The organism is Massilia sp. P2_C2, from assembly GCF_056404615.1.
On the sequence record NZ_JBFUDR010000001.1, the window covers coordinates 56,165 to 113,835 of the forward strand.

Genomic DNA, 57,671 nt, shown 5'->3' on the forward strand with positions numbered 1-57,671 from the left:
TGTATGGCGCCTTCCTGTGCAAGGCGCTGATCGCCGAACTGCCGGAAGCGCGCCATCTCTGGATCGAAGCGGACGACGGCGAAACCGGCATCGTCCTGTCGAACGGGAGCACGAACGAGGTCGTGCTCCCGGCAGCCGCGATCCGCCGCCACATCGAGCTGGGCCCGACCGCATCCACGTACGACTATTTCATGGCCATGCGCGAGTTGTTCCGCTCGCGGGCGCTGTAGTCCAAGCGGCCGGCCGCACGCGCGCGACCGCGGCCGCCAGCAGCTCGTCCAGCACGGGCGCGGACGGTTCCTGCAATCGGCCGAGCGGCGTGTTCATGAGCGGATGGTCGAGCGCGGGATTGTCCAGGCGAGCGGATGCGCGCAGGCGCAGCACGGCCAGGATCTCGTACGGGTCGTACCAGAATGCTTCGAACGGCAGGTCGAACTCCATGTCCATGTCGGTCGACTTGCACTGGTGCGTGTGGCGATCGCACGCCGCCAGCAGCAGCGGCGCGAGGTCGGCGGCCGACGCCGAACGCCAGTTCGCCAGCAAGGCATCGAATTCGGGCACGCCGATGCCGCCGCCGGCCGCGCCGTCGATATCCTCGGCCAGGCGCAGCACGAAGCGCTGGGTCGCGCGCTGGAATCCTTCAACGCCGTCGAAGAAGCCGCGCATCTTTTCCATCCAGCGGCTGCGGCCGGCGAGATCGCGCGCGTAATCGTTCCAGCCCAGCGCCAGGCAATCACCGGCGATACCGCCGAACCACTCGAGCACCGGCGCGCCCCAGTTCTCCCCGCCGGTGGCGGCGTTCCGTTCGATCGATTCGAGGCGCGCGTCCATCTGCATCACCAGCGACCAGTAACCGTAAACGAGTGAACGACGCCATTCGGCTTGCCAATCGCCTTTCCCGCCCAGGGCAAGACGCATGGCGTCGCGCCGCAGCGTGACGAAAACCGCCCACAGATCGTCACCAAAGCGATGCATCGAATAGCTGAAAGTATCCTCTTCCACTTGATAGTCGAAGCCCAACCCTTCGTCGCCGACACGCTGGATAAAGCCCAGGCGCCTCTGCATTTGCTTGCTGTCAAATCCGAAAGTCAGCTTCTTCAGATAGCGGCTMAGGTTGGGAAAKCCCGCGGCGACGCCGRCGGCAGRATTTGAAGACATTTGTTTTCCTCGATTRGATATTCACCGACATTGTGGAGACAATGCCGCCRTTGCCAAAGCGGCCCGGCGYCATGCCGGACCGCCCGCGCTTCATTTGCCCAGCGCCTGCTCCATCTCCTTGAGGAAGGATTTGTCGAGCGCGGCGCCCAGGCTTTGCAGCCATGCTTCCATCGTCGCGCCGCTGTCCGCCGGATTCGCATGCAGGCTCGGTGCCAGCAGCGCCGAGGGCACGCCGAACGCGTAGCTGCCCGTCGCCGCCACCAGGCCGCTCGCGRCGAACGTCGGTGCGACCGTCGCCGTCGTGGTCACGGCCGCACTGCGGGTCAGGTCCACGTACGGGTTGGCCCCGACCGGATTGGCGCGGGCCGCACCGGACAACGGACGTCTTGGGCCAATTCGATTCGACGAATGAAGGTTAATCGGGCATTCTTATGGATGTTCATTCGGTTGGCTTCCTTGAGAACTGGTGGTTTGGCGATTTCCAGTTTCTCAAGTCCAATCCGAATGAACAACCCATTGAAACATCACACCTGGGCCGGTACGCGTCTAGGCGCCCGTCCGCACGCGCGCAATGGCAGCCGCCAGCACCTCGTCCAGCACCGGCTCCGACGGCGCCTGCAACCGGCCGAGCGGGGTGTTCATCAGCAGATGATCGAGCGCGGGATTGTCGAGGCCCGCATCCGCCCGCAAACGCAGCACAGCCAGGATCTCGTACGGGTCGTACCAGAATGCTTCCAACGGCATGTCGAACTCCTTGTCGGTATCGCTCGACCTGCACTGGTGCGTGTGGCGATCGCATGCCGCCAGCAGCAGCGGCGCCAGGTCGGCCGCCTGCGCCGAGCGCCAGTTCGTCAGCAAGGCGTCGAATTCCGGTACGCCGATGCCGCAGCCGGCCGTGCCATCGATGTCCTCGGCCAGGCGGAGTACAAAACGCTGCGTGGCGCGCTGGTAGCCCGCATCGCCGTCCGAAAAGCCGCGCATTTTCTCCATCCAGCGGCTACGGCCGGCGAGATCGCGTGCGTAATCGTTCCAGCCTAGCGCCAGGCAATCGCCCGCGATACCGCCGAACCATTCGAGCGCCGGCGCGCCCCAGTTCTCGCCGCCGCTGGCGGCGTTGCGCTCGATCGACTCGAGGCGCGCATCCATCTGCATCACCAGCGACCAGTAGCCATAAGTAAGCGCCCGGCGCCATTCGGCCTCCCAGCCGTCCTTGCCGCCGAGCGCGAGGCGCATGACGTCGCGCCGGAGCGTGACGAATATCGCCCACAGGTCGTCTCCCAGGTCATGCATCGAATAGGCGTACTTACGCTCGCCCAGCCGGTACTCGAAGCCGAGACCATGTTGGCGTACTTGCTCAACGTTCTGAAGGCGTTCCTGCAGGTCCTCGCTGTCGAAGCCGAAGGGGAGCTTTTTCAGGTATGCGCCCAGCTTGGGGAAGCCTGCGGCGACGCCGGCGGCAGAAATTGAAGACATTTGTTTTCCTCGATTAGATATTCACCGGCATTGTGGAGACAATGCCGCCGTTGCCGAGCGGCCCGGCGCCATGCCTCCATCGTCGCGCCGCTGACCGCCGGGTTCGCGTGTAATCCCGGTGCCGTCAGCGCGGACGGCACGCCGAACGCGTAGCGGCCCGTTGCCGCCACCAGGCCGCTCGCGACGAACGCCGGTGCGGCCGCCGCAGTCACGGCCGCGCTGCCGATTTCATGGCCGTGCGCGAATTGTTCCGCCCGCGGGCGCTGTCACCTACCCGGCCTGCCGCACGCGCGCGACCGCTGCCGCCAGCGCCTCGTCCAGCACTGGCGCGGACGGTTCCTGCAACCGGCCGAGCGGGGTGTTCATCAGCGGATGGTCCAGCGCGGGATTGTCGAGGCCAGCGGATGCGCGCAGGCGCAGCACGGCCAGGATCTCGTACGGGTCGTACCAGAACGCGCGGAACGGCAGGTCGAATTCCATGTCGGTGTCGGTCGATTCACACTGGTGCGTGTGGCGATCGCTCGCCGCCAGCAGCAGCGGCGCGAGGTCGGCGGCCGTCGCCGAGTGCCAGTTCGCCAGCAAGGCATCGAATTCGGGCACGCCGATCGCGCCGGCCGCCTTGCCGTCGATATCCTCGGCCAGGCGCAGCACGAAGCGCTGGGTCGCGCGGTGGTATCCTTCAACGCCGTCGGGGAAGCCGCGCATCTCGTCCATCCAATGGCTGCGGCTCGCAAGATCGCGTGCATAATCGTTCCAGCCCAACGCCAGGCAATCGCCCGCGATACCGCCGAACCACTCGAGCGCCGGTGCGCCCCACGTCCATTCACCGCTCGCAGCATTTTGCTCAATCAGTGCGAGCCGCGCATCCATTTGCATTACTAGCGACCAGTAGCCGTAAGATATCGCACGCAGCCACTGGGACTCCCAACCCGCTTTGCCCCCCAGCGCTACAAGCATCGCTTCACGCCGAAGCGTGGCGAACACGGCCCACAAGTCGTCACCCAGGTCATGCATCGAATAAGTATAGGTATTCTTACCCAACCGGTACTCAAAGCCTAAACCCTCTCCGCTCGTTCGGGAGATATTCTCCAGACGCTCTTGCAGGTCCTCGCTGTCGAAACCGAAAGTCAGCTTCTTGACGTAAGCGCCAAGCTTGGGAAAGCCCGCGGCGACACCACCAGCAGAAATTGAAGACATCGTGTTTTCCTTGTTTAGATTTTCACTGACATTGTCGCGACAATGCCGCTGCTGTCAAGCGGCCCGGCGTCATGCCGGGCCGCCCGCGACTCATTTGCCCAGTGCCTGCTCCATCTCCTTGAGGAAGGATTTGTCGAGCGCGGCGCCCAGGCTTTGCAGCCATGCTTCCATCGTCGCGCCGCTGTCCGCCGGATTCGCATGCAGGCTCGGTGCCAGCAGCGCCGAGGGCACGCCGAACGCGTAGCTGCCCGTCGCCGTCACCAGGCCGCTCRCGRCGAACGTCGGTGCGACCGTCGCCGTCGTGGTCACGGCCGCACTGCCGGCCAGGTCCACGTACGGGTTGACCCCGACCGGATTCGCGCAGGCCGCACCGGACAACGTGCGCACCACCACGTTGCGTTCGGTCGTCGCGCTGGTACCGGTCGCCGCGTCCGTGCTGGTGGCGCGCACCGTCAGGGTCACGGTGTCGTCGCCGTCGCCACAGCCGTCCGGCAAGGTGATGGTCAGGCGCGCCAGGTTCCAGCCGCCGACGTCGACCGTCGTCGCACCATACGAGGCGGTGACGCGGCGCGTACCGTCGGACAGCACGGCGCCCGCCGGGATGCCCGCGACCCGAACGCCCAGGCTGCCGGGGTCGCCCTCGGCTTCGCTGGCCGCGATGCCCGGCAGCGCGATCGGCCGGCCGGCGAAGCCGTACACGGTGCCCGCACTCTGCGGCAGTGTTTCCACGAGCTGCAGGCCCTGCAGCATCGCGCCGGCCGCCACGCTGGCCGATCCGCCCGCAAGCTGGATCGACAGGTTGTGCGCCTTGCCGTCCCCGCGGAAGCTGAAGGACAGGTGCTGCCACGCCAGCGCCGTGTTGCTGCTGGTGTTGGCATAGGTGCCGATCAGCTGGCCGTCCAGGTACACGCCGACCTTCGTGTTCGCGGCGGCCAGGCCGAGCACCCCCGCGTAATTGAAGTCGAACGTATAGGCCGCGCCGTCCGCGGTCTGCAGGCCGCGCGTGATGCCGTTGGCCTGGTAATAACCGCCCACGCCGTTCGTGAGACCGAGCCAGTCGTCGCCGCTGCTGCCCGCCACCGGTCCCTGCACAGCGGTCTTGCGGCCCTGGGCATTGGTCATCAGATCGCCGTCCTGCCAGATCGGGAACGCCTGGATCCTCCCGCTTGTCGCGGCAGTCAGGTGCCAGCCCTCCAGCTCGCACGTGGTCACGTAGTTGGCATTGCTGCCGCTCCAGTCGTAGCAGCCGAGATCCCAGTCGGTGTCGACCACCCGCCGGCTGACCGCCGCGGCGGGCGGGGTCAGCACCAACTGCGGCGGCTGGGCCACGGCATCGACCTGCACCGCGAGCGCACGGGTCACGCTGGCTGCGCTGCCGTTGGCCCGCTCGGTCGCCGTCGCCGTCACCTGCAGCGCAAGGGTGCCGCTGAACGTCGCCGGCGGCGTCCACGCCAGGGCGTAGGTATTCCAGCCGGTCAGGTCAACCGCAACCCCTTCGGCCACCACGGTGCTGTGCACACCGTCGGACAGCACGCTGCCCGCCGGCAGGCCCGCCAGGGTCAGGCGCAAGCTTTCCGAGCCGTCGACATCGGCCAGCGCGGCATCGATTCCCTGTAACGCCACGGTGCCGCCCTGCACGCCGTGGTTGAGCTGGACCGTCTCGGCCAGCGTCACGTTGTCGAGCATCGTGCCGCGGCCGTCCGGATCCGGACATGGCGCCTCCGCGACGATCTGGATGTTCTGGCGCCCGCCGCTGCCGGTGAAGCTGATGTTCGCATGCTGCCAGTTCAGCGCCGTGGTGCCGCTCGTCGGCGCGTAGGCGGCGACTTCCTTGCCGTCCACGTACACCGCGATGCGCGTCACGTTGGCGCTGTAACCGAGGCGTCCCGCCAGGTCGAAGCTCAGGTTGTAGACGGCGCCCTTGTCGGTCTCGACGTCGCGGCTGATGCCCAGGGTCTGGAACTGGCTGCCGCCGGCATCGTTCAGTTCGAGCCAGTTGCTGCCGTCGCCCGCCGCCGCATGCACGGTGCGCGGCGTGCCCCAGACGTCGGCCATCTGGTCGCCGTCGTGCCAGACCTCGAAGCCGTTCTGGCCGCCGTACAGACGGTTGCCCGTCGTGACCAGCGTCCACCCGTCGAAGGTCGAACCACCCACCAGCGTCGATTGCGAGTCGACGTTCGCGGCGGCCTCCCAGCCCGTGTTGAACACGCGCCGGGTCACGCTGCTGCCCAGCAGCTGCAGGCTGGGTGCGTCGACCACGGCCGCGATGTCGATCTGGATCGCGGCGGCGGCACTCTGCAGGCGGCCGTCGCTCACCGTGAACGCCAGGCGCGCATAGTGGCGATGCTGGTCGCCGTAGCCGTCGAGCGTGTAGCCCGCGCCGCCGGAGGCGTTGGCCGCCGGGACGAAGCGCAGCGCGCCGGCGTCGATGTCGGCACGGACGAACGTCTCGCCCGCCGCCACCGTGCGCCAGCTGCCGTCGGCCTGCCGGCGCTGCAGCGTGCCGTCGGCCGGCAGCGCCGCCAGCGTAACGGTCAGCGCGTCGCCGTCCGCATCGGCCGCGCCGAAGTCGGACCAGCGCAGCACCAGCGCGGTGTCCTCGCTGCCGCTCGCCAACGAGCCGGCAGCCGTCGGCGCGTGGTTCAGCGCGACGACGGACAGGCGTACCGTCGCCACGTTCGACAGGCCGGTGCCGTCGCTCACCTGGTAGGTGAACTGGTCGGCGCCGCTGAAGCCGGTCGCCGGCACGTACGTCCAGCGGCCGTCGGCGCCGCGCGTCACGCTGCCGTGCGCGGGGGCGGTGTCGATGACGACGGACAGCGCATCGCCGTCGCGATCCTGCGCAGCCGCCAGCAGGTCCATTGCCTGGCTGGCGTTCTCGAACAGCGAGTAGCTGCTGTCGGCCAGCGTCGGCAGGTGATTCACGTGGCGCACGGTCAGCGTCACGGTGGCCAGGTTCGAGGCGGCCACGCCGTCGCTGACCCGGTACGTGAAGCTGTCGGTGCCCGAGAATCCGACGGCCGGACGGTACGTCCACTTGCCGTCGGCCTCGACGACCAGTGTGCCGTGCGCCGGACCGGAGGCCAGCTGCGCCACCAGCGGATCGCGGTTGGCACTGTAGCCGGCCGCCAGCGGATCGAGGCGCAGGCTGCCGTCCTCGTCGAGCGCGTAAGCCGCATCGCCCAGCACCGGCGCGATCTCGACCTTGCCGACGGCGAGCGTCACCGTCGCCAGGTTCGACGCGGCGACACCGTCCGTCACGCGGTAGCTGAAGGTATCGGCGCCGAAGAAGTACGGCGCCGGCACGTAGCTCCAGCTGCCGTCCGCATTGAAGGTCAGGCTGCCGTGGGCCGGCGGCGTGACCAGCAGCGCGGTAAGCGGGTCGTGGTTCGGATTCGTGGCCGCGGCCAGCGGATCCAGCACCACGTTGCCGTTTTCGTCCAGTGTCACGGTGCGGTCGGCCAGCGCCGGCGGGATCTCCACCTTGTTCACGGTAAGCGTGACCGTGGCCACGCCGGACGATTCCACGCCGTCGCTGACGCGGTAGGTGAAGCTGTCCGTCCCGTAGAAATACGCGGCCGGCGTGTAAGTCCAGGTACCATCCGCGTTCACCGCCAGCGTGCCGTGCGCGGGCTGCGCCGCGATGGCAGCCGTGAGCGGATCGTGGTTCAGGTCCGCGGCGGTGGCCAGCGGATCGAGCACGATGCTCGCATTCTCGTCCAGCGCGGCGCTGCTGTCGGCCAGGGTCGGTGCGATCTCCACCTTCGCCACCGTCAGCGCGATGGTGGCCACGTCGGATGCCGCGACGCCATCCGTCACCTGCCAGGTGATGCTGTCGGTGCCGTGGAAGTAGGCATCCGGCACGTAAGTCCAGCTGTCGTCCGCGTTCACGTCGATGCGGCCGTGGGCCGGCGGCGTCACCAGCACCGCGGTCAGCGGATCGTGATTGGCGCTGTAGGCCCCGGCCAGCGGGTCGATGCGCACGCCGGTATTTTCGTCCAGCGTGTACGCGGCGTTCTGCAGCGTCGGCGCGATCTCCACTTTCGCGATCTCGATCGTGAGCGTCGCTTCGTCGGACGGCAGATAGCCGTCGTCGAGGTGGAAGTGCACGCTGTCGGTCCCGTAATAATTCCTGTCCGGGACGTACAGCCAGCTGCCGTCGGCGCACGCGGTGAGCGTGCCGTGCAGCGGCGGCGTGGTGACGATGGCGTGCATCGGGTTGCCGTCGGCGTCGTAGCCGTAGGTGCCGAAATCGAGCACGATGCTGCCGTTTTCCTGCACCTGCACCGTGCCGTCCTGCGCCACCGGCGCATGATGGGCCGCCGCCACCGCCACGCGGAACGCGATCGGGGCGGAGTCCGCGCTGCCGTCGCTGACATGGTAGACGATCGTGTCGTCGCCCGCGTACCACTCGTCCGCCACATAGGTCCAGGTCCCGTCCGCATTGGCAGTCAGGGTGCCGTGGGCCGGCGGCGTGTCGATCACGGCCACGAGATGGTCGCCATCGACGTCGGTCGCCGTCGCGGCCAGGTCCAGCACCAGCGGCTGGCCGGCCGTGACCTGGCCGGTGCTGTCGGTGCCGATCGGCACGTGGTTCACCGGCAGCATCGTCAACGCGACCGTGGCCACGTTGGAGGTGCGGCCGTCGACGCTGTAGCGGTAACTGAAGCTGTCGGCTCCGCGGTACAGCGCGTCCGGCACATAGGTCAGGGTGCCGTCCGCGTTGGTGGCCAGGTGACCGTGGGTCGGACCGTCCACCACTTCCAGTACCGGAGTGCCGGCGCCGGCCAGGTCGTTGGCCAGCGGCGCCACCCCCACGCTCTGTTCTTCGTTGGTGACGACGCTGTCGTCGAACGCCAGCGGATCGCGTACCAGCTGCACGTTGGAGAGCTGCACCTGGCTGTGCGAACCGCCGAAGCCGATCAGGTCGAACGACAGCGCCGCCGGTACCGCCGCCGCCGAACGGCCGGCCAGCGCGGCTTGCAGGTCGACGTAATAGGTGACCGTACCGTCGGCATGCGCCATGCGGGTCACGGCCGAGGCCATGCGCTCGGTGCCGTCCGACTGGATGTTGAGCAGCGCGTCGGAACGCGTCAGGCCATCGGTGCCGGCCAGCGCGGCGCCGGTGCCGGCGTCGTCCAGCGCGACCTCGAAGGCGTCCGGCGGCGCACTGCCGTAGTTCGTCCGCAGGCCGTGCGTGTCGACGGTGAAGGCGAGATAGCGGTCGCCGTCGTGCAGTTCGAACACTTGGGACAGCTGGGCGTCGGCGGCGCGGTCGTTCGTCAGCACCGCGCCGTGGCCCGGGTCGACGCTCACGTTGCCGGCGGCCGTCCAGGCATCCAGGCCGGCGTCGAATCCGCCGTCCGTCAGGGTCGGGGCGATCACCATCTCGTACTGCACCCCGGCGGCGACGGCCGCCAGGTCGATGGCCGCACCGCTCGCCGAGCCGGGGATGACGACGACGGAGGCCGGGGCCGGGGCCGTACCGAGCGCCGCGATATCGGCCGCGCCAGGAATGCGGCGCGTGCCCGGCGCCAGCAGGCCGGCTTCCACGTCGAATGGACTGTTGTCGTCCGCCAGGCCGAGCACGTGGCCCAGTTCGTGGACCAGCACCGTCAGCAGGTCGATCCTGCCGGCGGCCGGGCTGCCGTCCGCGGCCACCGACACGTTCGGAGTGCTGGTCGGCAGATACCAGGCGCCGGAGGCCGGGCCGGTATCCGTCTGCCAGCCCCACCCGGCCGCGTCGGACGACAGCAGCACGGTGTTGCCCGTGGTCGCCCCGGCCATCCCCTGCGGCAGCGTGTCGATCGCGAAGCGGACATTGGCGAAGGCATCCTGCGGCACGCCGGCGGCGAACCAGTAGCCCTCGGCCGCGCCCAGTGCCGCGTTCAGCTCACCCATCGTCAGCGCGGCGGCGCCCGGACCGGTGGTCGCCACGCGCAGCGGCATCGTCGTGGTGGGCAGCGGCAGCTGCTTGTTGGTCAGCACGATCGTGATCGGGCCAGCCGCACGGCCGTCATTCGCCGGCGCGGTCGGCCCGATCTTCTCAGGAATCGGCATCTTAATCTGAAACAGCAAGGGCCGGACGGCCGCATTGCCACCGCTTTTATCGATCAGGTCACTGTATTTCTGAAAGCGCGCCATCTGCCCCTCGTCCATCGGGATCCTCGAAATCTCACCGTTGCTCCCGTCGCGCAACCACTTCTCAATCTTCGTGTTGAACACCTCGGGGCTCAGATTTTGTACCGTCGGGGACTCGCCGGCCGTCTTGACCTCGACCACGAACACGGTCGGCGGCGGGCCTTTATCGAAGCCGATCAGGTCGATACCCTGATTCCGGGAATTTTGCAGGGTTTCGAACTCGATGCCGGTCGCTTTCTTCAACGCCGCTTTGGCGATCTTTTCGCCATAGCGGCCGACTTCATTGCGCAACTGGCCCTTGCTCTGATAGAGCTCGGACGTCCATTCGACATCCAACGGACCGTCGAGCAGAGAAATCCGGTCGCCCGGCGCCAGTTCGGTCAGCTTGACGTCGCGCTTCACCGCGTCCGCGATGGTGGCGAAGATGCACTTGTTGTGCACCCACACGCCGAACGTACCGACGAAGTAGTTGTGGACGTCCGCCACCTCGAAGTTGTACACGTCCGCATGCGCCGCATCGATCGCCGTCGCGGTCACTTCGGCCACGCCGCCGTCGACCAGCGCGATGCGGTCGCCCACGCGCAGGTCGGCCGCGCCGCGCCACCACTGGCCGTCGATGAAGAACGGGTGCTCGCGGGTGGTGCCGATGGTCTCGCTGCGGCCGTCGGCGGTGCGCACGGTGATCCGGTAGATCACGCGGTCGGCGTCGCGGAACAGCTGCAGCACGCGGCGCCAGCTGTTTTCCGTCCCGCCCACCGCGCGCGCCGCCACCAGGTCGCCGACCTCGATCGCCTCGATCGGTTTCGGTCCTTCCTGCGTGACGACCAGCGTGCCTGCCACGAAACACTGCGTGTTCGGGTCGAGCTTGATCTGCGGCGCCGCATCCGAGAAGGCGTCCGGCGACAGGGTGCTGTCGACTTCCGTCAGCGTGCGCTTGTACCCGTTGACCATCGCATCGCCGGTCGATTGTTCGAACCGGCCTTGAGTGAGGCGCTGCTCGCGCATGGCCAGGCTCTTCACCCGCGTCTGCAACTCGCGCGTGAGCGTGCGCGACACCTTGCCGCCGGTCGACGGCGCCGCGAGCATGGCCAGCGACTGGATGCCCTGGTCGAACGCAGCCGCATAATCGCCTTTGATGAGCGGCTGCGCCACGTCCACCGCCATCGCACCGGCGCCGATCCACGGGTTCACGTACAGCACCTGGCGCGCGATCATCCCCGCCACTTCCTCGCCGGACGCGCCGGCGTTCACCGCCTGCCCCAGCTGACTCATCGCCTGCAGGTCGGGCGGATTGCCCGTGATGACGCCCTTGGCGAAACCGGCCGCCACGAATGCGGTGTCGGCCACCTGCATCGGAATCTCGGTGATGCCCATCACCAGGCCGTCCAGGCCTTTCGCCACGTCGGCGAACACGCGGGCAGCACCGTGCGAGCCGCCGATGTTGTAGTCGACCGTGTCGAGCACGTGGCGCGCGTCGACCATCGCGTCGCGCTGCGCCGTGTTGTCGTAGCCGAACAGCGAGCGCGTGGACGCCGACAGGCCGTTCCACAGATAGCTCAATTCGGCGCCAAGGCGGATCAGGCCCGTGTTGACGGTGCCGTTGCTCCTGTCCTTCTCCGGCACGGCCGGTGCCGCCGGCGCGCCGCTCGGTGCCGGGGCCGGCGCCTGCTTCGCCACGCCAGGCATCAGGTCGGCCAGGTAAGGCACGTTCTGCAGCGGGATCTCGGCCAGGTAGGACGGCGGCATGTACGACGCGATGCCGTAGATCCAGCCGAAGTTCGGCTGCGCGCCGCCGTTCGAGCCGTCGCTGTCGAAGCGCAGCGGCGCCACCAGCTGCACGGGGCTCATCGGGCTGGTGCGGTCGATCGGCGTCGTCAGCGGACGGCCGTCGGCATTGATCGCGGCCTGCACCAGCGCGCCCGCGTTCCACACGAACAGCGACTGGTACATGATGTCGCTGTAGCCGTAATGGCCCGACTCGTCCTCGACGAAGCCGTTGACGTAGATATTGCCGTCGGCGCCCAGCGCCATCTTGTCCAGCGCCACACCCGGGATCGGCGTGGTCGCGCCCATGTACACCGGGGCGCCGTGGACGCCGAACGGATCCTTGATCACGCCGATCTTGCCGCCGATCTGCTTGCCGAGGCCGAAGTTGTCCCACTCGTTGAAATGCGCGTCGTCGAACAGGAAGTTGTAGTCGGCCACCAGCGCATAGGTCTCGCCCTGGTAATTCAACACCACGGCGCCGGCGGCGCGCTGGATGTTCTGCTGGTCGTGCGCCTGCAGCCAGTTGTAGTTGGTGCCCGGCGTGAGCAGCGGCTGCGACACGTGGGTCGTACCGGCCAGCAGGCCGTTGCTCTGGTCGAAGTCGAACGTGACCGCCGCCACGCCGCGGTCGTAGTCCTTGGCGTTACTGAGCAGGAAACGGCCCGGCGCGCCGCCGTCGGTCAGGTATTGCGGTCCCTTGCCGCCGTTGGCGGCGGTGTAGCCGGACAGGTCGACCGTCACGACGTCGCCCGCGGCCACCGTCCCGTCACCGTCGATGCCGTAGGTATCGACGATGTAGACGTTGCCGCGCGCCGCCTGCGGGGTGTTATTCAGCGGCAGCGACGTCTGCGGCGCGGCCACGGCCAGGTAGCGGCCGCTGTTGACCGCCATGCCGAGGTAGCCGTACGGCGCGCTGCCCGTCGGCAGATTGACGACCTGCTGGCGCTTCAGGAAGTTCGGGCTCGTGCTGTCGCAGTCGATGCGCAGCAGGCGCCCGCCGGTGGCGCCGTAGTGGTTGCCCTCGGTGACGTACAGCCAGCCGTTGTTCACGGCCAGGCTGTTGATGCTGGTCGTCGAGTTGGCCACCTCGATCGTCCACACGACGTCGCGCGTGGTCGTATCGAGCACGTAGATCCGGCCGTTGCGGCCCGCGATGAACGCGAGGCTGCCTTCCTCGTTGTAGGCGATCTGGTGGTCCGGGCCGCCCATCATGTCCAGCGGCCGGCCCTTGTCGTCGGTCGTGATCTGCTTGGCCAGCGCCGGTCCGCTGGCGGTGGCCGCGAACACGTCGATGCGGTGCGCCGTCGTCACCAGCACGTCGGTCGGCGGCTGGCTGAACGACAGGCCGACCGGGTCGCCGCCGATCACCTCGCCCGTTTCCATCTCGTCGGCAGGGAGGTCCGGCGTGCCGGTGTCGATGTCCGGAACGCCGTCCAGCAGCGGCAGGCGGCGCACGCCCGGATCGAGGGCGCCGTCCATCACGCTGCCCGGATCCTGGTTGTCCTGCAGGTTCAGCACGTGGCCCAGTTCGTGCAGCATCACGGTCAGCAGGTCCAGCTTGCCGTCGCCGGCGCTGCCCGCGGCAGCCTGGAACACTTCCGGCAGCGCCGTCGAGTCCCAGCCGTTCAGGGCTTGCGGGTCCTGGTCGACCAGCCAGCCCCACCCGGCCGCGTCGGCGCTCAGGGTGATGGTCTTGCCGGAGGTGTCGGCCGCGCGGTTACCCGGCAGGGTGCCGATCGCCAGCTCGACGCCGTCAAAGCGGGACGGGTCGACGCCGTCGTCGATCCACAACTGCTTGGCCAGCTCGAATTGCATGCGCGCCTGGTCCAGCGTCAGCGGCACGATGTCCGTGCCCGGACCGCGCACGGTCACGTCCTCGTCCTGACCCGCGCCGCCGTTCGGATCGGCGCCCATGCCGACCCGCTCCACATACACGAGGTGCTGGGACAGCGCGACACCGGCCGGCAGCGTGATCTTGAGCGTGCCGTCGCCCGCCACCGTCGGCGTGAACGGCTGCCACACGAGACCGCGGTCGGGCGCCGTGCCGACGGCCATGGGCTTGGCCAGCTGGTCGCCCAGCGGCACCAGCCACACGCGCAGCTTTGTCGCGCCCGCGGGCTGTCCGGCCGGCACGAAGTTCACGCCGCTGACGGTCAGCTCGCGCGAGCCGGCGTCGTAACTCAGACTGGTCACGGTCGGCACCAGCGGCGACGCAGTCGGCGGCACCGGCACGGAGACCGTCGCATTCGGCTGCAGCGCGGCCGGCGGAATCGCCAGCTGGTAAGAGCCCTGCAGCGAATAGCGCACACCCACCACGTTGCTCATGGAGGCGAAGATGCCCATCGCGGCCACCGCCATCATCGGCGTCGGCGCCATGGCGCAGTACATCATCTGCGACCAGATCGCGTTGAAGTCGATGATGCCGCCGCGGATCTCGGTGGCGCCGGTGCGGTTGTCCACCTTGGCGCTGCCGGTGACGAGGATGTTGCCGCCCGCCGTGATGCCGGTGTACGGCGTGCTGGCGGTGTGCGCCAGCCCATCCTCGCCGATCAGGCCATTGTCCAGCAGCCACCAGGTCTTGTGGACGACGCCGTCGGCATCCTTGATGGTGCCTTCGCGCCAGAACATGACCTGGGTGCCGGCGGCGAGCGAACCGTTGACCTTCACCGCCAGCTGCAGCGGCAGGCTGCTCTGCTGGCCGGACAGGCTGACGGCGACGCCACCGAGCGTGTTCAACAGGCCGGCGGCAGGCAGCGGGATGTCCAGGCGGTTCAGGTCGAGCGAACGCACGGCGATCGTGGTGTCGCCCTTGAGCGCACCCGGCGCCACCATCAGGGTGTTGCCGTCCACATCGCGCGTCACGCCGCCCTGGGTCGCCGAGGCGACGGTCGGGCCGGCGACGGCCGCGCGCACCACCACCTCGACGGTGCGCTGCAGGCCGCCGTTGACAACCGTGATGGTCGCGCTGCCGGCCTGTTTGCCGATCACGAGGCCGTCGGCCGTGATGGTCGCGACGCTCGGGTCGCTGATGAAGTAACGCGTGCCGGTGGCGGCCGCGCCGATGTCGGTGCCGCTGTTGGTGTGCACGTCGAGCTGGCGCTGGCCGCCGTCGGCCGCGAGGCCGATCGCTTTCGGATACAGGTCGAACTCCACGCTGCCGCCCGGTGCCGTCGCGGCCGGACCGGCCGTGACGGCATTCCAGGCTGACAGGCCGTGCGACGAAACCTGCAGCAGCGCGGTGCCGGCGCCGACGGCGCGCAGCAGGTTGTCCGCGCCCACCGCCACCACGTCCGGATCGCTCGACACGACGGTCACATAACCCGCGTCCAGTTCGACGCCCTGCTGGTCGGCGAAGTCGCCGGTGATCCGCAGGCGCGCCGCGGCGCCGGTGCCGAGCGCCGCCAGGCGTTCGACGTGCAGCGCGCTCAAGCGCGCGTCCGACACCTGCACGGCCACGTCCAGCGGCGCGCCGACGGCATAACCGTCGTCGGCCACGAGCGTGACATGGGCGGTGCCGGCGAAGCCCGGCGCCGGCGTGAACACCAGCGAGCGGCCGTCCGGCGCGATGGCGGCCTGGCCGCCGGTCGCACCCAGCACACGCCAGGTGATGCGGTCGCCTTCGTTGTCGCGCGCCAGCGCATCCAGGCTCACCGAGCCCGTGAGACCCGTGTGCGTCAGCAGGACCGGGCCGGCGTGCGGCACGGCCTGCGGCGCGAAGTTCGCGCGCCAGCCATAGTTCGCATACAGGATCTGGCGGTCGCTGTCGGCCACGCGGCCGTCGCCGTCCAGATCCGCCGCCAGGTCGCCCTGGCGCAGCGCGGCGTCGAACGCCGCCGCGTCGGTGCCGTCGATGCGGCCGTCGGCATTCAGGTCGCCCGCCACGGCCACCGTCAGGCTGGCCGCGCCCATGCCGCGCAACGTGAGACGTTTGAGACCCGCCGCATCCACGCGCAGCAGGGTCACGGTGGCGTCGCCGCTGGTGGCGCTGCCGATCACCGTGGCACCGGCTGCGTCCAGCTGCAGGCCGGCGCCGCGGGTGCGCACGGCCAGCAGCACGGCGCCGCCGGCACCCGGGATGCGCGTGGTGGCCGCCAGTTCGCTGTCGCGTACCTGCAAAGCGAAGCTGGCCGGCGTGCCCGCCTGCAGCGTGCCGCTCCAGCTGCCGCCCTGCCCCGCGGCCGTCCAGGCGGCCGCTTCGCCGAGGTTGACGTCGGCGCCGGCGATCAGGCCGCCCGCCGCGTCATAGCCGTACGGCGTACCCGCGCCGGCCGCCGCGTTCAGCGGACGTGCCAGCACCAGGCGGCCGGCGGCGTCGTACTGGTACACGACGCTCGCGCTGCCGCCGTCGGCCTGCGGGCCGGTCACGGCCACGATACGGCCGCTCGCGTCGCGCAGGAAGTCGACGCGGCCGCCGCCCACGGCGGCCACGCCGGCATCGCTGACGAGCCATTGGGCGCCGTCGGCGAAGCGCACGGCCGTGATGCGGCCGCCGGCGTCCAGGACGTACGACGCCCCGTCCGGACCCGTGAGCAGATAGCCCTGCGGGCGCCACGGCAGGCCCGTGACTTCGTCGTACAGGCTCGAGCCCTGCTGCTGTAGCGCGACCGGGCTGGCCAGCGGATTGCCGGCCGCATCCAGGTTCACAGCCTGCAGCATCCACCCATCCTGGGTACCGAATTGCGGATGCAGCACGCGCGGCGCACCCGGCGTGGCGCCGAGCGATTCCGCATTGGCGCCGAGCGTGAACGCCAGGTAGGCCGGCGCGCTCGTCGTTGCCAGCGCGGCCGGCACCTGCAGCCACACGCGCGCCCCCGTGCGCCATGCGACGGCGGCGCCGTTCGCGTCCGTGTCCGGCTGGTCGCTGGTCGCACTGCTCGCCAGCAGCGGCAGGCTCCAGTTGCCCAGATCGCCCGCGCCCGGGAACGTGCGGCCCAGCGCGAGGGTGTGGCCGGCCAGGACGAATGCGCCGTCGCTGGCCACGCTCGTCGTCAGCTGCTTCGCGGTCGAATCGATCACGACGCGGCTGTCGATCTCACTCGTGCCGCCACGCAGGTTGTGCGCCGTCAGGCGCAGTTGATACACGCCGTTGGCAAAGCGCGCCGGGTCCAGCGTGCCGAGGTCGCGCAGGCCCGACATCGCCTGGGCCGCGTCCTGTTCGGCGGCCAGCGTGGTCCAGTTGCTCGTGCCGGCCGGCGCGATCTGCAGCTGCCAGCCCATCAGCTGGGCGTCGGCGATGCGGCCTTGCAGCGTCACGGCGTGGTCGATGGTGACAGGCGCCAGTGCGCTGCCGTCGGCACCCCACAAACCCTGCAGCGCGCCCGCCCAGGACAGCTGCGGCGTGGCGTTGGCCGCTGGATCGCGCACCAGGATGGTCGCGGTGCGGGTGGCGCTGAAGCCGTCGGCATCGCGGGCCGTCACGCGCACGGTGACGATGCCCGGCGCCACCGGGGTCAGGCGCACCTGGCCGGCGCCGTTGAGCTGGACCGGGGTCCAGCCGGACGCGCCGATCGCCGCGCCCTGCACCTCGACGGTGAGACCGGACAGCTGCCCGAACGTCAGGGCGCGCACGGACGTGAGCACGGCCTGCCCGGGCAGCACGGCCATGGACGGCGTGGCGTCGACGGCAATCCGCGGCGCGTTGGCGGCAGGATCGGCGACCACGCGCAGCATGAAGGTGGAGCTCGTGGTGCTGCCGAACACGCCGGTGGCGCGCACGGTGACCAGGTAGTCGCCCACCTGGCCCGGACCCGGCGTCCAACGCAGCGCGCCCGCGGCCGCGTCGTACACGGCGCCCGGCGGCAGGTTGTCGAATGCGAGTGCCAGCGCGGCCGTCTGGCCGGCGCCGTCCAGGTCGCGCGCGGCGATGCCGCCGCCGGTCTGCGCGCCGCGCACGACCGGCAGCGTGAATGTCTGGCCCACCTGCAGCGCATGGCTGGAGGACTGAACCACCGGCGGGCGGTCCACGTGCAGCACTTTTACACGCACCGTCTGCGTGGTCGTCAGCTGGCCATCGCTGACGGCGAAGCGGAAGCTGAAGACCTTGTCGGTCGCTCCCATCGCAGTCACCGTGTCGGACGGCGGGGTCCACTCGAAGTAGCCGGTGGCCGGGTCGAAGTGCACGCCGGCCGGGGTGGTGTCGTCCGCGATCAGCGACAGGCGCAGCGGATCACCGTCCGCGTCGCTCGAGAGCAGCGAGAAGCCGAGGGTGTTCCCCTCGTTCACCAGCTGCAGCGGCAGCGGCTGAATCAGCGGGGCGCGGTCCACGTGGGCGACCGTGATGCGGATCGTCTGCACCACTTCGGCCATGCCGTCGCGGGCCCTGGCCGTGACCACGTACACGCCGGCCGGCTGGCCAACCGAACCCGCGTTCGACGCGAACGTGCCCGGGGTCCAGGCGAGCGCCAGCCCGGCCTGGCCGTTGGCGCCGCCCGACGACGTCATCGTCATGCCAGRCGGCAGGCCGTCCACGGCCCAGTGCAGGTAGTCGCCGTCGGCGTCGCGCGCCTGCAACGCCAGTGCCAGCGGCTGGCCCTCGGCGCCGGCCACGTCGACCGTCGCCGCGGCCGCGAGCGGCTGGCCGTTGGCCTGCGCCTGCACGATTTCCGGCACGCCGTTGGCGGCCTTGAGGACGATGCGCAGGTCGCGTGCGGCCACGTTCGGGACCGGCACGTAGTCGACCGGCAGCGGCGTGTTCTGCGGCGGCAGGCCGCTGTCCGTCACGCTCACGCTGACGTCGTACACGCCCGGCGCGGTGCCGGCCGGCGGCGTCCATTCGAGCCAGGCGTGGCCGTAGACGCCGTCGGTGACGATGCGCGCCCCGGCCGGCAGGCCCTGGGCGGCGAACGTCAACGCGTCCTGGTCCAGGTCGCGCGCCGTGATCGGCAGGCGGAGCAGCTGGCCCGGCACCGCCACGACTTCGCGCGGCAGGTCGAGTTCCGGCGCTTCCGTGAAGCTGGTCACCGAGAGCACGAAGGTCGCGCTGCTGCTGCGGACCAGCGCGGGGTCGCCGCCGCCGTCGTCGACGGCCGTCACGGTGATGGTGTAGTCGCCGCGCGCATGCAGGCCTGGTGCGAAGTGCAGCGTGCCGGTCGCGTTCGGGCCGGCCTGCTGGGCGAGCGTGGCGAACGCGGGCAGGCCGCTGACGGTGAACGTGACGGTGTGGCCGTCCGGGCTCGACGCGGCCAAAGGGATGTCCAGCGTGGCCCGTTCGGCCAGGCTGGCCGGCGCCGGCGCGGCGAGCAGCGGCGCGCGCGCGACGTCGTCGATCACGATCGGGATCGTGGTCGTGCTGGTCATCGGCACGCCGTCCGCGCTGCGGGTGGCGCGCACGGTGATGCTGTAGTTGCCGGCCTGGCTGTAGCCCGGCGTCCACAGGATCTGCAAGGTGTCGCGGTCGAACTGCGCGCCCGGGGGCAGGCTGCCGACGATCTCGTAGTCGACCTGGGACGTGCCCTGGCCGCCGCCCAGCTGACCGCCCGCCTGCATGCGCATGGAAGGGATGAAGTCGGGGTTGGCGGGGTCGAACGCGAACACGGACAGGTCGAGCGGCACGCCTTCCAGGCCGTACACGGTCTGCGCCGGCGGGAATTGCGGAGCCACCGGCTGCGACAGCACGTTCAGCACGATGTTGCGGGTCACGCGTGTGACGACCGGGTCGCCGCTGACCGGCACGTAGGTGGCGGACAGCGTGACCGGGATGGTCATCACCCCGGCCGCGTTGTACGGCGGCGTCCACGTGAACCAGCCGGTGGCCGGGTCGAGATAGGCGCCCGCCGGCAAGGTGGTCGCGGTGTAGCGCAGCGTCGTGGCGCTGCCGTCCGCGCGCGACAGGCCGCCCGGCAGGCTGCTCGCGAGCTGCAATGCGAACTGCGTGCCTTCGCGCACCGTCTGGGCCGGCAGCGGCGCGAACACCGGTGCCGGATAGCCCTGCGCCACCGTGATGGTGAAGGCGGTGGACACGGTGACGGTGCCGTCCGTGGCGACGATCGTCACGTTGGCGTAGGTGCCGGCCTGGTCGTAGCCCGGCGTCCAGACGATACGGCGCTGGGCCGCGTCGTAGCTGGCGCCCGGCGGCAGGTTGCGCACGGTGACGGTCAGCGGATCGCCGTCGGCGTCGAGTACGGCCACCGGCACCACGATCGTGTCGCCTTCGGTTGCGTGGATGTCCTGCACGGCCGCGATGCGCGGCGGGTTGTCCGCGCCCTGCACGTGCACACCATAGTGCACCAGCGTCACGCCGCCGCGCCCGTCCTGCAGGCGCACGACGATGTCGTTGTCGGCCAGGCTGGCGGCGCCCGGGGTCCAGTGCAGCGCCGCGCGGCCGCTGTAGCCGGCCGCGCTCGTGGTCACGCCGGCTTCCGGCACGAGCGTGACGCCGGCCGGCGCCTGCACCAGCTGCCAGAAGAACTGGCTGTCGTTGTCCGAGTCGCCCTCGAGCGTCACGGACCAGGCCTCGCCCAGGGTGGCGGCGGACAGCGGCACCGTGCCGGCCGTGCTCAGATGCGTGAGGCCGGTGGTGTCGATGCGGCTGGTCGACGCAATGAGCGCGCCGTCGGCGCCAAAGGTATCCTCGCCCGTGTGGCCGTTGGCGCGACGCCAGCTGGTCGACAACCGCACGCCATGCGCGTCGAAGCGGGTCAGCGTGGTGTTGCCGTGGCCGTCGTCGGTGGCGCGGCTGCTGCTGCCGTCGGCGTACGCGGTGCGTGTTTCGCGGGTGCCGTCGGCGAACCAGGTCACGTGGCCGCTGGTACCGTCGGCATGCTGCCAGGTACCCGACGTGCGGGTGCCGTTGGCATCCGTATCGACGGAATCGACGTTGCCGACGCCGTCGTCGGTGACCGTCGTCGTGCTGCCGTTGTCATGGGTCGTAACGCGGTTCTGCACGGTGCCGGCGCGGGCGCCGTGCACGTCGTAGAGCGTCGTGGCGCCAACGCCGGCCGCGTCGCGCGCATAGGCACGCACGCCGCCGCTGCCCGCCACCGAGAAGCCGTAGGCGCCGCCGCCGGCATCGTACTCGTCGGCGCCGGAGCTGCCGTCCTCGCGCAGCCAGCGCGCACCCAGGCGGGCGCCGCCCGCCGCGTAGCGGGTCAACGACACGTTGCCGTAGCCGTCGTTCTGCATCGCGACCCAGCCGCCGTCCGCCTGGTAGACGTTGGTCCCGGAGCTGCCGTCGGCATGGCGCCATTCGTCCGACGTGCGCTGGCCTTGCGCGTCGTAGCGCACGGTCTGCACGTTGCCTTCGTTGTCGTCGGTGACGGTGCTGCGCGAGCCGTCGGCGTAATGGGCCTCGCCGGAGCGGGCGCCGGTGCCGCTGTAGCTGTCGGTGCCATGGCTGCCGTCGGCCCTGGTCCAGGTGGTGCCCGTCTTGATGCCGTGCGCGTCGTAGCGCACGGTGGTGTCGTTGCCCTGCGTGTCCGTCACGCGGACCGCGCGGGTGCCGTCGGCGCCGGTGGTGCTGACTGCGGTGACGGTGCCGGTGAGCGTGCCGTCGGCGCGGTACTGCATTGTCACGATGGTGCCGCGGCCATTGTCCGTGAACCGGCTGCCGGTGCCGTCGGCTGCGCGCGCCGTGCCGGCGCTGGAGCCGTCCGGCGCATACGACGTCGCGCCCGAGCTGCCGTCGGCGGCCTGCCAGATCGCGCTTGTCAGCACGCTGCCGGCGCTGAACTGGCGCGTCGTGACGTTGCCGGTGCCGTCGTCGACCTTCACGCTGTAGCTGCTGTCCGTGTTGCGGATGGTCGTCGTCGTCGCGCCGCTTGCCGCCACGCGGATCGTGCCCACTGCGGCGGACGCGCCGGCCGCGTTCACGAAGCTGACGGTGCCGTTGCCGGCCGGGTCCAGCGTCTGCAGCGTGGAGCTGCCGTCGGCGAAGCGCGTGAGCGTGGTGACCGTGCGGTCGGCGTTGACGGTGATGCTGCCGCTGGCCACGCGCACGCCCGCCGCGTCGGTGTCGACGAACTGCTTGGCGCCGGTCGCATCCAGCGTGTAGCTGCGGGTGCTGCCGTCGGTGTTGAAGACGGCGCCGCCGCGGGTCCCTGCGGCGTCGGTCCAGATTTCGTCCAGCTTGCGGCCGGCGAGCGACAGGCGCGTGGTCGTGACGCGGCCCTGGCCGTTGTCCGTCAGGGTGCGCCTGGTGCCGTCGGCCAGCGTCGTGGTGACCGCGACCGTGCGGCCCGTCTGGGTACCGTTCGCGTCGAAATACAACGTAATCACCGTGCCCCGGCCATCGTCGTGCCAGCTGCTGCGGGTGCGGTCGGCAAGCAGTTTGCCGCCGTCGCGTGCACCGTCGGCATAGAACGTGTCGGTGCCGCTGCTGCCGTCGGCCGCCGTCCAGCTGTCGCCGGTGGCGCGCGCCTGGGCGTCGTAGCGGGTGGTGGTGGCGTTGCCCTTGCCGTCCGAACGGACGACGGTGCCCGTGCCGTCCGCGTTCACGGTGGACTGCACGCTGCGCTGGGCCAGCRCGGTGCCGCGGGCATCGTACTCGGTGTCCACGCGCGAGCCGCGGCCGTCGTCCGTGTAGCTGGTCGAGCTGCCGTCGGCCGCGCGCCGGGTGCCGGCGCTGGCGCCGTCCGCCGCGTAGCTGTCGCTGCCCGCGCTGCCGTCCGCGCGATGCCAGCCGGACGCGGTGACGCGTCCCTCCGCGTCGTACTCGCGCGAGGTCGTGTTGCCTTGGCCGTCGTCCTCGGCCACCGTGCGGCCGCCGTCGGCGTGCACGGTGGTCAGCACGACGGTCTGGCCGCCGGTCGTGCCGTCGGCGCCGTATTCCTGGCGCACGACGCGGCCGTGGCCGTCGTCGGCCGAGGTGCTGGACGAGCCGTCAGCGTAGAAGGCGACGCCGCTGCCGGCGCCGTCGGCGCCATAGCTGTCGTTGCCGTAGCTGCCGTCGGCCGCGCGCCACAGGCGGCGCAGCAGGCGGCCCTGCGTATCGTATTGCAGGGTCGTGCCGTTGCCCGCGCCGTCGTCGGTCTCCACGCTCGACTCGCCGCTCGTCGCATGCGATGTGGTGACGAGGCCGGCCGCCGTGCGCGCCATGGTGCCGCTCGCGACCTGGACGCCGGCGGCGTCGTAGTTGACGAAGCTGCCCGCGCCGTGGGCGTCCGCGGTACGTACGGCGGAGGTGCCGTCGACCTGGATCGTCGTCGTGGTCACCGTGCCGTCGCCGTTCACACGGATGGTGCCGTGGGCACCCGCGCGGCCGCCGGCGCCGGTGTCGGCGAAGGTGCCGTTGCCCAGGAGGTCGCGGGTGGTCGCGTGCTGCGAGCCGTCCGCGTTGATCGTGCGGGTGGTGGAGGAACCGTCGGCGGCGAAGGTGTCGCTGCCACGCGAGCCGTCGGCGCGCTGCCAGCTGTCCGCCACCACGCTGCCGTCGGCCGCGTAGCTGCGGCTCGTGACCGTGCCGGCGGCGTCCGTCGTGGTGACGGTCTTGCTGCCGTCGGCATGCACGACGGTGCCGGGCGTGAGCGCATCGCTCGCGTCGGCGGCGCCGTGGCCGTTGTCGTCCACGACCGCGATCGCAGGCGGCGTGCTTTCATAGGCCACGGCATACACGCCATGGCTCATGTCGAACTTCGCCAGCTGCGCCGTGCCGAGGGCGGCCGTCAGGCCGGTCGACGGCCCGACGGTGACGGTCTGGCCGGCCAGCGTCGCGCCCACTTGCAGCTTGCCGCCGGTGGAGGCCAGGACCGCCGTCAGGTCGATGGTCCACAGGCTGCCGCCCGTGTTGGTGCCGCCGGCGACGCTGCCGCCGAAGTACTGGCCCGGATCGAGCAGCAGTGTGAGCGGCCCCCGGATGTCCATCGAACCGGTGTTGGTGATACTCACGTCGTAGCTCACCGCGCCCGTGACGTGGTTGGCACGGGTGTTCGAGAACGTCAGCTTGACCCGGTCCGAATAGTTCAGCACCGTCGAGAAGCCGGTGACATAGCCCGCGGCCAGCGGCGCCTCGAAGGCGCTGCGGATGCTGGTCGCCACGCGCAGCTGCCAGCCGCCGGTCGGCAGCTGCGGCAGCGCGAGGACGGCCGTGCGCGTGGCCGCGTTCCACGTCACGCCGCGCGGGTGCAGGGAAAGCACGCTGCCGGTCGACGTCGACACCAGCTCGTAGTTGTCGGCATTGAGTACGCTGGCCGGATCGAAGGCGTCGTCGCCGCTGCGGCCCAGCCACATGTCCTGGTCGAACTGCACCGACACGCTGTTCAGCGGCAGCGCCACCAGGGCGCCGTTCGGGATCGACGCCGCGCTGACGTGCGGCGGTTGCAGCGGGGAGATCTGGTCGATGCTGCCCGTCTCGGCGACCAGCAGGCGGCCGTCGGCGGTGGCGGCGAGGCCCTCGCCGCGGGTGCCGTTCGAGGCCAGCTGCAGGGTGCGGCGCGAGGCCAGCTCGATCATGGTCACGACGCCCTGATGCGGGACGGACTGGTCCCCCTGGGCGACCGCGCGCTGCGGCAGCGCGCCGGATGCGAACAGCAGCCCGGCCAGCGGGGTGCCGGCGCGGCCGAAGGCGATGCTGTCCACCACGCCCGCCAGGCGGTATTCGCGCTGCGCCTGCCCCGCCTTGGCGCCCGTCATCGGGAAGCTCAGGATGTCCGTGGTTGCATTCGGCAGCGCGCCGTTGATGGTGGCGCCGGTCGACGCGACGGCCCACAGGCGGCCGTCCGGACCAAACGCCATGCCGGTCACGTGCGCGTTCGAGAAATGGGTCCAGGCGCTGGACGGATTTTGGGTGTGGGCGTCGAAAATCTCGATGCCGGAACCCGACGAAATATAGATCAGGCCACTGTCCGGATCGATGGCGAGCGCACCGGTGAGCGGCGCGCCGCCCGGTCCGGCGACGGTACGCAGCACGGCGCCCGATTGCGGGTCGACCTGCAGCAGCTCGGCGCCGGTCGCGATCCACAGCTGGCCGAGCGCATCCTGGGCCATCACCAGCACGGGCGCGTCGAGCACGAAGCGCGGCACGGTGGACTGGCCGCCGTTCTTCGGATACGCGAAGACTTGATTGCGGTCGTGGCCCGCGCTCGCGAGCACGGTACCGTCGGCCAGTTCCAGCAGCGCCATCGCGCCGATGTCGGCCTGGCTGGCGCCGAAGCCGCTCGCGAAGCTCTGCAGCGAGAACGGCGCGAGGACGCCGCGCAGGTCGGCCACGCGGGTGCCCGACACCTGGCCCGGCAAGGCGGCGCCGGCCTGCTGGAACAGATCGTTGGACGCATAGGTGCGGTCCTGCGGCGCGTCCGGCGTCTGCGTCGAGGTGGTCACGACCTGGGTGCCGCCCAGGCTCGTCGCGACCTGCTGCGCGCTGCCGTCGTCCGGCAGCACGGCGTTGAGGATCGCGGCGGCCTCGCGGTTGCCGGCATAGTCCGTGGCCGCGGCGAGGAACTGGTAGCTGTGGCCGGCGCGGCCCGTGAACGTGGCCTGGCCGCCCGCTCCCGCCACCTGGCTGCGCCAGATGCTGAAGTTGCCGCCGTCTTCCGCGACGTACACGGTGACGTACCTGACGCCGCTGGCGTCATCGGTCGCGTGCCATTGCACGAGGTAGGTCGGGGCACCGGCAGCGTCCGTGCCGCTGGCACTGGCCGTGAGCGTCGTTTGCGGCGCGCCCGCGTCCAGCGTGTAGCTGATCGCTTGGCTGGACAGCGGCGGCGCATTGCCGAAGGCGATGGTGGCGCTGGCGGTCAGCACGGCGCCGGTCGGCGCCGCATCGGCCGCGGCGACCGTGTACGAGACGAAGCCCGCAGCGGCGCCGGAACCGGCGACGCCGTCCAGCAGGCCGCGGGTGGCGCCGGACAGCACGGCCCCCGTGTTCGGGTCGATCGCCTGCAGCAGCCACGACACGGTGCGCGTGTCCTGGTCGACGCCGCCGGAGACGCGCAGGATAAAGCCGGCGCTGGCGGTGTAGTCGAAATCGCCCTGGAACGCGGCGCGGTCGGCCGGGACGTGCAGGGTCAGGTTGCCGACCTTCAGATCGCCCAGGCGCACGGACGACGTCGACAGGTTGGGGTCGAGCTGGGTGACGATGCGGATCTGGCCCTGCGGCGTGGCCGTGGGGTTGGTGAACGAGACCGTGAACGGCAAGGCCTGGCCCGCCGGCACGAAGCTGGCGCCGTCCGGGTTCGGCTGCGCGCGCGGACCGCGCACGCTGACTTCCGCGCCGGCGTCCTGCGCGCTGGTCGCCTGCTGGATGTATTGCAGCAGGTTGAGCGCGTTCGGGCCGACCGGGCGGAAATCGCCGTCCAGCAGGCCGATCTTGCGGAAGTATTCCAGCTGAGACTGGCCACCCACGAACAGGTTCAGGTCCAGGAAGTGCGTGCTGGACGCGGGCGCGTTCGGGTCGACGTAGTCCGTCGCGTCGGGCGCGAAGGCCACCGGGCTGGTGGCTTCGTACTTGTCGGTGTGGCGCTCTTCGATGTACCAGGTGGGCGCGACGGCGGCCTGCGGGTCACCGGTGAAGGCGGCCGTGTCGCCGTACCACTTCTGGACCTGGCTGAAGAAGCCGAGGATGCCGGCCTGCGTCGTGTAGGCCTGCTGGTCCTTGTTGAGCAGAATGCCCGACGCCAGCATCGCGTTCAGGCTCATGACGAGCGGGTCGCGCAGCACGGGCGGCGCGTCGCCGGCCGGCAGCAGCATGCCGCCCTCTTCCAGCGCGGCCAGCCAGCCCTGTTCCCATTGGGTGCGGTTCGCAGCCAGCACTTGCAGCGACTGCGGCGCCGCCGCATCGGCCAGGATCGCCGTGCGCAGCTGGTCGGCATACGCGGTCTGCTCGGCGATGAACTGCGTGCGCGTGAGCGACGTGGCACTGGCGAACACGTTGAAGCGGAACGACAGTGACAGCAGCTCGTCGCCGTCGATGTTCATGCCCGTGTCGTCGTCGATCGTGTAGAACTTGGACATCAGGCCCGGCTGGATCGAGTCCAGGTCGGACGGGCCGCGATCCAGCTTGCCGCTGGCCGCCCAATCCGGATGCAGCGCGTACAACGCCTGGCGCAGCGCCGGGAAGTCCTGGGCCAGCCAGGCTTTCAAGGCCGGATAGGTCTGCAGGCTGAAGGTACGGTCGATCGTGCCGGCGCCGGCCAGGTCGAACGCATAGCCCGGCGCCAGGTTGAAGCCGCGGATGTCTTGCGCGCCGTCGAGGCCCGACCACGGAATGGACGGCAACGACGCTGCGTTGGTCGGCGTGGAACCGTAGGCCTGGCTGTTGCCGCTGGCGTCCAGCACGGCGCCCGGCGGCTGGCCGCCCACATTCGCGCTGAACGTCACGTACGGGATGCCGAGCGCCGACAGCAGCTGGGAACTGTTGCCCAGGTTGGTCGCGCCGACGTCGAAGCGCACGTAAGGCGTGTCGACGTTGGTCAGGCTGTGCAGCGACACGGTATAGGTGCCCTGCTCGCCCGGCTCAAGGTTTTCCGGGCCGCCGATGCCGACCGTGACATCCGGCTCGATCTGCTGCTCGACCAGGTACTGGTAGGCCTGCGTGACGCTGCTGCCGTCCTGGTTGATCACCTTGACGTCGTACAGGCCATGCGGCACGCCGGACAGGTTGAAGATGGCGCGGATGTGGGTCGCGTCGAGCACTTGCCAGCTTTGCGGCTGGATCTCGAACACGCCGGGGCGCGACAGCTTGACCAGGGCGCCGGCGTTGAAGCCGGCTCCGTAGATATCCATCGTGACGAACGGATGGTCGGCGTCGCCTGTCCCGCCTTCGCTCGGCGTGACCTTGGTGATCGACAGCGGCACCAGGTCGGCGCGCACCGTCACCGGCGTGTTGGCCGCGGTCTGGGCCGAGTGCACCAGCACGTAATAGGTGCCGGCCTTCGTGGACGGAACGAGGGCCGTCTGGTCGGCCGCCACGGCGTCGGTGTAGGCGGCGTCGTAATTGAAGCCGCTCGGGATGTCGCCGTAGCGGACATACACTTCGTTGGCGCCCGATGCGGCGCTCGAATCGAGCAGCACGCGCAGGGTCTGGCCGGCGGCCACCGTCACCTTGTACAACAGCGACTGGCCGGACGACAGCGTGGCCGCCGCCGGCATGCCGACGACGAGTTCCGGCACCGTGACGTGGATCGCGTTGCCGGCCGCCGCAGCCTGCAGCGGGTTGCGGCCCTGCTCGACGAGGTCGTACACGTCCGGACGCACGACGACGTGCCAGTCGCCGTCCATCATCGCGGGCAGGCTGGCCGTCAGCGAGCCGGTGTAGTCGCCCCCGGCGGCCACGCCGCCGTTGTGGTCGACACGGCCGAGCAGGATCGCGCCCGTGGTCCAGGTGGTGCCGCGCGTGAGATAGACGGCGTCCGTCCAGCTGCCGCCGGCGGCATTGGCCGAATCGTTGTGCACCGTGTAGCCGATGGTGATGCTGTCGCCCACCTTGGCGACGGTCGGCACGTTCGCCGTCGTCACCTGCAGGTTGACGGGCGGTGGCGCCGAGATCAGCGTCGGGCTCAGGGACGCGGCCATGTTCTGGGCCTGGTCCTGCGGCAGCTCGATCACGGCCGCCTGGTTCGCACCCCTGGCATTGGCCGGGTTGGTGACGACGAACACGTAATACGTGCCGGACAACTGGGGCGGCGCCTTGAACGTCAGGTCCTGGCTATAGGTGCCGTCCGCCCCCAGGCCGCCACCGTGGGTGGCATAACCGAGCAGCGTGTCGCGCGCCAGGTCGAGGTTACGGTCGCGCGACAGGTAGACGAGATCGGTCCAGCTGGACTGGTCCGGCGGCGTGGCGCCGCCGCGGTTGGCGATCGTGTACTGCACGTGCAGGTCCTGGCCGGCGGTGACCGTRGCCGGCGCGGTGACCTGGGCCACGCGCAGGTTCGGGGGCACGGCGGCCGACACCGGCAGCGCGATCCACGACACGTTCTTGCCCGCGTTCTTGTACATCGGGACGCCGCCGGCGCCGGTGCGGTCGAACTGGGACACGGTGTCCAGGCCCGTGCGGATGTCGCTCGGCGTCGGGTTGTCGTAGTTCTTGCCGATGTCGGTGCTGGCCTTGACGATCAGGTTGAAGTCGCCGCTGATCGAGGTCGGCAACGTCACGGTCGCCGTGTTCGTATAACTCTCGCCCGGCTGCAGGTAGCGCGGCTTGCCGTCCGTGCCCGTGAGCGTGGTGGCGCGTACGCGCATCAGGCGCTCGATCTGGCTGCCGTCCGACACCAGCGGATAATCGCCCGCCGCGATGGACGTGCCGTGCGACAGGAACACGCCGTCGTACCAGCCGTTCACGCGGGTGGCGCGGTTGCCCGTGTTCTGCACGGTCCAGGTGATGGTGACGGTTTCGCCGGCGACCGGGTGCGGGTCGGACACGGTGATCGTGTCGACGTGCAGCGCCGGTTCCTTGTACACCACGTCGATCACGCCTTGGCCGACGTTGTTGGCGGTCCGGGTGCCTTCGTAGGCGACGGAACGGAAGCGGTCTGCGGTAGCCGCGTTGGTGCCGCCGCCCAGCGCCTGGTCGGCCACGCGGTAGTACATCGGGTCGTAGCGGTAGTTCGGGTCGTTGTTGGCGATGACGTAGATGTAGTACGGCCCTTCCGTGCCCGGCGGCGGCGCGACGTTGGCCGTCGTGGTGTAGCTCTGCCCCGCGCCGAGGCCGGCGGCGTTGTCGTGCACGACGCTGGCCAGCAGGGTCGCGCGGCCCGGGATGAAGGTCGGGTCGGAGCTGAAGTAGATGTTGTCGATCCAGCTCTTCGTGTTGTTCCACACCGCCGCGCCGTCGTTGGTGACGGTATAGGTGATCGTGGTCGGCTCGCCCGAGGCGATCTCGGTAGCCGGACCGCGCACGCTGGTCACGCGCAGGTCGGCCGGCGCATCCGTCACGACCGAGCTCACGGCCTTCGCGTTGTTGGCGCGGGTGACGTCGCTCATGTGGCCGAGCACGTCGGTCTGCACGACCAGGTACTGGCCGGTGGCCTGCGGCGCCAGCAGCACGGTGTCGGACACGGTGTAGGTCTGGCCCGTCGTCATGCCCTGGTTGCGCTCGTAGGTGCCGAGCAGCCAGCGGTGCGTGGCCCTGGACAAGTCCGGGTTGTCGGCCAGGTAGACCTGGTCGGTCCACGCGCCGTTGCCGTTGTCGCCGCTGTTGCGCACCGTGTAGCTGAAGCTGTAGTTGGTCCCCGCCTGCGCCGCGGGCGGCGCCTGCACGGCCGACACGTTCAGGTCCGGCACGCCGACGCCGATCACGTCGACGGCGCGCGCCTTGTAGTTGTCGCTGTAGATCGTGGTCGGATCGTCCGGGTTCGCGTTCGAAGCGAGTGTCGTCTGCGCGATCACGTTCAGCGGGTTGGTCCAGACCGTAAGGTGGTATTGGCCGGAGCGCACGTCGCCCGGCAAGGTCACGCTCAGGCTGCCGTGGTAGCTCGCGCCCACGTCGAGCGCGCCGCTGTGCGTGGTCGTCGCGAGCAGGATGTCGCCCTTGCTGGGTGACGGCTTGCCGGTGCTCGTGGTGAGCCAGACGGTGTCGGTCCACGTCTCCTTGTCGCTGCCGTCCGCGGCCCGCGTCGCGGCGGAACCCTTGTTCGTGACGGTGTACGACACGTTGAACGTGGAGCCGTAGGTCAGCTGGTCCGGCGCGGCGACGTCGCTCATCACGAGGTCCGCGAACGGCACCGAATCGACCTGGAACACCTTCGAGATCACGTTGTCGCCGTCGGCCGGGAATTCGTCGATGTTGTTGTTGGCGTCGGTCTGCACGATCACGTAGACCGGGCCGCTGTAGCGCAGCGGGACGGTGAACGACGCGGTCTGGCTCGTGTAGCTGGTGGCGCTCGGCAGGGCCGAACCGTTCGGCAGGCTGGCCACCAGCACCGAGTTCGCGTCGAGCTTGCCGTTCAGCGACAGGTAGACGTTGTCGGTCCAGCGCCCGGTCGCTTCCACCGGGCCGTTGTTCGAGACCTGGAAGCTGACCGACGTCAGCGTGCCGGCCGTCGCGCGGTCCGGCACCGTGATGCCAGTCACCTGCAGCTCGGGGCGCGGCTGCAGGATCACGTTGATCGCCTGCTGCGAATCGAGCGTGTTGTTGGTGACCGCGCTGCCGTATTCGTACAGCGCATGGTTGGCGTTGGTCACGACGCGCAGCCGGTACGAGCCCGTCATGTGGGCCGGGATGCGGATGTCCTGAGTGCGGGTGTACGTGATGCCGCGGTCCAGCGTCTGCGTGTACGTGAAGCTGCCGACCGATACCGGGGCGCCGCCGTTCGTGGGCACCAGGTACAGCGTGTCGGTCCAGGGTCCGGCGCCGGCCGCGTCGCCGTTGTTGACGACGGTCCAGGTGACGGGCATCAGGTCGCCCTCGTGGACGCTGTCCTGCACGGCGATCGACTGCACCGCCAGGTCGGGCGAAGGCGCCAGCGTGACGGCCACGGCGCCCGACGCGCCGCGCGCGTCGCCCGTGTGATTCAGTTCGAACGGCGTGCCCGCGTCGGCGCCCGCGACGAACACGTACCACGTGCCGCTGATCCCTTGCGGGAGTACGGCGCCGAGCGCGCCCGTATAGCCCTCGCCCACGGCCAGCTGGCCGAGGTGGGACACGGTGCCGAGCTGGTAGGTCGTGCCGCCGCCGTCCGGCTGCGACGCGAGCCAGACGCGGTCGCTCCAGTTGCTGCTGTCGGTCACGCCGATGCCGCGGTTGGCGATATTCCAGCTGATCGCCACCGGTTGGCCCGACACCGGGGTGCCGCTGACGGTCACGGCGGACAGCACGAGGTCGGCGTAAGGACGCGGCATCACGTCCAGCGCTTGTGCCGATTTCAGCGTGTTGCCGGCCGTCTGGCCGTTCTGCCACACGGCCTGGTCGGCGTCACTGACGACGAAGATGTTGCCGTGGCGCGCATACGCCGGCGGGAACTGGTACGTGACGGCGCCCGTGTAGCTCGCGCCGGCCGCCAGCGGACCGTCGTGGTGCCAGGTGCCCAGCACCACCGCGTCGCGCGCGTCGGCCAGGTTGTCGGCCGTCGTGTAGATCACCTTGTCGGTCCAGCTGTTCGTGCTGCCCGGGCCGACGCCATTGTTGGTGACGGTCCAGCGCACCGTGACGCTGCCCGGGTCGTCGATCACCTGGGCCGGGGCCTGGATGTTCGATACGGCCAGCACCGCGTAATCGTTGAGGGCGACATCGATCGCCAGCACGCCGGTGTTGTTGACCAGCGCGCCCGCTTCGTCGTTGGCACGGGCCGCGTCGGAGACGACCACGAGCCGGTAGGCGCCGGACGCCGGGACCGGCAGCTGGAAAGTCAGCTGGCTGGCCGCGCTGGTGCCCGCGGCCATGCCGTCGTGGCTCACGCTGCCCAGCAGGACGGCGTTATTGTCCACCACGCCGTTGCGGGTCAGGTAGACGCGTTCCGTGTACGGCCGCGCATCCGCGTTGCCCTGGTTGCGGCTCATCCAGCCCAGCGTGACGGTGCGCCCGCCCTGCAGGGTGCCGGCCGTGGCAAGGCTGTCCACGGCGAGATCCGGCGCCGTGAGGGTGATGGCGCTGCTGCCGGTGCGCAGCGGGTTGGCCGGTTCGTTCAGCGCGTGGCTGGCGTCGGCGCTGAGCTCGAGGCGCCATGCGCCCGGCGCGATCGTGTCCGGCACGGTCACGTTGATGGTCCGGGTGAAGCTGGTGCCCGGCGCCAGGTCGCGCTGCACGCCGGCGGTGTAAGGCAGGTTCACGCTCGCGCGCTGGCCGGTCGGGTCGACGAGGCGCAGGGTCTCGAGGAGGAAGCCGGTGGCGTTCGCGTTGCCCTGGTTCGAGACGGTATACGTCACCTGCACCGTGCTGCCGGCACGCCAGCTCGCGGTGGACGGATTGAGGGTGTCGACGACGAGATCCGGTCGCGGCTCGGGCAGCACGGTCGTCGACGTGGCGGCCGCGCCGACGTTGGCGGCGGCATGGTTGCCGAGGTAGGTGCTGCCGAAGGCGTCGGCCTTGACGATGAAGTACCATGTCCCGACGGTATCGGTCGGCGGCGTGAAGTCGAGGTGGCCCGTGTAGCTGGCACCCGCGTCCACCGCGCCCACGTGGGTCACGGAGCCGAGCAGGCGTGCGCTGCTGCCCAGCGTCGGCGAAGGCGACAGCCAGACCTGGTCGACCCAGGTGGCCGCGTCGGTGCCGAGCGTGCCGTCGTTGCGCACGGTCCAGCTGAACGTCGCGGGGACGCGCGCATACAGCTGCGCCGGCACGCTGTCCAGCACCGGCACGAGTTGCGTGTACGTCTGGGCGATGGCGATCGGCCCGGACAGGCGCGTGTTGTCCGCGCGGGTATCCGGTTCGAGCACGGCGCCGCCGGCGTCGGTGATGACGGCGATGCGGAAGTTGCCCTCCAGGCGCGCCGGGATCTGCACCGACAGCGACGCGGCATAGCTGCCGCCCGCCGCCAGCGGGCCGGTGTGCGTGAGGTTGCCCAGGGTCTGGTTGTAGGCGGCGCCGGCCGCGTCGGTGCCGATCAGGACGACGCGGTCGACCCAGCTGCCCGACGCATCGGCCAGGCCGCCGTTGGCGACGCTCCACGTGACCGTCACGCGGCTGCCCGACGCCGCGCTGGTCGGTGCGCCGACCGTGGCCACGCCCAGGTTCGGATACAGGTGGGCGGTGGTGGTGAAGCCGCCCTGGCTCGCCATCGGCGCGCTCGGATTGCCGGCGGCGTCGACCTCGAACAGGCTGGCGCTGCCGCCCACATTGCTGTCCGGCGTGACCGTGACGACGAAGCGTCCGGTACCGGCAACGCCGGCCGGCAGCGCGAAATTGACGCTGCGCTGGCGCGATGCGCCGGCCGCCAGCACGGTGCCGGCGTCGCCCGGGAACGCGTACGACGTGTCGAGCACGATCGCGCCCGGCGTGCCGTCGTCGTTCAGCCGGCGCACGGTGACGCGGTCCGGGAAATTCGCCGGCGCCGCGACGCGGCCCTGGTTGACGTCGGTCCAGACGAGGGTGACGGTATCGCCGTCACGCGCATCGGCCTGTACGAGACCGATGTCGCGCGCCACCAGCGACGGCCCGACCACGAGCGCACGCACGGCCGCGTTGTCTTCGGCGGCGCTGCCCGCGGCGGTGTATTCCGCGACCTGCTTGAGGGCATCGACGGTGACGCGCAGCTCGAAGCGGCCGACTGCGTCCAGGCCCGCCGGCCAGGTGAGGATGGCGCTGCGCGCCGCCTGGCTGCCCGCCGCCAGGTTCTGGTCCGTGAACAGCTGCGACAGGTCCGCCACCACGGTGCCGGTGGTCAGGTTCAGCAGCTGTACCCGCTCGCTCCACGCGCCGACGGCCGCGCCGCTGCCGTGATTGACGGCGTTCCAGCTGACGGTGACGCTGTCGCCGGCCTGCCAGTCGCTCGCCGGCGACAGGGCGAGGCCGCCCACCTGCAGGTCCGCATACGGCGCCAGGGCGCTCGTGCAGGCCGTCGATGCGACGTTGTTGCCGAGCGCCGCGCCCACTTCCGGCTGGGCGTTGTCGGCATCGGTTTCCACCGAGACCACGAGGTTGCCGGTGCCGGCCAGGCCGTCCGGCAGGCGCAAGCGCACTCTGCGCGCGACCGATGCCCCCGGTGCCAGCGGACCGCTGTCCGCCTCGCGGTACGGCACTGCGGCCTGCAGCACCACGGCGCCGGTGTCGGCGTTGCGCACGACCACGCGCTCGCCGAAGTCGCCGCTGGTCGGCTGCACGCCGCCGTTGCGGGTGGTCCAGCTCACGTCGATGTAGCCGCCCGACTCGATCCGGGCGCCGGCCGCCGCGACGGCCAGGTCGGCCACGGTCAGGTCGACCTGCTGGACGCTCGTGCTGACGTCGATGATGCGCGGCGGCTGCGGATGATTCACGTAGGCCGTCATCGTGTACGGCGTCGGGTCGTCGAAGCGGTGCACTTCGCCCAGCACGATGGTGTAGCGGCCGGACATCGTGGCCACCAGCTGGTCGCTGCCGACATCGTCCAGGTAGACCGTGCGGCCGGCCGGGTCGACCACTTCCACCCGCGCCGTATAGTTGTTGATGTAATAGCCCCACCAGTAGTCGGGGTCCGGACGGCGCGTGACCGCCGCCATGCCGGAGAACGCGAGGAACAGGTTGTCGCCCGCCTGCAGGTCGATCGCGTACGTCGCGCGCACGCCGCTGGGCTGCAGGGTGCCCTGGACCGGCTGGCCGCTCGCCAGCACCGGCACCGTGTCGAGCGGCTGCAACGTGAAGCCGAACGGCGTCGTGCGCGAGTAGTAGCCGCGCAAGCTCAGCGTGTAGGTGCCGGCGGCCAGGGTCATCGTGTGATCGGTGCCGGCCGGGTCCTGGTGGCGGTCCCAGTTGAACGAGCCGCTCGCCAGCGTGCCGCCGGTGGCGCCGTCGCGCAGGTTCCAGTTCAGGGAGTCGGACGGATACACGGCCACCGTCTGCGGCTGCAGCTGCACGGTGACCGGGTGGTCGATGGTGAACGTGTACGCCGCCTCGGGCGTGTGCGCGTCGAGCGTGCCGGTGACGGGCTCGCCCAGCGTCAGGCCGGCCGGCACCACGCTGCCGTTGGCGAGCGCGAAGCCGAGCGTCATGCCGGGGCTTGCCACGGTCGGATTGCCGATCAGCAGATACACCGGGCCGTCCTGGGTGACGGCGAACGGCGCGACGCTCGTGCCGAGCGTGGCGCCGGCCAGCACCTGGCCGTAGCGGTTGAGCAGCGTGTAGCGGCGGCCGCCGAACTGCCCGGCCGTGAACTGGTCGAAGCGCAGCGTGTCGCCGGCGTGCGCGTCATACACGTACGCCAGCGATGCCACGTCCGGCAGCACGGTGCTGAAGGCCTGGTCGCGCAGCAGCGGCGCAGCCGTGCCGTCCAGGCGGCGCACCGTGAAGTCGTAGGTGCTGCTGTAGTAGTTCTGGGTCAGCTTGACGGTGTACGTGCCGGCCGGCAGCCAGGCCGGATCGTCGTAGGACGTCATGTAGGTCGTGCCGCTGGCGTCCGTCAGCGTGAGCGACTGGTACTGCCCGGTCCAGTCGGCCATGCTGTTGCGGTCGACGTACCACAGGCCGGCCGTATCGAGCGAGAACTGGAAGCTCTGGCTGGTATTCGCGCCGATCGTGCCGGCCGCATTGTAGGTGGACTGCACCGGTTCCACGGTGCCGGCCGTACCGACGGTCGCCGTCAGATTGAATGCGTTGGAACTGCCGTCTGCCTGGGCCGGACGGATCACCCGCACCAGCCAGGTGCCGTTGCGGTCGAACGTATAGTCGAAGGCCGTGCCGGACGTCGGGTTCCAGTTGTAGCGTGCGTTGCCGTCCGGGTCGACCAGCTGGACGGTGCCGGTGACGCCGGCCCAGGTGGTCTTTTCGAAATGGAGCTTGTCGCCGGCCATGCCGCCGAGGTTCCACAGCACGACCGGTGCCGCGCCGTCGCTCTGCTGCAGGTTGCGCGGCGTGCCGGCCGAGCGCACGTCCGTCTGGACGGCCTGCACGGCCGTGAACGACAGTGTGCTGGCGCCGGCCAGCGACGACGGATCGACGGCCAGGCTGTAGCTGCCGGCCGGAAGCCAGGTGTACCAGGTGTCCGGACCGCTGCTCACGTAGCGGTAGCCGCCGACCTGGATCCCGTCCGCGCCGATGATGCGCAGCAGGAGCGTGCCGGCGCTGGCACGCAGGTTGTCCAGCTCGACCCAGCCTGCCGTCGTCACGTCGAACGCGAGGCGGGCGCTGTCGACGCGGTTGGGCAGCGTCACCGCTTGGGCCTGGCCCAAGGCCAGCGTGCCGGTCACGGTGGCCGGACGGTGGAAGGTGGCGGTGAAGTCGACCGGGGTCGCGCCGGTGCCGGTCTGTTCGACGAGCATATAGACCGGCTCGCCCTGCGGCGACGTGAACGTGATGGCGCCGTTGCCGGAATAGCCGTCGGCCAGCCAGGTGTTCGATGGGCTGAACAGCTTGTAGTGCAGCTGCGCGCCGGCGGCATCGAGGGCGAAGGTATACGGGAGACCGGACAGCAGGTCGACGCGGTACAGGGCCGCGGCCGCGTTGCCGGGCGCCGTCCCGTGCAAGGCCTCGGCGCCGCTCAGCAGCGGCGCCGCCTTCGCGTCGAGCAGGGCGAACGCGTAGCTGGGCGTGGCGGCGCCGTCGGCGCGGGCGATCACGCGCCAGGCGCCCGGTTCGAGGGTCATGATGGCCGGGCTGCCCGTCTGGCCGGAGCCGATCCACGCGTACTGGTTGCCCTGGGCGTTCTGGACGATGAGCGTGGCGTTGCCGCCGCGCGGATCCAGCACCAGCGTGGTCGGGCGGTCGAGCGTGAACGTGTAGGCGTTGTTGGCGCCGGGCTGCGCGAGCGCGCCCGCCACCTCGTCGCCGAGCGTGAGCGGCACGACCGGATCGGCCGGTGCGCTCACCGTGAGATCGACCGCGCGCGGTGCGGTGTCGTTGTAGTCGCCGGAGATGGACAGGATGTAGTCGTCCGTCGCCGTCACGACCTGGCGCTGGCTGCCGTAGCCGTTCGCCACCATCGTGCCGTCGGAGGCGTACAGGTTCCAGTACTGGGTGGTGCCGCCGCTGACCGCGTGCGGATCGATGAACAGTGCCTGGCCCGCGCTCGCGCTGATGCGGAAGACGCTGGAGGCGCGGCCCTGGTCGCTGGACACGCGCACGGTCGTCCCCGGCGTCAGCGCCGGTATGTCTTGCGCGAGAACGGTGGCGAGGCGGTAGCTGCCCGGCGCCATCCCGCCCGGCGTGTAGCGGATCGCATAGCTGCCTGCGCCCAGCGTGTACCAGCCGCGCTGGCCCGAATATACGCTCGGCACCTGCGCGCCCGGTTCGTCGGTGCGCACCAGCCTGACGTCGTAATTGTACGCTTCCGTGTCCAGCCACATGGTGGTCGGCGCGGCCAGCGTGAAGGTGTAGGTGGCGCGGTCGGCCGGGGTGGCAAGGGTRCCGCCGACGACCGTGCCCGGAGTGTAGACGGATTGCGGGCGTGATGCCTGCGAGACCGTGAACGCGGTGCTGCCATTGATCGGCGTCGAGTACTGGCGCGCGAACATCTGGATCGTGTAAGTGCCGGTCAGCGGCGCGTCGATGGCGAAGCCGGACGAGCCGTAGTACTGCAGCGTGCCGGACGTGACGCTCTGGCCGTCCGGGCCCAGGACGCGGTAATCGTAGTATTGGGCGTAGCCGATCCCGTTCGTCGCCGCGACCCACACGCCCTGCCCCGCCTGCAGCGGCAGTTGCAGGCTGTCGGTCTCGCCATTGGTCCAGGTGACGGTCGTGCCGCCGCCGACGGCCAGCGGCGCCGTGCCCTGGTGCAGATGCGCCGTGTACGAATACGTGGCGCCCTGGTTGCCGCTCACGTAGCCGCTATAGAACGCGATCCGGTACGTTCCCGCGGCCAGGGCGAACGACGGCGTGGAGCTGCTGTTCGACACGTTGCCGACGTTGCGGCCGAACGCGTCGAGCACCGACACGCTGGCGCCGACCAGGTTGGTCAGCACCAGCTGGGCCGGCGCATCGAGCGTCACGGTGTAGTACTGGGCCTGGTAAGCGCCCGTGAACGTGCCGCTCGCGGCGTGGCCGAGCGCCAGCGGCGCGTCCGCGCGCGGCGTCAGCACGAAGGAGACCGGCTGGCTGGCGGCGCCCCACGGCTGGTGCTTGACCACCAGCAGATAGTGGCCGCTCGCGGTGGCGGTGGTCAGTCGCTGCAGGCCCGAGTACGCGAACGAGCCCGCGCCGGCCACGTTGCCGGCGGCGTCATACAGCGTCCAGTCGTTGCCGCCCAGCGCGGTGGACAGGCGCAGCCACGTGTCCATGCCGCCGTCCAGGTTCAGGTCGAACAGGTTCACGGCGCGGCCGAGGTTCAACGTCGTGTTCCCTGCCAACGGCAGTGCCGTCGTCTCGCCGGCGCCGGACAGGCGGAACGACACGGCGCCGCCGCCGTTGGTCAGGGACAGCCGGTAATGGCCGGCGAAGAGATATTGCGGGACGCCGCCGTCCGTGCGGCCGCTGCGCACGTGGTCCGGACCTTCCAGGGTCCAGTCGGCGTAGCTGCCGCTTTCCCAGTCGAGCGTGACCCAGCCGTCGGCCGCCACGTCGAAGTCGAAATGCTGGACCGGCGCGACCCAGTTCCCGTCCGCACCGGGAGCGAGCGGCGCCAGCGGCGCGTTATCCGGACCGTCGGTCAGGCCGATGTCCAGCGTGGCGGGTGCCGTGCCGCCGGCGGCCGCGACACGGCGCACCAGCAGCCAGGCCGCGCCGTCCCAATGGGCCTGCGTGTAGATGTTGTCGGTGCCGCTCACGGCGTACGTCTGGCCGGTCGCATCGACCGTTTCCAGCACGAAGTCGGCGCCATTGCCGGCCAGCGCGGCGCTGAAACCGTCGTTGGCGCGCAGCTCGACGGCGAACAGGCGCTCCTCGCCGACCGCCATGCCGCCCAGATCGACGGGCGTGCCGGGCGTAGCCGGGGTGGCCGTCGTCATCGGACGCAGCGCCAGCGCCACGTTGCGGCCTGCCGCGCCGGTGTTATACAGGCGCAGCGTGTAATGGCCGGCGGCCAGGAAGGCCACCGGATCGGACGCGGGCCCCGCCCCGCCCTGCGACGGCACGAAGAATCCGCCGGACGACTGGCCGTCCTGCGCCTCGTTCCAGTGCAAGACGTTGCCGAGCGGGCCGTCCAGGCCAACCAGCAGGCCGTCCATATCGGCCAGGCCGCCCAGGCTCCACAGGCCGCTCGCGGCCACGTCGAACTCGATCGACGCGACCTGGTTGGCCGCATCGAACGCGACCGGCACGTCGGTCACGCGCCCGCCGTCCACCTGGCCCAGGTCCTGGTGCAATCCGGTGCCGGGCGGCGTGACGCGCATGTCGGGCGCCACGTCCAGCGCGGCGCCGGTCTCGCTGACCAGCATCAGGGTGTAGCTGCCACCCGCGGCCGGCGTGAATCCAGCCGCCGTGGCGCCATCGCCGGACAGCACTTGATTGCCGTTCGCGTCCAGGATCGTGTAGCGCACGTCGCGGGCGCCGTCGGCCGCCGTCCAGCTCCAGCGCGCGCCGGGTGCCAGGTCGAGGCGGAAGTAGGTCGGCACGTAATCGGCGTCCAGGTGGATCGTTCCCACCGCGTCCGCGCCCAGCGCCGGCGCGTCGGCCAGCGCGACCATGCGCACCTGGGACGTCGTCGACCAGTAATTGCTGAAGCGGACCAGGTACTGGCCCGGTTCCAGGTACCACCCGGACCCGTTGCCGCCGATCCAGCTGCCGTCCACGCCCTGCACGTCCGTCTCGACGTAGCCGCCGCGGCGGTCGGCCATGTACCAGCCGGCCACGTTCACCTGCAGGCCGTATTGCGGTCCGCCCTCGCCCAGCGGCACGGAAATCCAGGTGCCGGCCGGCAGCGCGCCGCTCGGCGCCGCGGGGATGGCCCCGTCGGTGCGGCCGAGGGTCGCGGTGAATGCCAGGCCGGCGCTGCCCGCGCCGATCCCGATTGACAGCGTGAACGGGCCCGCGTGGTAATCCTGGCGGAACGTCACGAGCCGGTGGCCGGTGACTTCATCGCTGAGCACGCTCACGCCGCGCAGGCGGCCCTGGGCGTCGCGCAGGCTGAAGTCCAGGCTGTCAACGCCGGCACCATCGCCCAGGTCGAGCACGAAGTCGCTCAACGCTGGCGCGTCGAACGTGAGCGTCGCATGCTGGCCCGCGTTCAGCGGGCCGAAGGTGACGGGCGTATCGGGCACGACGTCGAGATGCGGCTCCTGCGGTACCGGCGGCGCCTGCGCCACGTCGATACTCGTGCTGAAGTCGAGCGTGCGGGCGCCGTCGGCGCCGGTGTACAGCTCGAACAGATAGGTGCCCGCGGCCGGCGCGACGAAGCTGCCGGCATGCGTGCCATCGCCTTCGGTGAGGTAGTTGCCATTCGCGTCCAGCACCGTGTAGTGGACGTCCGACATGTCGCCGCCGGTCGGCGTGAAATTCAGTTCCTCGCCCGCCGCGAGGTGGAAGCGGTAATACGTGCCCACCCAGCCCGGATCCACGTTGGCGCTGACCGGACCGGCCGGCAGCGCGGGAACCGCGGCGGCGTCGGTCCAGCGCACGGCGGCATCCGCGCTCTGGTTCGTGTACAGGATGTAGTCGCCGGCCGGTACGTGGCAGGACCACATGTCGACGTCGACGAATTCACCTGTGGCAGCATTCTGCAGGGCCGTGTGCAACTCGCCCGCGGTGATGGTGTCGAGCAGCAGCGTGGCGTCGCTGGCCACGTGCAGGCGGTACGCGTGCACGCCGGCCGGCGCGGTGGGCGTGAACGCGCCCAGGACCGCGTCGCCTTGCGGCGCCGGCAGATCGTGCAGCGTGCGGGTGGCGGTGACGCCCAGCGGCACCGGTTCGCCCGACGACGGATTGACGACAAGTGAGAAGCCGTTGCCGAATCCCAGGTGTACGGTGACGAGGACGTGGCCGCTGGCCGCGTCGGTGCTCACGTCGGCATTCAGCCAGCCACCGAGGCCGTCGTAGGCGGCGACGTTCAGCTGGCCCGGCGGCACGCCCAGGTCGACCGTCACGTCGCTCAGCGACGGCGTGTCGAACGCGAGCACGTGCTGCTCACCCGGCTGCACCGWGCCGGCATCGACCAGTGCGCCGAAGCCGACCGGGGTCTGCGCGATAGGGCTCAGGAGGAAGCGCGCGCTGCCGACATCGCCGGTCGTGTTGCCGTACACCTGCACGTGGTAGCTGCCGTGGCGCAGGAACACGCTCGCCGACGCGCCCTTGCTGCCGCCGACGTTCGCGCCGGCGCCGCCGTCGGCCGTGAGCGTCCAGCCCGCGTTGAACGTCGTGGCGTCGTAGTCGTTGGCCAGCGTCCACCAGCCGTCCTGGGCCACCTCGAAGGCGAGCGCGTTGGTCCCGCCCGCGGCGACCGGCACGTCGTAGGTCGCGCTCGCGGCCGGATCGAGCGTGCCGGCGTCGACCGAGCCGTCCACGACGCGCGGTTGCAGGGTCAGCGTCGCGTCGGCGGGCGCGGCGGCGACGTTCGGATCGCGGGTCACGAGCACGTACACGTCCTGGTCGGCGGCCACCGACCAGATGCCGGCGCCTTGGGCGTCCAGCGGTCCGCTGGCCAGCAGGTTGCCGTGCAGGTCGTAGACGGCCGCGCCGTACGCGCCGTCGACCGCGCCTGCGGCGCGCAGCGCGTAGCTGGTGCCGGCCGTCACGTGCGTGCGCAGCAGGCGCATGGTCTGGCCGGCCGCGAAGGCGACAGGCACGTCATGGCCGGCATCGGCGAAGGCGGCCTGGCTGCCGACCGCCGTCGTGAAGCTGAAATCCGTGTTCGGGTTACTGAAGCTCAGCGTGTAGTCGCCGGCGGGTGCCCAGCCCAGCACTGCGGTGCCCGGCAGGGAGCCGTACAGGCTGCGCAGCGGGCCGTTGAACGACACATAATTGTTCGCCGCCGAGCTGACGACCACGAAGTCGTCCTGGGCCAGGTGCATCGCATAGGCCGGCGTGCCGCCGGCACCGTCGGCCTGGACGTCCTGCCCCACCGTAATGACGGGCGCGGACGGCGGCGTCACCGGCACGGCCGCGCGGCGCATGACGTCGAGGGTGGCGCCGGCCGCCAGCGCGGCCAGCGCGGTGACGGCGAGGTAGACCGGGCCCTGCGCCGCGTGGTCCGGCACATAGGTCGGCAGCGTCCCGAACGACACATCGACGCCATACGCATCGAATGCTTGCACGCGCACGTTGCCCTCGGCGGCACCGCCGCCCAGCAGAACGAAGGTGTCGTGCGAATTGCTCGCCAACTGGAACAAGCGGACGTCGCCCGCCGCCATGCCGTCCAGGCCCACGCTCGTGTCCAGCAGGGGCGCGGCCGCGAGCGGATGCGCGACGAAACGAAAGGTGCCGGGATTGATCCCCGCGTTCACGGTCAGCGTGTAATGCCCGGCGCGCAGCCAGGCGGCGTCGACGCCGTTCTGCAGGCCGACCTGGCCGGCCGGCCCCGTGAGCTGCCAGTTGGCGCCGGCGGGAAGCTGCGCCGTCTCGACTGCCCACGTGCCGCCCGCGGCCACGTCGAAGTCCACGGTAGTGCGCTGGCCCGGCGCGGCCAGGCTGCCCGCGAGCACGGTGTCCGCGTTCGTGGCCAGCGTACCGGCCGTGGCGCTGCCGGCACTCCATGGCGTCACGTCGATGCGGCCGGTGACGTCGTCCGCGTTGTCGACGTCGCCGCCGATCCAGACGTAGTAATCGCCCGCCTGCGGCAGCGCGACGGTGGTGAACTGGCCGGCCCGCAGGTCGCCGCCGGCCAGGGTCGCGTTGCCCGGGCCGAACACGCGCCAGTGCGCCCCGCCGCCGCTCAGCTGTGCGGACACGGTGAGCGCGCGCGCGTCGGTGACGTGCACCGTCTGCAGCGCATCCGCACGTGCCTGGCCCGCGGCCAGCACAAGGCCATTCGCGCCGGCCGCCTGCATCAGCGGCAGCACGAGCGGGCGCACGGTGACGCTCGCGGCGGCCGCGCTGGCATTGGTCAGCTGCAGACGGTAGGTGCCCGGCTCGAGCTGCACCGTGCCGCCGTAGTTCGTTTCATCCGCGTTCAGCTGGCCGCTGGCCACGTCGTACCCGGCGGGGCCGGTCAAGGTGTAGCGCAAGGCGGCATTGCCAGCCGCCGACAGCTGGTCGAGCACGAACCAGCCCCGCTCGGCGACGTCGAACGTATAGACGGCGGCCGCGCCGGGCACGGGAAAGTCCGCCTGCAGCGTGGCGCCGACGGTGGCCGTGCCCCGTTGCGGGGTGCTGCGGTAGACCGTGAAGCCGTAGTCCCGCGCCGACGTGCTGTCCGGGCCCTCGATGCTCAGGTAATAAGTGCCGCCGGCGGTCGCCCGCAGCGGTGCGCTGCCGTTCCAGTCGCTGCTGGCGACGACGCGTGCGTCCGGTCCGAACAGGTTCCAGCGCCACGTGCCGCCGTTGCGGTCCACGTCGACGAGGATCTGGTCGCCGGCCGCCGCGTCGAACGCGTATAGCGCGGCCTGCGTGGCCGGGGCCAGGGTGCCCGTCTGGGACTGGTTCACGGTGAGCGGCGCCGCCGCGTCGGTGCCGAGCAGGCGGAAGTCGTAGCGGCCGGTCTGGCCCTGGCTGCCGCTCACGCTCAGGCGGTACGTGCCGCCTTGCAGCTGCAGGAAGCGGTCGTCTGTGCCGACCAGCGCGTCGCTGCCGACCTGCTGGCCCAGGCCGTTCCTGAGGGTCCACTGCAGGCCCGTGCCGCTGACGCCGTCGAAGAAGAAGCGGCTGCTGTCCGTGAGGGTGAACTGGTAATCGTCCTGCTCGCCTGGCTGCAGGATCTCGCCCTGGATGTCGGTCACGCCCGGCATGGCGGCGTCGGGATAGCCGGTCACGGTCGTGCTGCCGATGCGGTTGCCGTCGGCGTCGAGCGTGTACAGCGTGCGGGTGTCGTCGATCGAGCGCAGGTTCGCGGTCAGCTGCGCCAGCGTGCCGGTCGCGGCCTGGCTCGCGGCCACCGTGCGGGCGTACACGCGCGTTTCGATCAGCCGGCCGGCGCCGTCGTACAGGGTCTGGGTCAGGCGGCCGTGCGGGTCGAGCGTGCCCGCGGGGTTGCCGTCGGCATCGAAGAAGTGGCGCGTGACCTGGTCATGCGCGGGGTCGGCGGCAACGGCGAAGCCGGCGTCGACGACGGCCGGCAGCGCGGCCACGTCGGCCTTGGCCGCGTACACGGTGGTGCGCACCGCCTGGCCGCGGCCGTCGTACTCGGTACGCGTGACGGTGCCCGCGGCGTCGATCGCCACGACCGGCCGCCCGGCCGCGTCGAATGCCTGCCAGCTGGCGCTGTCGGCGGGGTCGTGCGCGGGGCGCAGTGCGTCCAGCGTGACCGCGCGCGGCACGCCGTTGGCGTCGGCGAGCAGGCTCGTATCGACGGCCATCGCATAACGCAGCGTGCGCGTGCGCAGGCCGGCCGCGTCAATGGTGTATTCGGTGAGGATGCCGCCGGTGTCGACCTGGCCGACCTGGCGGCCGGCCGCATCGTACAGCATCCAGGTGGTGGCGCCGTCGGACGAGCGGGTCATGACGAGACGGCCGTCGGCGTCATACGCATTGGTCGTCAAGACCGTACCCTCGCCCTGCTCGCTCAGCGAGACCAGGTGGCCGGCGCCATCGTACACACGGGTAGCGACCGTGCCGTCGGCGCGGGTCAACGTCACGGTGCGCGAAGCATCGTCGTAACGGGTCGTGCTGGTGCCGGCGGCGTCCGTGGTGGACAGCACGCGGCCCAGCGCGTCATAGGTGCGCACGATCTGCGCGCCGTCGGGGCCGAGCGTCGACAGCAGGCGGCCGGCGCCGTCGCGCACGTCGATGGTCGTGGCGCTGCCGTTGGCGACACCGGCCAGGTCGGCCGCGGCGACGGCCAGGTAGCGCGTGGTGCGCGCGAGCTGGCCGTGAGCGTCGTATGCGAAGTCGGTGCGCTGCACGTCGGTGCGCGTGGCGGCGCTGCCGGCGGAAGGCAGCGCGTGCGCGACGCGGGTCGCCATGTCGGCGACGGTCTCGGTGCCGGTCAGCGCGGCGGCGCCGGGCAGGACGACGTCGTACGCGAGCGCGGTACTGCGTACGCCGTAGGCATCGTAGCGGTATTCGGCCACGCGGCCGGCCGCGCTGACGACGAAGCGCAGCAGGTGCGCGCCCGGCACCGACGTGTCGTCGTAGTAGTAGCGCATCGTCTGCGGCTGGGTCGGGCCGCTGCCGTCGGTGTCAGGACCGAGGTACACGGTCTCGGACGCGACCTGGTTGGCCGCGGTATAGGTCCAGCGCACGACGTTGCCGGCCCCGTCTTCCGCCTCGGTGCGATTGCCGTGCGCGTCGTACCGGTAGCGCACCGCGTGCGCGAGCGGATCGGTGATGCTGGTCAGGTTGCCGGCCGCGTCATAGCCGAACGCCGTGGCGGCGACCTGGCCGCCGTCGGCCGGCTGCTCGATCGCGGCCAGGCGATCCTGGACGTCGTAGGCGAACACGGTAACGCCGCCGTCCGGCGCCGTCACCGTCGTGCGGCGGCTTGCCGTGTCATAGTCGAACCGGGTGGTGTTGTTCAGCGCGTCGCGCACGCTGGCCACGCGCCAGTCGGCCCCGGCCTGCACATAGGTGAAGGCGAGGCTCGTGCCATCGCTCTGCGTGACCGTCGCGACGCGGTCGCTGGCGCCGTCGTAGGTATAGGCGGTCGCATACACGTTGCCGTCGGCGACGCTGTCGTCGTCCGGCGACAGATCCAGCTCCACGGCGCCGACGCGGCCGGCGGCGTCGTAGCGATAGCGCACGGCGGTGGCGCCGTGCCAGGTGCCATCCGCGCTCAGGGTTTCGACGCGCAACGACGCAAGACGGCCGTCCAGCCAGCCGTACACGGTACGCTCGCCGGCATCGCTCGTCACGCTGGCCAGTCGGCCGGCGTCGTCGTAGTCGTAGGCAAGCGCGTGGCCGCCCGCCTGGACGCTGCCACTCAGGCGGCCGCTCGGGCGGGCATAGGTTTCGACCAGGGCGCCGTCGGCGCTGGCGAAGGTGACATGGTCGGCGGCCAGGCGCGCGCGCGCGCCGTCGGCACCGAGATAGGCGTTGGCCGCCGCGTCCCACGTCAGAACCTGGGCCGAGCCGTCGCCCAGCGTGCGGACGACGGTGCTGCCGGCGTCGCCCGGCGTGCCTTCGAAACGGATGCTGCGGGCGTAGAACCCGAGGGTGGCATCCTGGCCCGGTTCGTCCTGGAACCGGCCCTGGCTGTTATACGTGCGCAGGAAGCCGAGATCGAGACCATGGTCGAGCAATTGCAGGTCGCGTTCGCGCAGCACCAGATTGCCGGTGGCGGCGTTGACGTAGACATCCTGCCCCGCCGCTCCCGCCTGCGCCTGGCCCATCTGGCCGCGCCCGCCGGCCACGTTGGCCGAGCTGAAGTTGATACCAAGACCATGTCCGCTAACAATCCCCACCATATTCAGGTTCCCTTTGGTTTGTCGTTTTCGGTGGAGTCCGGAGTGACGGACTCGCACGCTGCCGACAAGGCATCCGAGGTTTTGGCGAAGGGTTTAGGACTTTTTCGGAAGGCGCTGACAACCGAACCGGCATCGATGGGCTAACCGTGCAAAATAGGTTTTGTCGCGTTGACTGAGCAGTAGGCCCTCATCGGGTAGACTGTTAGCCCCGAACACTTAACGATTTGACATGATAAGCTTCAAAGGAGTGCGCTTTCCGATCGACGTCATTCTGGTTTGCATCCGGTGGTATGCGGCTTATCCGCTGAGCTACCGGCACCTTGAAGAGATGATGGAAGAGCGCGCCGTGTCGGTCGACCACTCGACAATTAACCGCTGGGCCATTCGCTTCTTGCCTTTGATCGAGAAGTTGTCACGCAAGCACAAGCTTAAGGCGGGCACGAGTTGGAGATGGACGAAACGTACATCAAGGTCAAGGGCGCCTGGAAGTATCTCTACCGTGCCGTCGACAAGGAAGGGAAGTCCGGCGATTTTCTCCTGACGGCACAACGTGACATGGCCGCCGCCAGACGATTTATCGAGAAAGCCATGCGTGAGAACGGCGCGCCGGAAAAGATCGCGATGGATAAAGGCGGCGCCAACAAGGCTGCCATTGATGAGATCAACAGCGACATGGCGGTGCCGATCACGGTACGCCAGGTCAAATACCTCAACAACATCGTCGAGCAGGACCATCGTGTGGTCAAGCGCGTGACCAGGCCAATGCTGGGCTTCAAATCGTTTCGTGCCGCCGGCAATGTGCTCGCTGGCGTCGAGCTCATGCACATGATCTGCAAAGGCCAGTTCGCGATCGACGGCATGGGCATGTCGTTCGCCGATCAATTTTATACGCTGGCAGGACAAGTCCGTCTAGTGTAAGCCGAGGTATGCTCGGTAAGGAACAGTCCGTCCCTCGCTCGCCAACGCGACAGAGCCCGTTTCATACCCTTAAAACCTACGCCAGATTAGAACTTCGTCTTCTGTTGCCGCCTATCGAGGGCGCAGGCCGATACAAGTCCCGCAGCGGGTTTTGTACTGATGTTAAATCCAGACACCAGAAAGACAAAAGACCCGCAGCTCTTAGAGCTAACGGGTCTCTTAAATGTTAAAGATTTCTCTAAAACAATTGTCCTGGCGGAGGCGGTGGGAGTCATAATATGGCCGGGAACCCGCATTCTGCCTGGGTTTCGTCGGCCGAGCACTCTCATCATGCCCCCAAATCGGCCCCCAAAATCGTTGGCTAATGTTGGACCTTGTGCAACGTTACAGGATGACGCATGAGGGCGTTACCTCCTCGATGACGGACCTTGGCACCTTTGGCGACACTATTCTGCCGTACGAGCCGGGTGCTCCCTGACAATTGATCTTCGTCAATGCACGGAAGCGCTGAGGGCTCATGGGTACCTTACAATACCGAAGAAGCCACACTACTCCCGTGCTCTGAAGAACCTTATGACCTTAAAACATTCATTCGGCGGTCCCTGGACACAAATCAAACTAGACATGCTGAAGCGATATTTGGTCGCTTTTAACACCGCACTGCAGAACAGGCCAACTGAAAAGAACAGGTTTCGCCGCATTTACATCGACGCTTTCGCTGGCACCGGAGAATGCGAGATCAAGAGTGATCACATGACGGTAGAAACGATTGCTGGGTCCGCCAAGATCGCCATCGACACTGTACCGGCGTTTGACGAATTGCACTTGGTGGACCTCGCCCCCGCCCACGCCGCCGAGTTACGCCGGCTGGCTGCCGGCAAGGCCGCAGTGGTCGTGCACCAAGCTGATGCCAACCAAGCCTTACTCGACATCGTGAAGGGAATCGATTGGAATCGTGGCCGTGGTGTCCTGTTCCTCGATCCTTATGGAATGACCGTGCCGTGGAGCACGCTAGAACTCCTGGCAGCCACGCGTGCGCTCGACGTTTGGTACCTATTTCCCTTGAGCGCGATCTGTCGTCAGGCCGCGCATGATTTCGTCAAGATCGACGACGCAAAGCTGGCTGCGCTGGACGCTGTTCTTGGCACAACATCGTGGCGCGAGGCTTTTTACCGACCCGATTCACAGGCCAGCCTCTTGGGTGGAGAGCCAAGTCTGGTCAGGACCGCCGACACTGGCGCTATCGCGACGTTCGTGCACCAGAGGCTGAACGATGTGTTCAAAGGATGGGTAAGTCCGCCGCTTATCCTCAATACTGCCAGGGGTGCGCCGCTCTTCGCCCTCTTCTGCTGTATCTCGAACCCATCGGAGCGCGCCGTAAAGTTGTCGCAGCGGATTGCTTCGCACATCCTGGCCATGCCGGCGCCGCGCGCGCGGACCGGGAATCTTGCGGCCAAGGCCAACGCCAGTCTGTTCGACTAGAACGTGAACAGCGTTCGCTGAGGGGGCGCAATGATGCGGTCGCCCGGTTTGATCTGCCGCGCCGAGCGGCGCCGCTCGCCAGCCGCTCCGATCACGTGGACCACATCTTGGCCCACCAGCTTTTCGATCGCGTCCTGGTAAATATCGCCGGTAGCCGGAGACTCGTTGCAGGTACTGACGTACAGCGACTCATACGTCACCCCCTCGTCGTGCGCATAGATCACTCTTGGAATCTGTTCCATCAGCGCAGCGATGCTGAGCTCGCGCGCTGGGGCGTCGAATTCGAAGCCAAGTGATTTTTGCCCTCGGTGCTCGTCGTCGAAGCGCGGATCATAACCGAGCATGTTGAACATATTCAGCCCTGCGCCGGCGTAGTGAATAAAATAGTTCTGGTTCTGCCAGTGCACGTTCGTCATGACATCACGCGCCTTATGATGCTGCGATAGGTGGATAAGCCAGTAGTCGCCGTGGCCCTGCTTGTTTCGAATGAAAAACGGCGTGAAGTGTTTGGCGCCGCATTGCTGCACAAGCGAGGTGTACAGCGCAGACTGAATGAAGAGGCGCCAGTCGCGGTCTGAGTTCTTGATTTCTCGGAATGACTTGCCGGTTAGCAGGGTCGGTATGCCGATCTTACGCAATCCGTTGGCGAAATTTGTTTCGTTGGCGTAGTTAAGAAGGGAGTCGACACCGAATGTCAGGATGACTTCGGCCCCAGGCAGCTTGGTCAGGATCTTGCGAATCAGCGAGGTAGGTACCGCGTTATAGCCGAACTGGTCGAGCGCAAAGATCGAACGACCATTACGCGGACTCTTCTTCGCAATGAAAGCGATGATGTCGTCGGCCTGGTCGAGAAATGACGCGTGGCGCACGAAAATGTCGTTGTCAATGCGCTGGCGGTGACCGTCTTCGTTCAGTACCTTGAGGAGGTGCAGATACGCAGGTCGAGCGGCTTCGATGAAAAAATGGCTGACATCGAAGCGCACCGGATGGGTACGCTCCCGATTCACTTTATATTCAGCCTCTCGTACCGCGTCCAGAAATATCAGGGGCGAACCTCGCACCGTTTCCCGGGTATCCTCGTGGTAATACATGCCACCACCGGCAAAGCCGTCAACCAGGGTCAGCTTGAATTCGTCGCGCCGTCCTCCTAACAGTACATGAAAATATTGGGCCAGATAAGCTCGCAGGATACGGTGCTTCGCGATACTGTGCTGGGCGATCGCTTCGAGCCCGTTAGTCCATGTGTATTGGCTCAGCATGCGGTGTTCAAGCGGATGCAGTCATCGGCATTTCGTCATAGGTGCGGCCATTGATGAGGCGGCCATTTGATTTCTTGGCCCGACGCTTTCCGTCCGCGCCCCACCCACCCCATTGCTTGAAGAAGAACGCCGCGCCCTGCCCTTCACACTGTTCTTGAATCGATTCAACCCATTCCTGGCGCATCGGCCGTGCTTTCGGTCCCGATTCTCCGCCAACGATTACCCAGTGAATGCCAGACAGGTTCATTGCTCCCAAGTCCTCCAGCAATGGTTCGACTGACAGAAAGCGTACCCGCGCAGGCACGGTTCGCAGGTGATCAATTCGAGACAGTCCATACTTTCGATCTTCCACCGATACCCCGATCCACGCATTGACCGGCGCGACTCGGTCAGCGAAATATGCGGCCAACCGGTCGGCGCGTTTGGTAAGAATCTGGAAGGTATGCCAATGGGCCTGCTCGATCACGTTAAATACGGAGTCTATGTAGACAAATGGCACGTCCTCGTGGAACAGGTCGGACATGGAGTTAACGAAATAAACTGTCGGCTTTTTCCGTGTCAGCGGATCGCCAAGCCGGTTGGGCAGCAGCGTAAGCTGAAAGCCGTTCTCGTAGCCTAGCGTCCGCATGGCCATCAGCCGCTCCGCCATTTTTTCGGCGTAGCAGTTCTTACAACCCGGCGAGATTTTAGTGCACCCAACCGTCGGGTTCCACGTCATCTCGGTCCATTCGATCTTGGTACCTGTTGTCATATTAGCTCTCCACTTGCAACATTTTATAGTGCAAATCGATCAATCTGGCCAGTGCCTCGCTCTGTGTGAGGTTGTCGCGCTCGCAAATCTTATGCAGCATGTTGAACGCCTCGTCCGGTACCCACGCCTGCAGGCGGYGATAGCCTGTCTCTCGCATGCGATCCCGAAACGCTTTCTGCGCGCCGGCGATTTGTCTTGCACGTCTGTTTGCTCTCTCTACTGGTTGCTTGCTAGCCATCAGGTACCTCGTGGACTGATTACAGTGTAATTATACGCGGATTTGCTCGAATGATGGCGAAATGGCATTCCGGTTTTACGAAAATTTAGGCAAGTAGTCTGCATTCTCGGAGAACGGGTTGGCCCGTCGTTCGGATTGCAGCTGCAGTGCTAGGTCCAATCGAAGGTGACAACGCTTGTCCAATTAAGATGGCTACCCCAGCCGTGGAAGCGCGAGTTGTTCAACATAAGAAGCGATGAGATTCTTCAACTAAACGACACCAACCTGCGTACACTGGCTGATCGCTTATGCGAAGCCGAGCTGTCACCCACGGGTTGTCCAATGTGGTAGTCATCCAGAAGACAACCAACGGCGGCGGAAAAGGGGCTGGATGTTCCCGTTGCTCTCTCCCCCAGCATCGCTATCAACGGGTATATTCCGTTGCAATCCGACCCGTGTAGTAGGCGTGCAGCAGCCTGACGAGCGGCATCGCTCAACGGACAAATCACACCGGTCTCAGTATGGTTTAAGCAACTCCCGGCGGCTGTAAGCTTGTGCACCACGGCTTGGAGCGTTCACCCTCGAGCGAGAACTTGCATGCCCGACCAACCGCAGGCCATGGACGACGAGTTGGTGATATTTGCGCCGAGCGAGTAAGGCGCGCCGTTCAGGACTAGCGTGTCCCGCGCCCTGCTCTTCACGTAGTGCATGGCGCACAACGTGGTCATGTTGCGTTGACTATGGGCCACGACGCTCAGCGGTATGTTGGGGAAGTCCTCGCGAACGGAATCGACCAAGTTCGCCAGACTGGTTGAAGCGAGCATCAAGCAGGAGCGAGCAGTCATCCTTAAGCTGCCCTGCGATGCCCGAATTGAGGCGCTGCAGGCCGATTACCCCGTCCAGGACGTTGCGGCTTGAACCCGTGTCGCGCGTACCACGCGCACTTGAACCGCACGCAAGCCCACTGAGTCGATGCGGGATATACTGTGTTTATATACAGCACCAATCTACTTAACCTGTTACTTTTCGTGCATTTTTGTTGATCTTTTACAAGTATGATATGCACGCTAAAGTTCTTAGCTATGGGATCTTCTCAATAACATGAATTTGTTTTTAAGGACTGTACTTTTTGTTTCCGCTTTAGCACCGGCGATTCTCATCGGCGCGATTGGTCATGCATGGCGCAACGGAGGTGATACTCAAACATGGCTTTATATCGCTGCCAGCCTGCTGACGTGCATTTTACCTTTCCTTATACTTCGAGCGGCAAAACGTAAATCGACTGAAATACCCTTTAGCGCAAAGAAGATTGAATCACAAGAATGGGTGTTGGTGGTAATGGCTGCATCATACCTCGTTCCTGTCGCAACAAAGATAGATGAGCTAGAGTATTTCACTTTGCTGTTCTTCTTGGCCGCAGTGCTGCTATCCTTTCTTGAAGCCATACCAAATCATCCGATCTTGCATTTACTCCGATATCGTTTCTACAAAGTTGAAGGCTCAAACGGCACCGTTTACACCCTAATAACATCGAGACGATTGCTAAATGCATCCGATCTAAAAAAAGTTCGTCAACTATCACCTCAGMTTTTATTGGAAACTTAATGTACACGCTTTTTGCTTACACTCGAGACCCCGGGCAGCGCATAGTTAGATTTGATGTCGATCACGGAGTTCAAGGTGAGTTAACGAGATACCTGGAGACGCAGGTAGAATTCTTTGACTCTGACCGCGAAGTTATAGAATTTGATGGAAAATACAAACCTGATGATCATGAACTCTTAGTCATTAATGAGTTCGAGGATATCGACAACTTAGCCGCTGCGATTACCAGCCCGATCACAATTCCCGTCGCAGATCCGGAGCAATTAGATTTCGATCAAATCAAGGCTCTTTTCTTTGGAAAACAGGGTCAAGATGGGGCAATTTTCGTGTATCTGCAAAGTTTTGATCGTCGCAAACTTATCAGCCGGAGCGGCTTCTCGATCTTTCACTCTCAAAATGTTTATAAGAAGATCGAAGGAACCGGCCTTACCCTAGACAACAAGATTTCCGCAAAGCTTGAGGGACGAAGCTTGAAATTTTTCAGCTTTTTCCATGCCAGCCGCATATTCGATCTCACCGAATATTATCAAGAAGCGACCGATGCAGACATCGTAGATTTTTCGACGCTTCCCCAGGTTGCGGTTAGTGATCAAAATGCTTTAATAGACGCAAGCGATAATTGGGTGCGTCGAAAACTTTGGCTAATCAAGCAAAGCGGAATTCTCGAAAAAGTACCGCCAAGTGACATCCGAAGGATTGCCGGCGAGTTTGGCATCCAAGTGAACTTTGAAACAACTGAGACTGCGGAACGACTGGTCATGCCTTCTGACAAGAAAGCATTGAAAACGCTCTTGCGGTTCTTAGACGAAGACTATTATAAATCACCGCTCTCCAATACCAATTTTATTAGCAATTCAAAACGACCAGTCTGACATCACTCCCTCATGGCGCCATGGCGAACAGTTCCAGCGACAGCTCGCGAATCCCGGACGGCACGTAGACCGATGCGGCCTGCGCCTGCAACATTTTTGCGTACAGCGGCCCCTTGCCCGGCAGCGCAAAGTAATACGTGTTCGGCCTGATCGGTACCGCCGCCGGCACCTGCGGCATGTGCACCAGATCCACGCCCGGCAGCGCGGACGCGACCAGCCGGGCGATATCATCCGGCGCGCCGACCTTGAAGCGGGATGGCACCAGCGCCACCAGTTCCAGCGCCGGCACGTCGGCCCGCACGCCGAGGCAGAGCAGGGTCTGCTGGTCGATCGTGTCGGGCAGCTTGCCCTCGAAATACGAAGGCCGCGCCGCATCCTGGACCAGCGGGATCGACAGGTACTTCGATGAAACGACCGTGTCGACCAGGTCGCGCAGGATGGCATCGAGCCTGGCGAAAACAGGTCCCGGCTGCTCATGGTCATATGCCGGCAGATCCTTGATCCTGACCTTGCGCGAGAACGCCATCAAGCCGCCGGCCAGACCGAGCAGGTCGTGGAACAGGCGTTCCGGATGAAACCTGTGACCTTGGGCGTGATGGTGCAGCGACGCGCATCCCGCGCTGATCGTCTGCAGCAACCAGAACGACGACATGTCTCCGCCTTGCACGACCACGTCCTTGCTCGGCTCGTGCTGCTCCGCGTAGAGCGCGTCGACTTTCGCCTGCAGCTTCTGCATCAAGGCGTCCAGCAGCCGCGCCAGCGCGGGCGCGGCCGCGACCGATATGCCCGGCGCAATGAACGCCGGATCGATCTCGAATCCACCACCACCACCACCACCACCGCCACGACGACGTAGCCGCAAGACGGGAACGCTCACGTGTCCGGCCCGCGCCGCAAGGTGCGGGCGCAAGCACACCTGTTTGGTGAGATACACGATGTTGGAATCCAGCGCCTCCGTGTACAGGTCGGGCGTCTCCAATTCGAGTTGGCGGAACCGCGCCTGTCTGTTGTCCTGTCCGCGCACGCTGGCGAGGTTCCCACCATGGGAATGATAGGCAGGCAGCGCCGCGTAGAACGTGAAGTGATGCTCGTTCGGCGGCAGCTCCGCAAGGTCGACCGGTTCGGGCAGCGGATCCGATCCCGGCGCGTCGTAGGTTTCGCCGTCCGGGAACACCAGCGACAGGGACTCGACTCGCAAGGTGTTGTTGGCCAGTGCCTCCTCGTCCCATATCGCCTCCGCCGTGAGTCCCCACGCGTACGGGTGCAGCGCCGCCGCCATCCGGTGCACGCGCGCCTCGTGGTAGCGGTCCTGCTGCTGGAAGTGCTGCGGACGCAGCGTCACCCCTTCCGTCCACAGGATCTTCGATGGTGTCTTCATCTGCCGGCTCCCGGTTCATGACTGACTCAACCATCATGATCCGCGCCGCCCGGCGTAAAAATCTTGCGACCAATCAACCAGCGTGTTTTCCGACTGTCAATAATGACGCTCTCGGCCACGTTCCCGACGCCTAGATGAAAGACCTGCTTCCTCATTACGAGCAAGAGCTGAGCCTCCTTCGCCAGCGCGCGGCGGAATTCGCGACGCGGTATCCCGGCCTGGCGTCGCAACTGCAGATCGGTCACGGATCCGTTKGCGACCCGCACACCGAACGGCTGATCCAGGCCACCGCGCTGCTTACGGCCAGGGTCAACAAATCCCTCGACGATGGATACTCGCGGTTCACCGAGTCGTTCCTCGACACCCTGTTCCCGCACTACCTGCGGCCCTTCCCTTCCTGCGCGATCGTGCAGGCCAGGCTCCCTGCCGAAGCGAAGTCCGGGCTGGTCATCCCGCGCGGTACCGAACTGCATGCCGCGCCGGTCGGTGGCGTATCTTGCCGGTTCAGGACGTGTTACGACATCCGCCACTTGCCGGTGCGGCTGCCGCAAGTCTGCTTCAATCCAGCCCCGGCCGTCCCGCCGTCGATTCGCGTGCAGGAAGGCTGCGGAGCCAGCCTGGACATCGACCTAGAGGCGGCCGACCAACAAGCCGGCTTCTCGCCCCTCACGGACACGGCCCTGCGCGTCTACCTGGACGGCGAGGCGTCGGTGGTCGCTGTCACGCGCGACATCCTGGAAAGCCGGGTCGCCGCGGCCTGTATCGAGACCGAGGCCGGCGACTGGACGCGACTGCCGTGTGTACCGGTGGCGGCTGTCGGATTCGCCGACGACGAGGCGCTCGTACCGTTTTCGTCGCGCTCGCACCCGGCCTACCGTCTGCTCACCGAATACTTCACGTTCCCCGAGAAATTCAATTTCATCGACATCGACCTGGCGAAGATCCTTCCGCACGTGCCCGGGGAATGCCGCCGCTTCACGCTGCACCTGTTCCTGGCCGACGTACGCGCGGATTCGCACGAGGCCGGACTGCTGTCGACCCTGTCCGCGAAAAACTTCCTGACTGGCTGCTCTCCCGTCGTGAACCTGTTTCGCCAGAGCGCCGTGCCGATCCTCGTCACGCACGAGCAGGCCGACTATCCGCTGCTGTCCGACGCCGAGCATGCCTGGGCCTACGACATCCATACCGTCGATGCCGTCCAGATGCTGCGCCAGGACGAACAGGGCACGTCCCTGACCGAATTCCGACCGTTTTATTCCCTCCGCCACGGTCAGGGCAAGGACAAGCGGGGCCACTACTACGTGGTACGGCGCGACGACAGCTTCGATGCTGGCCACGAACACCGAATCGCGTTCGTCGACGCCGATTTCGATCCGTCCCGCGGCGAACAGGCTACCGTGTCGGCGGAACTCACGTGCACCAACCGGGACCTGCCGTCCCGGATCGCATACGGCCAACCGGAAGGCGACCTGTCGCCACCAATCGGCTGGGCATCCGGCGCCAACATCAGGTTCGTGCGCAGGCCGACCGCGCCCCGGCGCTTCGCCACGACGCCGGCCCTGCAGTGGCGGCTGCTCTCGCACCTGACGCTGAACTTCCATTCGCTCGTGCAGGAAGGGCTCGAAGGCTTTCGCGAAATGCTGTCCCTCTACGACCTCGCGCGAACGCCCGCCACCCGACGGCAGATCGAATCGATCGTCGGCCTGGCCCATCGACCGACCACGGCATGGATCAGGAACAAGCGCGGCGCCTCGCTCGTGCATGGCATCGAGGTGCGCATCACGGTCGATGAGGACGGCTTCGTCGGCAGCGGCCTGGTGCTCTTCGCGCGCGTGATCGAGCGCTTCCTCGGCCTTTACGTGCAGATCAACAGTTTTACGCAACTGGTCGTCCTGTCCGACCAAACAGGCAAGGAACTCCTGCGATGCAAGCCCCGCAACGGCGACCTGTACCTGGCGTGATCGCGCGCCTGGCGGCGGCGCCGTACCGCTTCCAGTTCATGCAAGCGTTGCGCCTGCTGCTGATCTGGCTGCGCCGGGAAGGTGTTCCTCCCGAACGGGCGTTGCGCCACATCCTGCGCTTCCGGAACAGCCTGTCCCTTGCCTTTCCAGCCAGCGAGATCGAGTCACTCAGCATCGACCTGGCTGACGACGCCTCACGAGCCCCCGGCACCGTAACAGGCATCCAGATGACGCCGGCTTTCATGGGCCTGCTAGGCGCCAACGGCACGCTACCGCTGCATTACACGGAGTGGATCGCGGCTCACGAATACGCCGAAGGGGACGAATCGATCCGTGCCTGCCTGGATCTGTTCAGCGACCGGGTAATTGGGCTGTTCTTCAGGGCGTGGACCAAGTACCGCCCCGAGCACGCCATCGATGTCGACGGTGAGGATCCATATCGTCCACTGCTGCTTTCGCTCGGCGCCCGCCCCGCCGCGCAGCCCCGAACCGAAAGCGACGGATTCGATCCGCATGGCGACGCGATGGCCTTCTACATCGGCCTGCGCCGGCAGCGGCCGATGTCCGCGGCTGCCCTGTCCTGCATCCTGCCGGACTACTTCGGCGTGCCGATCGCCATCGAGCAGTTCGTCGGCGGC

General features: G+C 68.1%; 17 protein-coding genes (2 of these 17 running past the window's edge). 7 read left to right on the forward strand and 10 right to left on the reverse strand.

Translation table 11 applies throughout. From position 1 onward, the window contains the following. Positions 1 to 230 carry the 3' portion of a hypothetical protein gene (locus AC1DYX_RS00280; RefSeq protein WP_477255098.1) on the forward strand. It extends 205 nt beyond the left edge of the window, so 230 of the gene's 435 nt are visible here — the last part of the coding sequence; the start codon falls outside the window, past its left edge; the stop codon is at positions 228 to 230. On the opposite strand, the gene AC1DYX_RS00285 is transcribed toward AC1DYX_RS00280, so the two are convergent. The 5 genes from AC1DYX_RS00285 to AC1DYX_RS00305 form a co-directional block, all read right to left on the reverse strand. Next, positions 190 to 1,158: a hypothetical protein gene (locus AC1DYX_RS00285; protein WP_477255100.1), complete on the reverse strand. Its 969-nt coding sequence runs from the start codon at positions 1,156 to 1,158 to the stop codon at positions 190 to 192. The genes AC1DYX_RS00280 and AC1DYX_RS00285 overlap by 41 nt on opposite strands. Positions 1,159 to 1,248: 90 nt before the next feature. Further along, a complete protein-coding gene (locus tag AC1DYX_RS00290; protein ID WP_477255102.1) occupies positions 1,249 to 1,536 on the reverse strand; it encodes a hypothetical protein in 288 nt (95 codons plus the stop codon). 168 nt (positions 1,537 to 1,704) lie between these two features. Next, on the reverse strand, positions 1,705 to 2,631 hold the full coding sequence (locus AC1DYX_RS00295) for a hypothetical protein (protein WP_477255104.1): 927 nt from the start codon (positions 2,629 to 2,631) through the stop codon (positions 1,705 to 1,707). 270 nt (positions 2,632 to 2,901) lie between these two features. Further along, entirely contained in the window at positions 2,902 to 3,828 is a 927-nt protein-coding gene (locus tag AC1DYX_RS00300; RefSeq protein ID WP_477255106.1) for a hypothetical protein, read from the reverse strand. A gap of 90 nt (positions 3,829 to 3,918) precedes the next feature. Then, positions 3,919 to 46,590 carry a tandem-95 repeat protein gene (locus AC1DYX_RS00305; RefSeq protein ID WP_477255108.1) on the reverse strand — a complete coding sequence of 14,224 codons (42,672 nt, stop codon included), beginning with the start codon at positions 46,588 to 46,590 and terminating at the stop codon, positions 3,919 to 3,921. A gap of 229 nt (positions 46,591 to 46,819) precedes the next feature. On the opposite strand from AC1DYX_RS00305, the gene AC1DYX_RS00310 reads away from it, so the two are divergent. Next, a protein-coding gene (locus AC1DYX_RS00310; RefSeq protein ID WP_477255110.1) for an IS6 family transposase occupies positions 46,820 to 47,508 on the forward strand; the annotation gives its coding sequence in 2 pieces (ribosomal slippage) (positions 46,820 to 47,039 and positions 47,039 to 47,508; 690 coding nt in all). Between the two features lie 573 nt (positions 47,509 to 48,081). Continuing rightward, a complete protein-coding gene (tcmP, locus tag AC1DYX_RS00315) occupies positions 48,082 to 48,990 on the forward strand; it encodes a three-Cys-motif partner protein TcmP (RefSeq protein ID WP_477255112.1) in 909 nt (302 codons plus the stop codon). Here the strand turns inward: tcmP and AC1DYX_RS00320 are convergent. The 4 genes from AC1DYX_RS00320 to AC1DYX_RS00335 all read right to left on the reverse strand — a co-directional run bounded on the left by AC1DYX_RS00320 (position 48,987) and on the right by AC1DYX_RS00335 (position 52,062). Next, on the reverse strand, positions 48,987 to 50,249 hold the full coding sequence (locus tag AC1DYX_RS00320) for a three-Cys-motif partner protein TcmP (RefSeq protein WP_477255114.1): 1,263 nt from the start codon (positions 50,247 to 50,249) through the stop codon (positions 48,987 to 48,989). The genes tcmP and AC1DYX_RS00320 overlap by 4 nt on opposite strands. Positions 50,250 to 50,256: 7 nt before the next feature. Then, the gene (locus tag AC1DYX_RS00325; protein WP_477255116.1) at positions 50,257 to 51,000 is read right to left on the reverse strand and encodes a DUF5131 family protein; all 744 of its coding nucleotides are present in this window, start codon (positions 50,998 to 51,000) and stop codon (positions 50,257 to 50,259) included. 1 nt (position 51,001) lies between these two features. Continuing rightward, positions 51,002 to 51,238, reverse strand: a complete 237-nt coding sequence (locus AC1DYX_RS00330) for a hypothetical protein (protein WP_477255118.1) — start codon at positions 51,236 to 51,238, stop codon at positions 51,002 to 51,004. Positions 51,239 to 51,792: 554 nt separating this feature from the next. Beyond that, a complete protein-coding gene (locus tag AC1DYX_RS00335; protein WP_477255121.1) occupies positions 51,793 to 52,062 on the reverse strand; it encodes a T6SS effector phospholipase Tle3 domain-containing protein in 270 nt (89 codons plus the stop codon). A 256-nt stretch (positions 52,063 to 52,318) separates the two neighbouring features. Between AC1DYX_RS00335 and AC1DYX_RS00340 the strand changes: the two genes are divergently transcribed. Beyond that, positions 52,319 to 52,822, forward strand: a complete 504-nt coding sequence (locus AC1DYX_RS00340; protein ID WP_477255123.1) for a hypothetical protein — start codon at positions 52,319 to 52,321, stop codon at positions 52,820 to 52,822. Beyond that, positions 52,822 to 53,694, forward strand: coding sequence for a Kiwa anti-phage protein KwaB-like domain-containing protein (locus AC1DYX_RS00345; RefSeq protein WP_477255125.1), 873 nt, complete (start codon positions 52,822 to 52,824; stop codon positions 53,692 to 53,694). The genes AC1DYX_RS00340 and AC1DYX_RS00345 overlap by 1 nt, the downstream gene beginning before the upstream one ends. A 10-nt stretch (positions 53,695 to 53,704) precedes the next feature. Here AC1DYX_RS00345 and tssK read toward each other — a convergent pair whose 3' ends face one another. Continuing rightward, a complete protein-coding gene (gene tssK, locus AC1DYX_RS00350; protein ID WP_477255127.1) occupies positions 53,705 to 55,072 on the reverse strand; it encodes a type VI secretion system baseplate subunit TssK in 1,368 nt (455 codons plus the stop codon). A gap of 134 nt (positions 55,073 to 55,206) precedes the next feature. Between tssK and tssF the strand changes: the two genes are divergently transcribed. Further along, positions 55,207 to 57,033 carry a type VI secretion system baseplate subunit TssF gene (tssF, locus tag AC1DYX_RS00355; RefSeq protein ID WP_477255129.1) on the forward strand — a complete coding sequence of 609 codons (1,827 nt, stop codon included), beginning with the start codon at positions 55,207 to 55,209 and terminating at the stop codon, positions 57,031 to 57,033. Further along, positions 57,030 to 57,671, forward strand: the 5' portion of a protein-coding gene (tssG, locus tag AC1DYX_RS00360) for a type VI secretion system baseplate subunit TssG (RefSeq protein ID WP_477255131.1). The gene runs 372 nt beyond the window's last position; 642 of the gene's 1,014 nt are visible here — the first part of the coding sequence; it begins with the start codon at positions 57,030 to 57,032; the stop codon falls past the right edge of the window. The genes tssF and tssG overlap by 4 nt, the downstream gene beginning before the upstream one ends.

What these genes read in the sequence shown, in the direction of transcription:
- AC1DYX_RS00295 (WP_477255104.1), bottom strand. Translation starts at nt 2,631, where the DNA reads ATGTCTTCAATTTCTGCCGCCGGCGTCGCCGCAGGCTTCCCCAAGCTG.
- AC1DYX_RS00300 (WP_477255106.1), bottom strand. Translation starts at nt 3,828, where the DNA reads ATGTCTTCAATTTCTGCTGGTGGTGTCGCCGCGGGCTTTCCCAAGCTT.
- tcmP (WP_477255112.1), top strand. Translation starts at nt 48,082, where the DNA reads ATGACCTTAAAACATTCATTCGGCGGTCCCTGGACACAAATCAAACTA.
- AC1DYX_RS00320 (WP_477255114.1), bottom strand. Translation starts at nt 50,249, where the DNA reads ATGCTGAGCCAATACACATGGACTAACGGGCTCGAAGCGATCGCCCAG.
- AC1DYX_RS00325 (WP_477255116.1), bottom strand. Translation starts at nt 51,000, where the DNA reads ATGACAACAGGTACCAAGATCGAATGGACCGAGATGACGTGGAACCCG.
- AC1DYX_RS00335 (WP_477255121.1), bottom strand. Translation starts at nt 52,062, where the DNA reads ATGACTGCTCGCTCCTGCTTGATGCTCGCTTCAACCAGTCTGGCGAAC.
- AC1DYX_RS00345 (WP_477255125.1), top strand. Translation starts at nt 52,822, where the DNA reads ATGTACACGCTTTTTGCTTACACTCGAGACCCCGGGCAGCGCATAGTT.
- tssK (WP_477255127.1), bottom strand. Translation starts at nt 55,072, where the DNA reads ATGAAGACACCATCGAAGATCCTGTGGACGGAAGGGGTGACGCTGCGT.